A 57671-nucleotide genomic window follows, 5' to 3' on the forward strand; every position below is an offset into this window, starting at 1 on the left:
ACTACCTCGCCGATACCCTCCGGGCCATCCTCGACGGACACCCCAGATCCCGCATCGAGGACCTCATGCCCTGGTGCTACGACCAAGCGTCAAGCCTCGCTGCATAGGGCCTCGTCGTCGCGCTTACCCAAAGGCATAGAGCAAACCGATCATCGGGCGGGCTAGATCGCCATGCGATGAGCACGAAAATCCACCTCACCGCCTTCGAGCCGCGTGGTGGATCGGGTTTCAAGGAGGGGGGGAAGTCCGTATCCGTTTCTGGATCACATTTGCCGGGCCCCCTTGTCAGCCAGAGAGAAATATATCTGCTGTAGGAACCATAGAGGTTGCGGCCCGCCCCCATGGGCGGGCCGCAATCGTTTGTTAGATAAAGTCGAAGACGTAGGACAGCAGAATGGTGTCGCCCGAATTGAACGTCAGCAGCGTGCCATTGCCGACTTCGCGCGCGCTATAGCTCATGCCGGGATCGAATTTCAGGATGTCGATATTGGTATCAAAGGCCAGCACCGTGTCATGGCCAAAGCCGCGCTGGAAGACCAGAGTATCGACATCACCGTCGCCCGGCGCACGCATATTGTAGAAATCGCCGCTGGCCGAGATCAGGTCGTCGCCCCTGCCGCCGGTGATGGTGTCGCGGCCGGTGCCGCCCTCCAGCGTGTCGTTGCCCGAGGTTCCGGTCAGCCGGTCATCACCCCAGCGAGTGTTCCAGTGAATGCCGGCGCCGCCCTGCACGACAGCCGAGGCGCCGCTGACCGTATCGCGGCCCTCATGCGTCCAGCCCTGCTCAAAGCCTTGAGCGATCAGCTTGGAATGCGCGCCGCCGATGTCGGTTTCAGCCGTCAGCCGCATCGACCCGTCCGAGTTGACGCGCTGGATGTTTACCGCGACGCCGCCCGAATTTTCCCAGCCGTCCTTGACCCAGACGTTGATCAGGTCATGCCCGTCGCCGCCATAGATCGTGTCGTTGCCGATCACCTCGTCGAAATTGCCCTGCCCCCAGCGGATGTTGTCATCACCGGCGCCGCCATAGATCAGGTCATTGCCGGTCGAGGATTGGATGAAATCGCTGCCGGCACCGGCCCGGATCGTATCATTGCCGGCACCGCCGTCGATAAAATCGCCCTGATTGCTGCCGATGATCGAGTCATTGCCACCGCCGGCCCAGATCGACAGGCCATGCGCGGGGGTGCCGCCATGCGCCGCATTCACCCGAGCATTGCTGGCATCGACCACGTCATTGCCATCGCCCAGATGCAGACGCTCGATCCCGGTAAAGTTCAGAACGCCGGGATTGCCCACGACCTTGCCAGATTCAGTGGTCAGGAAGGTCACCTTGACTGCGGATTTGCCTTCGATGATCAGCCGGTCGCCACCGGTCTTTTCCATGTAGAAGTTGGTGTCGTAATGCTCATTCGAGTCGCCACCATTATAAGTATAGGTGCCGCTGGTCGGGGTCCAATAGATCACATCGTCGCCGCCGCCCGCGTCCAGGTTCATTACCCCGGCATTCATGCGGATAACGTCGTTTGATTGTGTCGGCATTCATTGTCTCCAGTTTATGGACATAACATGTCATTGCGCGACATCAGCTGATGCGCGGCTGTTGAGTGCGAGAGCCAGCCTTGGTGCTTTGAATCTAACGAACCGAGCATGCTCAGCTAATCGTAAAGATTCAGTTAAACCAAGACGGGAAACATGTTCATTGCTACAATTATAAGTTGCATTTTACAGATTAACCAATCTGAGCGCAAACTTGTTATGTCTAAATGCCGGTTTTTAGGCGACAATCTGCTGGCGCTATCGGCAAGATCCTGCTATTCCGCTCCGGCATCAGAGGATTCTGGGGCTTGCGGGTGTGGCGAAATTGGCAGACGCACCAGATTTAGGTTCTGGCGCCGAAAGGCGTGGGGGTTCAAGTCCCTCCACCCGCACCAGATTGATCTTATTAGATAATATAAGACAAATCCGGCGAATTTCTTCGGCGAATACCTGACGTTTTCAGACAATTCGATAGATTCGTTCGCCTCTGCGGCGAACTCGCGGGTTTCGCGCTGCAATGCGGCACCGAAGGCATCGCCAGCCATCGTTTCCACGCATCCCTGCTTGTCCGCGAATCATTCAGGCATCCAGCTTCCCACCGCGCGCGGCCCGGAACTGCTACCCCAAAAACACATGATCGGGAAAATCGGCGCGCGCCGGCAGCGAGGCAGCCCCGTGCATCGCCTCGGCTCAGACGCCCGTCAGCAGGGCGCCGATTTCGGCCGCGCGGGCGGCGACCAGGGCTGCATCGCCCTGCGCCTCGACATTCAGCCGCACCACCGGCTCGGTGTTCGAGCGCCGCAGGTTGAAGCGCCATTCGGCGAACTCAAGGCTGATGCCGTCCATGTCGTCGCGGCTGGCCGCCTGCGCCTCGAAATGGCCCAGCACCCGCGCGATCGCCGCATCCGGGTCGTCCAGACGAAAGTTGATCTCTCCGGACGAGGGATAGGCCGCGATCCGCTGCGACAGCAGTTCGCCCAGCGTCCTGCCCTCGCGCGAGACCAGTTCGACCACCAGCAGCCAGGGCAACATGCCGCTGTCGGCAAAGGCGAAGTCGCGGAAATAGTGATGCGCCGACATTTCGCCGCCATAGATCGCGCCCGACTCGCGCATGGCCTTTTTCACGAAGGCATGGCCGGTGCGGGCCAGCACCGCCTGTCCGCCCGCCTCGGCGATCATTGCGCGGGTGTTCATCACCACGCGCGGGTCATGCACGATCCGCTCGCCCGGATGGCGGTCAAGGAACACCTTGGCCAACAGGCCGACGATATATTCGCCGGGGATGAAACGCCCGGTCTCGTCAAAAAAGAAGCAGCGGTCGAAATCGCCATCCCATGCCACGCCCAGATCGGCGCCATGCGCGCGCACCGCCTCGGCCGTCATCGGCTGGTTCTCGGGCAAGAGCGGGTTGGGAATGCCGTTCGGAAAGGCCGGGTCGGGTTGGTGATTGATGCGGATGAAGCGCAGGGGGGCGCCGCGCCGCTCAAGCTCGGTGGCGATGGCGTCAAAGGTCGGGCCGGCGGTGCCATTGCCGGCATTGACCAGCACGGTCAGCGGCTTCAGCGCCGCGACATCGACGAAATCGACCAAGGCGCGGGCATAGACCGCGCGGGCCTCGGGAAAGGCAGTCGCCTGACCGGGCAGCGCCGGCGCGAAATCACCCGACTGCGCCAAGGCGGCGACGGCGGCGAATTCGGTATCGGGATCCAGTGGCGCGGCGCCCGGCCCCACCAGCTTCATACCGTTATAGTCGATCGGATTGTGCGAGGCCGTCACCTCGATCCCGCCCGATGCTTCGAACCGGGCCGTGGCGAAATACATCTCTTCGGTGCCGGCAAGGCCAAGGTCACGCACATCGGCGCCGCCTTCGGTCAGCCCCCGGATCAGCGCCTCGGCCAATGCGGGTGAGGTCGCGCGGCTGTCGCGCCCGACGATGACCGTTTCGGCATTGCGCTCCTGCGCAAAGGCCCGGCCGATGCGATAGGCCACATCCTCGTCCAGTTCGGACCCCAGCCGTCCGCGCACGTCATAGGCCTTGAAACAGCTGATGGCGCGCGGCGGCATCTGGGCAATCTGGTCTGACGTCATGGGCATGATGTTCCTATCTGCAGGACTTCTTGGCTACACCAGCCTGCTGGGGATGGGAATAATCCAGCAGTCATGAAAATCTGATTGACGCTTCAGCCAAAGGACGCAGGTGACGCGCGCCGGCTGTCCCGCTAGATCGGGTCGAAAAAGGAGAATACGATGGACACCAAGGCTCTGATCGCCGCTTATTATGATGCGTTCAACGCTGGCCGCACCGAGGAAATGCTCACCTATCTGCATGATGAGGTCGAGCATCACGTCAACGAAGGCGGCATCCGGCGCGGCAAGGAAAAATTTTGCGAATTCAACGCCCATATGACTGAAAGCTACAAGGAGCGCCTGACCGATATCGTGATCTTCGCCAATGAGGCGGGCGACAGGGCGGCGGCAGAGTTCGTGGTGAACGGCACCTATCTGCAAACCGACGAGGGTCTGCCCGAAGCCAAGGGCCAGACCTATGTGTTGCCCGCCGGCACCTTCTTTACGATCCGCGACGGAAAGATCGCCCGCGTCACCACCTATTACAACCTCGCCGACTGGATGCGGCAGGTTTCGGCGTGATCTCCACCCGGGTTCTGACCGGCGATTCGGTCGCGGCCGTGCTGGACGATCTGGCGCGGCTGCGCATTGCCGTGTTCCGGGACTGGCCCTATCTTTACGATGGCGATCCGGATTACGAGCGCGACTATCTTCGGGCCTATCAGACGCCCGGCGCGGTCGTGGTCGCGGCCTTTGACGGCGCGCGCATGATCGGCGCCGCCACCGGCGCGCCGATGGAACATCACGCCGGGGATTTCGCCGCAGCCTTCGCCAACCGGCCGGAAGCGCTGGAGGACATCTTTTACTGCGCGGAATCCGTCCTGCTGCCCGAATATCGCGGTAAGGGACTGGGCCACGCGTTTTTCGACGGGCGCGAGGCGCAGGGCCGCGCGCTGGGACGGCGCTACAGCGCGTTTTGCAGCGTGCAGCGCCCCCCGGATCATCCGCTGCGCCCGACGAATTACCGCCCCTTGGATGACTTCTGGCGCAAAAGAGGCTATGAGCCGCTTTCCGGCGCCGTCGCGGAATTCGACTGGAAGGACATCGACGCGCCGGTTTCGACACGCAAACCGCTGCAATTCTGGATGAAGAGACTGTGACACGCGAAATCAAGATCGCCGCCGCCGCCTATAATTTCGACTGGTTCGACGATTTCGATGCCTACCGCGCCAAGCTCTCCCGCTGGGTCGAAGCTGCCGCCGATTGCGATCTGCTGGTCTTCCCCGAATATGGCGCGCTTGAACTGGCGTCGCTGGGCGGCAAGGAGGTCGCCGGCGACCTCGAGGCATCGCTGCATGAGACCGCCCGCCATGCCGAGGCGCGTGACGCGCTGCATGCCGAGCTTGCCGCGGCGCATGGGCTGCATATCCTTGCGGCCTCGAGCCCCTGTTTCGACGGCGCGCGGCCGGTGAACCGCGCGGTGCTCTTTGGCCCCGACGGCCGCATCGGGCATCAGGACAAGCAGGTGATGACCCGGTTCGAGCGCGAGGAATGGCATGTCGAGGCAGCGCCGGGGCTGCGGGTGTTTAACACGCCGGTCGGCCGGCTGGGCGTGCTGATCTGCTATGACAGCGAATTCCCCCTGCTGGCACGCCCGCTGGCCGAGGCCGGGGTCGAGGTGATCCTTGTGCCCAGTTGCACCGACACCGTGGCGGGCTTCAATCGCGTCCGCATTGGCGCAATGGCCCGCGCGCTGGAAAGCCAATGCGTGGTCGTGCATTCGCCGACCGTCGGCAGTTGCGACTGGAACCCGGCCATCGACGAGAACCGCGGCAAGGCGGCGATCTATGCCCCCTCGGACGGGATCTGGCCCGAGACCGGCATTCTGGTCGAGGGCGAGATGGACCGCCCCGGCTGGGTCAAGGCCCGCATCGACCTGAACCGCGTGCGCGAAAGCCGCGAGGACGGCCGCGTGCTGCCCTTTGCGCATTGGCCCGAAAGCGCCGGGGTGGGGCTGGTCTGAGGTATTCAGCCGCCCCCCCTCTCTGCTTGCGACCGGCTGCACCGAGCAGCCCGGTGCATCGTTGACCATTTTCCGCAGGAAAGCAGGACATGCAGAGCATCGAGACCGAACGCCTGATCCTACGGCCCTTTCAGCAGGGCGATGCGGCGGATCTGTTCCGTTACCTGCAGGCACCGACCGCCAGTTGCTTCCTGTCGATGAAACTGGCCGATCTCGCGGCGGCAGAGGTCGAGGTGGAAAGACGCGCCACCGACGCGGGCAGCCTCGCGATCTGCCTGAAACAGACCGGGCAGGTCATCGGCGATCTTTTCGGCGAGGCCGGCGCCGATGAAGAGGACGAGACGGCCTCGGTCGGCTGGAACCTCAATCCGCAATTCGGCGGCCAAGGCTATGCGCTGGAAGCCGCCCGCGCCTTTTTCGAGCATCTTTTCCACGCCCGGGGCTTTCGCAGGCTTTACGCCTATGTCGAGGATCACAACATCCCCTCGCAGCGCCTTTGCGAAAAGCTTGGCATGCGGCGCGAGGGGGTCTTTGTCGAATTCGTGACCTTCACCAAGGACGATGCCGGCAAGCCGATCTACGAGAACACCATGCAATATGCCATCCTGCGCCGGGAATGGATGGCGAAAGGTGCGGGCCTCGGCGCATTGGCCTAAGGCGTCGCGCGCGGGAACCGGCCCGGACAGGAAGCCGCCCCGCCTATCCCCGCGGGTCGACCAGCGCCTCATTGCCGGCGGGTTCGGCGGGAAGTTCGGTGTCTGGCGTGGCCGCGCCCTGGGCGCCGGCCTCGGGTTTGGTCAGGTCATTGTTCAGCCATTCCCCCGAGGCGACCTGCCCCGAGGCATAGCGCATCACCCCGGCGCCCTGGCGTTTGCCCTTGACGAAATGGCCTGTGTAGACATCGCCATTGGCATAGGTCGCAACGCCGTCGCCGTCGATCTCGCCCTGTTTCCACAACCCTTCGTAGCGAAAGCCGTTCGGCGCGATCAGCCGGCCCTTGCCCTCGCGCAGGCCATCCACGAACGAGCCGTCATAGGTCGTGCCATCAGCATAGATCGCCTGACCCTGACCGTGACGTTCGCCGTCGCGCCAGGCGCCGTTGTAGACATAGCCGTCGGGATAGGTCATACGGCCCTGCCCTTCGTTGCGGCCGCGCTTGAAGCCGCCCTCATAGACCATGCCATTGGCGTATTTCGCCACACCCTGCCCCTCGATCACGCCGGCCAGCCAGTCTCCGTCATAGCTCGACTTGTCGGGATAGGTGATGCGGCCCTTGCCCTCGGGCATGTCGGCGCGCAGCGCGCCCTCATAGACCGAGCCATCGGGATAGGTGATGCGGCCCAGCCCCTCCATGCGGCCGTCGGCCCAGTCGCCGGTATAGACATAGCCATCGGTGCCGGTGAAGGTGCCCTGCCCGGCGCGGCGGTCGGCGCGGAAATCGCCCTCGTAGCGATCGCCATTGGCATAGGTGGCGATGCCACGCCCCTCGCGCCGGCCATTGGCAAAGCGGCCCTCGTAGCTGTCGCCCGAGGGCTGCACCAGCTTGCCCTGCCCGGCCATCTGGCCTGCGGCCCAGCCGCCGTCATAGGTCAGCCCGTCGGCCATCACCAGCCTGCCCTGCCCCGAGCGCTGGTCGGCCTTCATCTCGCCCTCATAGCTTGCGCCATCGGGATAGGTGATCTTGCCGCGGCCTTCCTTGACGCCGGCCTTCCAGCCGCCCTCGTAGCGATAGCCGTTGGGTTGGGTCAGCACGCCCCGGCCATCATGCAGCGCGTTCAGGAAACCACCCAGATAGACCGAGCCATTGGCATAATGCGCCTCGCCCTGACCGGTGATCTGGCCATCGGCCCAATCGCCCTCATAGGTGCTGCCATCGGCATAGGTGATCTTGCCCTTGCCATTGGGCTTGCCCTTGGCAAATGCGCCCTCATAGACCGAGCCATTGGGGAACTTGGCCGTGCCCTGCCCCAAAATCTCGCCCTCGACCCAATCGCCGGTATATTCATAGCCGGTGGGCAGGCGATAGGTGCCGCGCCCGTGCTGCTTGCCGTTGCGGAACGTGCCCTCGTAGACGCCGCCATCGTCATATTGCTTGGTCACGACGCCCTGAGCCCCGGCCGCGCCGGTCATCGCCACCGCCATCGCGCAAGCCACTAGGACTGCCTTCATCGGCCCTGCTCCGCCTTCCTGTCTCTTTGCCGATCCGTCTATCGCAACCGGGCCGATAGCGCAAAGCCCGACTTTTCCTTTGCCGCGCCCTCGCCTATCAACGGGGCATCCGATGAAGAGGAGCCCGCCATGGCCGACACGTTCCGCATCACCCTGGGGCAACTAAATCCCACCGTGGGCGATCTGCCCGGCAATGCCGCCAAGGCCCGCAGCGCCTGGGAACAGGCGCGCGCCGCCGGCGCCGATTTTCTGGCCCTGCCCGAGATGTTCATCACCGGCTACCAGACGCAGGATCTGGTGCTGAAGGCCGCCTTTACCCGCGACGCCATGACCGTGATCGAGGAACTGGCCCGCGATTGCGCCGATGGCCCCGCGATCGGCATCGGCGGCCCCTATGCCGAGGGGCGCAAGCTCTACAACGCCTTCTGGATCCTGCAGGGCGGCAAGGTGGTGACGCGCGTGCTGAAACACGACCTGCCGCACAAGCAGCTGTTCGACGAATTGCGGCTGTTCGATCAGGGGCCGCTGTCGGGGCCCTATGACATCGGCGGCATCCGCATCGGCAGCCCGATCTGCGAGGACGCCTGGTGGCCCGAGGTCGCCGAGACCATGGCCGAATCCGGGGCCGAGATCCTCTTGGTGCCGAACGGCAGCCCCTATCACCGCAACAAGCTGGATCTGCGCATGGGCCATATGGTCGCCCGCGTGGTCGAAACCGGCCTGCCGCTGATCTATCTGAACTCGGTCGGCGGTCAGGATGACCAGCTTTACGACGGGGCAAGCTTTGCGCTGAACCCCGGCGCGGCGGGCGGCGCCGACAAGGTGCTGCAACTGGCGCCCTTTGACGAACAGGTCGTGCATGTCGATCTGCAACGCGGCCCCGAAGGCTGGCGCGTGGTGCCGGGCCAGATGGACCACCAGCCCGACGAATGGGAACAGGATTACCGCGCCATGACCGAGGGCCTGCGCGACTACATGCGCAAGTCCGGGTTCAAAAAGGTGGTGCTGGGCATGTCGGGCGGCATCGACTCGGCGCTGGTGGCGACCATCGCCAGCGACGCCATCGGCCCCGAAAACGTGCGCTGCGTCATGCTGCCCAGCGAATATACCTCGCAGGCCAGCCTTGACGATGCCGCCGATGCCGCAACCCGACTGGGCGCGCGGCTGGACACCGTGCAGATCGAAGGCGCGCGCGATGCCGTGGGCGACGCGCTGGCGCATCTGATGGAAGGCACCAAGCCCGACACGACCGAGGAAAACATCCAGTCCCGCCTGCGCGGCGTCATGCTGATGGCGATTTCCAACAAGTTCGGCGAGCTGCTGCTGACCACCGGCAACAAATCCGAGGTCGCGGTCGGCTATGCCACGATCTATGGCGACATGGCGGGCGGCTACAATCCGATCAAGGATCTTTACAAGACCCGGGTGTTCCAGACCTGCCGCTGGCGCAATGAAAACCACCGCGACTGGATGATGGGCCCGGCGGGCGAGGTGGTGCCGCCGCAGATCATCTCGAAGCCGCCCTCGGCCGAACTGCGCCCCGACCAGAAGGACGAGGACAGCCTGCCGCCCTATCCGGTGCTGGATGCGATTCTTGAGGGGCTGGTCGAAAAGGATCTGGCGCTCAAGGATCTGGTCGCGCAGGGCTATGAGGCCGAGACCGTCAAGCGGGTCGAGACCCTGCTTTATGGCAGCGAGTGGAAGCGCTATCAGGCCGCGCCGGGGCCGCGCATCTCGACCAAGGCCTTCTGGCTGGACCGGCGCTATCCGCTGGTCAACCGCTGGCGCGACACTCTGTGACCCGGGGGCGGGCCCGGATCGGCCCGCCTGCCGTGACCGGCTCGCGATTCGCGCGGGCTGCCGTCTGAGCGCCCGCCGGCACCACCCTGCCGGGAGTTATCGGCAATTTGAGCGATCTTGCCGCCCGCGGCGCCGGCCCCGCATTTGCAGGGCCAATCCCGCGCTGCTGCGGCCCCCGCCCCGGCCTTGCCGCGCATTTTAGACGTTATGCGCTGCATGAGAGCGCCCCGGCGCGGGCATGATGGCCCTGGTCCCATTCCAGCCAGCGGAGCCCTAATGCCCACCGTCAATATCAGCGCCATTGCCTTGGGCACGCATCCCGACCTTGATCCCGATGAACAGCGCTTGGGCGCGGAAAACGCCCGCTCACTTCTGGGCCATAGCTTCGGCAATGCCGATAGCCCCTTGGCCCGGAACATGTTGGATCTGACCCTGAACGACCGCAACAATGACGGTGCGATCTCGTTCAATACCGCATGGGGCAACCCGGCAGGCGAATATGTCCGGCATGACAACGCGATCCATTACCTCGATACAGGCGTTCTTTATTCCGGCACCGTGACCTATATGGACGGCAGCACCGCCAGCAACGTGCCGCTGCGCGTGCTGCAGGACGTGAATGGCAATCTCGTGCTGGTGCCTCCACCCCACACCGCCTCACGAGCGGAAATTGACGCCCTGACCACGCGGCCGCTGCAATCGCTGCAAATCACGGGTCTGCTGCAGAACGATTTCAGCCGGCTCGACATCTCGCGTTATGACCTGCAGGACGCGCCGGCCTTTGTCTGTTTCCGCCACGGCACCCTGATCCGCACCGAGCGCGGCGATATCGCGGTCGAACATCTGCGCGTCGGCGACCGGGTGATGACGCGTGACAACGGCCCGCAAGTGCTGCGCTGGATCGGCCGCAAGGCGCTGGACGGCGACCAGCTGCGCCTGTTCGCGCAGTTGCGCCCGGTGCGCATCCGCGCCGGCGCCTTGGGCCGCGACATGCCACGTCGCGATCTGCACCTGTCGCAGCAGCACCGGGTTCTGGTCGGATCCCGCATCGCCGAGCGGATCTTTGGCCGCAACGAGGTGCTGGTCGCAGCCAAGCATCTGCTGGCCCTACCCGGGATCGAGCGCGACGACAGCCTGCAACCGCTGGAATATTACCATCTGCTGTTCGACCGCCACGAAATCCTGTTTTCCGAAGGCGCGCAGACGGAATCCTTGTTCACCGGCCCCGAGGCTTTGCGCGCCATCGACGCCGCCGCCCGGGCCGAGATCGTGGCGCTGTTCCCCGAACTTGCCGCCGAAGATCCAGACCGCCTGCCCGCCCGCCAGATCGGCAAGGGCCACCGCGCCCGCAATCTGGCGCGCCGGCACGCAGACAACAGGCAGCCGTTGCAGGCGGGCGACTAGCCCGCCCGCCGGTGACGCCTCAGACCAGGACCGCTTGCCGGTCCTGGTCGCCGACCTCGAACACCTTGCGGTAGTGCTCGATCGCCTCGCGCGGGCCGGTGGCCTTTTCGGGATTGTCCGACAGCTTGACCGTGGGCTTGCCATCGGCGGCGACGGCCTTGCAGACCAGCGAGAACGGTGCCAGCCCGTCATCGGGCACCAGCCCCCGGAAATCATTGGTCAAGAGCGTGCCCCAGCCAAAGCTGACCTTGACCCGGCCATTGAAGCGCAGGAACAACTCGCGGATCTTGTCGACATCCAGAGCGTCGGAAAAGATCACCAGCTTCTGGCGCGGATCCTCGCCCCGGCTTTTCCACCATGCAATGGCGGTCTCGGCACCTTCGACCGGATCGCCGCTGTCGATGCGGATGCCGGTCCAGCCCGCCAGCCAGTCCGGCGCATGTTGCAGGAATCCCTTGGTGCCATAGGTATCAGGCAGGATGATGCGCAGATTGCCGTCGTGTTCCTCGTGCCAGTCCGCCAGCACCTTGTAGGGCGCTTCGCGCAACTCGTCGTCATTGCCAGCCAGCGCGGCATAGACCATCGGCAGCTCATGGGCATTGGTGCCGATGGCCTCGATGTCGCCGCGCATGGCGATCAGGCAGTTCGAGGTGCCGGTAAAGCGCGGATCGCCCAGCCCCTCGATCATCGCCTGCACGCACCAGTCCTGCCACAGAAAGCTGTGGCGGCGTCGGGTGCCGAAATCGGCGATGCGCAGCTCGGGGCCCAGTTCGCGCAGCTTTTCGATTTTTTCCCAGATCCGGGTCATGGCGCGGGCGTAAAGCACCTGCAGCTCGAACCGGCCCATGTCCTTCAGCACGGCGCGCGACCGCAACTCCATGATGATGGCCAGCGCCGGAATTTCCCACAGCATCACCTCGGGCCAGCGGCCTTCAAAGGTCAGCTCATACTGGCCGTCGCGCTTTTCCAGCTGATAGGGCGGCAGGCGCAGGTTTTCCAGAAACTCCATGAAGTCGGGCCGGAACATCTGGCGCTTGCCGTAAAACGTATTGCCGCGCAGCCATGTGCTTTCGCCGCGCGATAGGCGCAGGCCACGGACATGGTCCAGCTGCTCGCGCAGCTCGCCCTCGTCGATCAGCTCGGCCAGCCGGATGCGATGCGTGCGGTTGATCAGACTGAAGGTGACGCTGGTGTCGGGCCGGTTGCGAAACACCGACTGGCACATCAGAAGCTTGTAGAAATCGGTGTCGATCAACGACCGGACGATCGGGTCGATCTTCCATTTATGGTTATAGACCCGGGTCGCGATATCCACCGTGCTCATAGAAGCTCCACACCCATGCCCCGCATGTGGCGCCGCGCGGCATCGCGCGATTCGTTCAGGTCGATGGCGCGGGTGGCGCTTTCGATCACATGCACGCGGAACCCCTGCCGCACCGCATCGACCGAGGACCACGAGACGCAGAAATCAAAGGCAAGGCCGACGAAATACAGGTCGTTCAGCTCGCGTTCGCGCAGATACCCGGCCAGCCCGGTCGGCGTCTTGTAATCGTTTTCAAAAAAGGCCGAATAGCTGTCGATCGCCGGACGGAACCCCTTGCGGATCACGCATTCGGCGCGGTCCAGCCGCAGATCGGAATGGAACTCGGCGCCGGGCGAGCCGATGACGCAATGCTCAGGCCACAGCACTTGTGGGCCGTAATCCATGTTCACCAGCGTGAAGGGCTCGCCGCCGGGATGGTTGACGGCAAAGCTGGAGTGGTTTTGCGGATGCCAGTCCTGTGTCAGGATGACATGGTCATAGTCGTCCATCATCGCGTTGATCGGCGCGACGATTTCGTCGCCGCCGGCCACGGCCAGCCGGCCGCCTGGGCAGAAATCCACCTGGACGTCGACGACGATCAGGGTCTTGGACATTCACTTCTCCTTGTTCCTGCAAAATTCGTAGGCGGCAGGCGGCGGGGCGTCAATGCCCGGTTGCATGCCCGCGCCCGATCCCCCGCTTGATCCGCAGCGGCGCGGGCGCTAAGGCGCAGCCATGCAGATCATCGTCGCCGCCCTTTACCATTTCACCCGCTTTTCTGACCCCGAGGCGCTGCGTGCGCCCTTGGCCCGGCTCTGTTGCGGTCAGAGCGTGCGCGGCACGCTTTTGCTGGCGCCCGAGGGCATCAACGGCACCATCGCAGGCCCACGCGCGGGCATCGACGCGGTGCTGACGCATATCCGCGCCCTGCCCGGCTGCGCCGATCTGGACTGGAAGGAAAGCGCGGCCGAAACCATGCCCTTTGGTCGCATGAAGGTGCGCCTGAAACGCGAGATCGTCACCATGGGCCAGCCCGATGTCGATCCGACCGCCGCGACCGGACGTTACGTCGCGCCGCAGGACTGGAACGTGCTGATCTCGGCCGATGATGTCGCGGTGATCGACACCCGCAACGATTACGAGGTCGAAATCGGCAGCTTTGCCGGCGCGGTCGATCCCGGCACCCGCAGCTTTCGCGATTTTCCAGAATGGTGGCGCGCCAATGCCGACCGTTTTGCCGGCAAACGCATCGCCATGTTCTGCACCGGCGGCATCCGCTGCGAGAAATCCACCAACTTCCTCATTGGCGAAGGCGTGCCCGAGGTGTTTCACCTGAAAGGCGGCATCCTGAAATATCTGGAGGAAGTGCCTGAACAGGACAGTCTGTGGCAGGGCGAATGCTTTGTCTTTGACCGCCGCGTCAGTCTGGGCCACGGGCTGCGTCAGGGCAATCATACGCTGTGCCACGCCTGCCGCCGGCCGCTGGCGCCCGAGGATCGCGACCGCCCCGAATATGAAGAGGGCGTCAGCTGCCACCGCTGCACCGGCGAATACACCGAAGCCGACCGCACGCGCTTTCGCGACCGCCAGCGTCAGGCCGAGCGCGGCGAGTGCTACGGGGACTGACCCCGCAGCCCCGCCCGCCGAGGATCATTTCCCCATCACATCCTCTTCGACGCGCATGCCGCCGACCACGCCCAGCGATTTCAGCTTGCGGTGCAGCGCCGAGCGCTCCATGCCGACGAATTGCGCCGTGCGGCTGATATTGCCGCCAAAGCGGTTGATCTGCGCCAGCAGGTATTCGCGCTCGAACAGCTCGCGCGCCTCGCGCAGCGCAAGGCTGGTGATCTGCGGGCCCAGCGCCAGGGCCTCGCCACCGCCACCACCCGCGCCCTGCGCCTCAAGCTCCGAGGGCTGGATCGGCCCGATGCCGTCGCCAAGGATCAGCACGCGTTCGATCACGTTGCGCAGCTGGCGGATATTGCCGGGCCAGGACATGGCCTGCAGCGCAGCCACGGTTTCCTCGGGCAGCGCGCGCTGCGGCAGCCCTTGGGTCGCGTGGAACTGCTCGATGAAATAATCGGCCAGCTGCGAGATGTCGTCGCGCCGCTCGGCCAGCGAGGGCACCGCCACCGGCACCACGTTCAGCCGGTCATACAGCTCTTGCCGGAAGCGCCCCGAAGCGATCTCGACCGCCAGATCGCGGTTGGTCGAGGAAATCACCCGCAGGTCCACTCGCACCTTGTCGGTGCCGCCGGCGCGCTGAAACTGCTGTTCGGTCAGGACACGCAGGATCTTGGGCTGGGTGCCAAAGGGCATGTCGGCGACCTCGTCGAAATAGATCACCCCGCCATGCGCCTGCTCCAGAAGGCCCGGCTCGACCCCGCGCTCGGCGGTCTCGCGGCCAAACAGCACCTCTTCCATGTGATCGGGCTCGATGCTGGCGCAAGAGACGGTGATAAAGGGCGCGCGCCCGCGCGGGCTATGGGCATGGACATAGCGCGCCGCCATTTCCTTGCCCGCCCCCGGCTCGCCGGTCAGCATCACGCGGCCGTTCGATTTCGACACCTTGTCGAGCTGTTCTCGCAGGCGCCGGAACGGGGCGGAATTGCCCAGCATCTCGGCCGCGCGAGCCTCGCCGCGTTTCAGGGTCGAGTTCTCGCGCCGCAGCCGCGAGGTCTCCATGGCGCGGCGGATCACCACCAGCAACTGGTCGATATTGAAGGGCTTTTCGATAAAGTCATAGGCGCCCTGCTTGATCGCCGCGACCGCGATCTCGATATTGCCATGACCCGAGATGATGACCACCGGCACATCGGGATTGTTGCGCTTGACCTGCTTGAGGATGTCGATCCCGTCCATCTTGCTGTCCTTCAGCCAGATATCGAGGATCATCAGCGCCGGTTCGGCGATGTTCAATTCGGCCACCGCCTGATCGGAATTGGCGGCCAGCCGGGTCGAATACCCCTCATCGCGCAGGATGTCGGCGATCAGTTCGCGAATGTCCTTTTCGTCATCGACAATCAGAATATCTGTCATTTTACTGGATCCTGCTCATGTTTCTGGCGCCGGGCCGACAGGCGCACGGGCTGGCGTTCGCGGGGCAGCCGGATTTCGGCCATTGCGCCCCGCTGGTTCGGGGCGTCGGTCAGCGTGAAGCTGCCACCGTGTTCTTCGACGATCTTCTTGACGATGGGCAGGCCCAGACCGGTGCCGTGCTGTTTCATCGTCACATAGGGCTCGAACAGACGTGAGCGGTCCTCGGGCAGGCCGGGGCCGTTGTCGATGATGCGGATCGTCACCGCATCGGGGGCCGAGCGCATTTCGACGCGCACCTCGGGCTGCCAGCCCTCGGGCGGGGCGGGGCGCAGCTCGTCCAGCGCCTCGCCGGCATTCTTCAGCAGGTTGGTAAAGACCTGCATCATCATCCCAGCATCGGCATCGACGATCACCGGCTCGGCGGGAATATCGGCGACCAAGGCGCCTTGCAGGGCGTCGCGCTGCATCAGCTCGCTGTCGCGCAGGAGTTTGGCGATATCGGTTTCCTTGCGATCCGGCTCGGGCATGCGGGCAAAGCGAGAAAACTCATCAACAATGCGCCGCAAATCGTTGGTCTGACGGATGATTACCCCGGTCATCTGCTCCAGCGCCTCGGCGTCGTTTCCGGCGACGGGGCCGAATTTGCGCTTGATGCGCTCGGCCGACAGCTGGATCGGGGTCAGCGGGTTCTTGATCTCATGCGCGACGCGGCGGGCGACATCGCCCCATGCCGCCATGCGCTGCGCCGAGACCAGATCGGTCACATCATCCAGCGCCACCACATAGCCTTCCAGCCCGCCAGCGGTGCCGCGCCGGATCGCCATGCGCACCAGCAGGCTTTCCACCCGGCCCTCGCGGTTCAGGCGGATCTCGTCCTGCACCGATTCCGCAACCGACTGGTCCAGCCGGTCAAAGAGCGGCGCGAATTCCGGCACCGCCTCGGACAGCAGGCGGTCATGCGCCGTGGCCGGGTCCAGCCCCAGCAGCCGCGTCGCCGAGCGGTTCAGAAAGTCGATCTCGCCCGCCGCATCCAGCCCGATCACCCCCGCCGTCACCGAAGACAGCACGGAATCGAACAGCCGGCGCTGCTCATCCACAGCGCGATAGCTTTCGACCAGCTCGACGCGCTGCTGTTTCAACTGGCGCGTCATGCGGTTGAAGCTTTCGCCCAAAGTCTGGATCTCGTCGCCGGTATCGGGTTCGGGGATCTGCAGGTCCAGATTGCCCTTGCCCACCTGTTCCGAGGCTTCGGCCAGCCGCCCGATCGGCCGCGACAGACGGTCGGCGAACCACAGGCCCAGCCACATCGCCCCCGCCACCAACAGCAGCGCAAAACCCAGATACAGCGCCGAAAATTCCAGAAGCACCCGGCCTCGTTCGCTTTCAAGCCGCTGGTATTCGCCGACCGATTGCCGGGTGTCGTCCAAAAGGCCCAGCAGCTTGCCGTCCACGTCGCGGGTCACATACAGATAGCGGTCCGCCAGCGGGCTCAGCGGCACCAGGGCGCGGAATTCGTTGTTCTGCCAGTCCTGGATCAGCACCAACCCCTCGGCGCGGGATTGGTCGAATTCGTCGGCACTGGGTTTTTCATACCAGAACTGATAGCTGCGCTCACCCCGCGCGCGGATATTGCCGCGCCCGTCGATGACATAGGCCTCGCGCAGACCGCGCTGGATCTGCGACTGATATTGCCCCAGAAGCAGGCGGAATTCGCCATCATCCAACATCGGCTTTTGCCGCGCCGCCTGAATCAGCACACCCGCCAGCAGCTTGGCGTCATTGGTCAGGTCGCGGCGGTGTTCCTCCTGATAGGCCTCGGCGGCGGCCAGAGAACTGGTCACCACCTGCTGCACCCGGTTCGAGAACCAGCCCTCCAACCCGATGTTCAGCGTCAGCCCCGCGAACAGCGCCACCAGCACCGTCGGAACCAGGGCGATGGTGGCAAAGACGCCGACCAGCCGCAGGTGCAGCCGCGATCCGGCGGCCGAATTGCGCCGCGCCGCGACGATGCGCACCATACGCGCCACCACCAGCCCGGTCAGCGTGATCAGGTAAAGCAGGTCCGCCAGCAGCACCAGCCGCAACAGGCTGCGACCATAGGTGGCGCCGGCAAAGGGGCCCATCACGGCGAATGTCAGCGCCGCCAGCACCGGGCCCAGCACGGCCAGCCCCAGCGTCCCCACATTGCGCCAAAAGCGCAGCCGCCGCATTCTTGCGACGCGTTGCCACGTGCCCCTGGACAGCGTTCCCGCCACTTTGCCCGACCTCACGGTTTCGCCGCTGTGCCGCGGCCTTTCTGTGGCCGTTGCGCGACTCTCGTGCGGCCATCTGTGGCCGTTTTACATCAGCTTGCGGCGCCTTGTCACTTCGATATTCAGATCGGTCAGCTTCTTGCGCAGGGTATTGCGGTTAATTCCCAGCAGATCGGCGCATCTCAGCTGATTGCCGCCGGTCGCGTCCAGCGCGATCTCCAGCAGCGGCTTCTCGATCTCGCGCAGGATGCGGTCGTAAAGGCCGGGCGGCGGCAGCTGGTCGCCATGCAGATCGAAATAGCGTTGCAGATGCATCTCGACCGATTGCGCCAGCCGGGCATTGGCCGGTTCGCTGATCGGCATGGCCGGCGCCATCGGCTCGGCCGAGGCCATGCCGGCGGGTGCGGCGGCAGGAGCCGCGGGACGGGCAGCGGGGGCTGCGGCGCTGGTCACGGGGGCTGCGACCGGCACCGATTCCGACAGGGCGGCACGGGCCTCGGCCTCGGTGATCTCGGTTCCGGCGGCGGTCAGGGCCAGCCGGCGCATCAGGTTTTCCAGCTCGCGCACATTGCCGGGAAAGGGATAGGCGCGGATCAGCGCGGTCGCGCCATCCGACAGGCTGCGCGCTGGCAACCCCTGCGAGGCCGCGCGCGCCAGAAGATGCCGGGCCAGCGGCGGGATGTCATCCACGCGCGAACGCAGCGGCGGCACGGTGATCGTCACCCCCGCCAGCCGGTAATACAGATCCGCCCGCAGCCGGCCGGCCGCGACATCGGCCTGCGGCTCGGGGCCGGTGGTCGAAACCAGCCGCGGCATCTGGTTGCGGCCGGGACCGACCTCCCATGCCTCGATCAGCCCGATCAGCCGGGCCTGCGCCGCCGCGCCAAAGCCCGCCGGATCCTCGATCAGCAGCGTGCCGCCCGCCGCGCGCTCGCCGGCGCGGGCAATCGCCTCTTCGGACAGATCGGCCGAGGTCAGGACGGCAAAGCCCGCATCGCGCCGGTCCGACAGGTCGTGGAACGAACGCGCAACCACGGTCTTGCCCACCCCCGCCTCGCCCGCGATCATCACCGGCAGGTCGGCGTTCAGGACGCGGGCCACCATGCGGAACAGGTTCTGCATCGCCGGCGCATGGCCGATCAGCGGCAGCGCCGGATCGGCGACATTCTCGGGCGAAGGGATGGCCAGCGGCGCCGGTTCGGATTTGCGCACGCGCCGCGACAGCGCCTGCCCCGCGCGCACCATCAGGTCGGGCAGGTCAAAGGGTTTGGGCAGGTAGTCGAAGGCCGCGGCCTCGGTCGCGCGGATGGCGGTGACGATGGTATTTTGCGCCGAAATCACGATCACCGGCAGGTCGGGCCGGGCCTTGCGGATCGCCGGGATCATGTCGATGCCATTGCCGTCGGGCATCATCACATCGGTGATGACCAGATCGCCCCGGCCCTCCTCGACCCAGCGCAGAAGCTGCGCCAGCGAGCCGGTGGCATGGACCCGGCAGCCGGCGCGGGTCAGGGCCTGGGTCAAGACCGTGCGGATGGTGCGGTCGTCGTCAGCAATCAGAACGGTGCCGTCCATGGGGAAACCTCAGGCTTTGGGAAGGGAGATGCGGAAAACGGTGCGGCCGGGGCGGGACTCCAGCCCGATCCAGGCGCCGTGGTCGGTGATGATCTTGGAAACCAGCGCCAACCCAAGGCCGGTGCCGTTCTCGCGCCCCGAAACGAAGGGCTCAAAGACCTGATCGGCGATGGCCTCGGGGATGCCGGGGCCGTCGTCCTCGATTTCGATCTGCAAGGGCAGGCTGCGGCCCTGCGGCTCGGCCTCGGTCGGCGCCAGTCGCAGGGTGCCGTCGTAAAAGCTGCGGATGCGGATCGAGCCGGTCTCGCGGCCCGCGCGGCGGATCGCCTCGGCGGCGTTCTTGACCAGATTCAGGCAGACCTGCACCATCTGGTCGCTGTCAGCCAGCGCCGGCGGCAGCGAGGGGTCGTAATCGGGCACGATCTTCAGCCCCTTGCCAAACCCCACAAGGGCCGAGCGGCGCACGCGTTCCAGCACGTCATGCACATTCACCTCGGTCAGCTTGGGGGCCGAGGTGTCGCCAAAGCGCTCCACCTGATCCAGCAATTCGACGATGCGGCGCGATTCCGCCACGATCAGATCGGCCAGATCGCGGTCCTCGGGGGCCAGATTCATACCGATCAGCTGCGCCGCGCCGCGAATGCCGGCCAGCGGGTTCTTGATCTCATGCGCCAGCATCTCGGCCATGCCGATGGCCGAGCGCGCGGCCGAACGCACCGCCCGCCCCTGCCCCAGCCGGCCACCGCTTTCCGAGGGTGCGATCAGCAGGACGACGCCGCCTTCGGGGCTGGGCACGGCGCCGGCATGGACGCTGGCGAGCCGCGCCGAATAGCCGCCCAGCCCGTCGCCGATCTCGAAGCGGACCCCGGCATGGTTCAGCGCATCATGCCCCTCGCGCACGCGGTCGAGGATATCGGCCAAGGGCGGCACCACGCGCAGCCGCTTGTGCATTTCGGGGCTCTCGATGCTTTGGCCGATGGCCGAGCGGCGCGAGACATTCAGAAATGCCTCGGCCAGATCGTTCAGCCCGGCGATGCGGCCCTCGCTGTCCACGATCACCGCCGGCAGCGGCAGCGCCGACCAGTTCGGACCGACCTCGGCGGGCACGAATTGCGCGGCGGCGCCAGAGAGCGCCTTGGGCCGGATCGCGGGCCGGGACGGGGTGCGAAATCTCATGCCCCGGCCCCCGTGGGCGCGGCATCGGCAAAGCCCGCGCGGATCGCGGCATGGGTGGCGGTGGCATCGGGCGCGCGCAACAACTCGGCCCGGTTCGGCGCGCCATTCGCCTCGGCATACCAGCCCAGATGCTTGCGCGCGACGCGCAGGCCCAGCTCGCGCCCGTAAAGCGACAGGATGTCGTCGTAATGTTCGGCCACGGCATCGGCCAGCCGCGCGCCCTGCGGCACATCCGGGCGCGGCGTCCCCCAAAGCTCATGTGCGATCAGCGCCAGCTTCCACGGCGCCCCCTGTGCGCCGCGTCCGACCATCACCGCATCGGCGCCCGATTGCGCCAGCGCCAGCCGCGCCGAGGCCGCATCGACCACATCGCCGTTGGCAACCAGCGGCGGCCGGCCCGACAGGTTCGCCACCGCGCCAATCCGGTGCCAATCGGCCTGCCCGGTATAGAATTGCGCCCGGGTGCGACCATGCACGGTCAGCATGCGCACGCCGGCAGCAGCGGCCCGCACAGCGAGTTCCGGCGCATTGATGCAATCGCCGTCCCAGCCCAGCCGCATCTTCAACGTCACCGGCAGATCGGGCACGGCGGCGATCACCGCCTCGATCAGCCCCAGCGCATGATCCAGATCGCGCATCAGCGCGGCGCCCGACAGCCCGCCCGTCACCTTCTTGGCCGGGCAGCCCATGTTGATGTCGATGATCCGCGCGCCCATGCCGGCGACGATGCGCGCGGTTTCGGCCATGGCCCCGGCCTCGCGCCCAGCGATCTGCACACTGACCGGCAGGCTGCCCTCGGTCAGGGCCTTGGCGCGCACGGCGGCGCGAGTCGACGGGCGCGGCGTCACCATCTCGGTCGAGGCGACCATCTCGCTGACCATCAGCCCGGCGCCGCCATGGCGGGCCACGGCGCGGCGGAACGGCAGATCGGTGATTCCGGCCATCGGCGCCAGAAAAACCGGGGGGCCAAGTCGCGTTTCGCCAAGAAGGATCGGTTCGGGCAGGGTCATGATGGAACTCGTAGGACGCGGCGCGGGAATGCGAAAGAATGCAGCGGCTGCCCACTGTGCGGGCTTTCGCCTCATCGTTGCATATGCCTATTTTTGATGCTTGCTGCCTAAATAGAGCGCAGGACTTGGCTCGTCAAATGTCGCAGCAATGCCTTGCTCCCGTCGCAGCTTCACTAGCGTTGCCCGGCGAGTGCGATTAACTGGCCAGACAAGCAGAGCAAAGAGGCGCGCCATGTTTTTGTCGGTCTTCGACATATTCAAGATCGGGGTGGGTCCGTCCTCCTCGCATACGATGGGGCCGATGGTCGCGGGTGGCCGGTTCCTCGACGCGCTGCGCGCGCAGCCTTTCCGCGCGCATGGCCTGCGCGCCAGCCTGCACGGCAGTCTGGCCTTTACCGGCAAGGGCCATGCCACCGACCGCGCCACGATCCTTGGTTTGGCCGGGTTTTTGCCCGAAACCATGGAGGCCGAGGCGGCTGAGGCGGTGCTGGCCGCCAATCGCGAAAGCCATGTGCTGACCCCGGCCGGGCTGGGCGAGATGGCCTTTGACCCCGAGCGCGACCTGATCTTTGATTTCGACCGCGCGCTGCCCGGCCATGCCAATGGTATGGTGCTGATGGCGACCGACGCGCAGGGCGACGTGATCTTTCACGAGACCTATTACTCGATCGGCGGCGGCTTCGTGATGACCGAGGCCGAGCTGGCCGCCAAGGGCGACGATACCCGCTCGGACGACGCGCCCAAGGTGCCCTACCCCTTTGCCAATGCCGCCGAAATGCTGGCCATGGCCGAAAAATCGGGCAAATCCATCGCCGCGATGAAGCGCGAGAACGAGCGCGCCTACCGCAGCGATGCGCAGATTTCCAGCGGGATCAAGCGGATCTGGCAGGTCATGCGCGACTGCATGGACCGTGGCCTTGCCACCGGCGGCACCCTGCCTGGCGGTCTGTCGATCCGCCGCCGCGCCTCGGGCATCCATGAGGCCTTGAAGGCCGAGGCCGGCATGAACCAGACCGCGCCGCATGTGATCAACGACTGGATGTCGATCTACGCCATGGCGGTGAACGAGGAAAACGCCGCCGGCGGTCAGGTCGTCACCGCACCGACCAATGGCGCGGCGGGCGTGGTGCCGGCGGTGATCCGCTATTGGCTGGACCATGTGCCCGGCGCCTCCGAGCGCCAGCTGGACGACTTTCTGCTGACGGCTTCGGCCATCGGCGGGCTGATCAAGCACAATGCCAGCATCTCGGGTGCGGAATGCGGCTGTCAGGCCGAGGTGGGTTCGGCCAGCGCCATGGCTGCGGCCGGTCTGTGCGCCGTGATGGGCGGCACGCCCGAACAGGTGGAAAACGCCGCCGAAATCGCACTGGAACATCACCTTGGCATGACCTGCGACCCGGTGCGCGGTCTGGTGCAGGTGCCCTGCATCGAGCGCAACGGTCTGGGCGCGATCAAGGCGGTCTCGGCCGCCAGCCTTGCCTTGCGCGGCGACGGCCAGCATTTCGTGCCTCTGGATGCCGCCATCGAGACCATGCGCCAGACTGGCCGCGACATGTCCGAGAAATACAAGGAAACCTCGCTGGGCGGCCTTGCCGTCAACGTGCCGAACTGCTGAACCCCTGCGGCGCAGGCCCCGCGCCTGCGCCGATGTTTGCTCAGCGGTCACAGACCGGCCCTGTCCTGCCGGCGGACGCTTGCCGAAGGCGGGGGGTTCCTGTAGCCAATATGCATAAGGAAAACCCCAAGGAACCGGGACAGAGCAGATGAAAATCCGTTCGGCGCTAGCCGTGCTGTCAATGACGGTGGCCCTTACCGCATGCGGTGAGCTGCCCTTTCTAAAATCCACCGAGGCGCCTGCCGCGCCCGAGGCACCGGCGACCCATGCCGGCCCGCCGGCCGTCTCGCCGCTGGAGCAGCCGATCGAGACCGGCAGCGAAAACGTTCCCGTCGCCATGGCCGAGGCCAGCACGCTGGGCACCGCCATGTTCCGCGCCGTCGGTGCCGGCTGGACGGTGACCGCCGCCGACAAGACCGCCGTCTATGAACGCAGCGGCCAGAAATCGGTCGGCGTCACCGTGCGCCGCATGACCTATGCCAAGGGCGTCGAATTCATTGGCACCATGAACGGCAGCGTGTTCTCGCTGAACGTGCGCGCGCAAAGCTGCGAGGCCGGTGGCAGCACCGCGCCCTTCACCGCGCGGCTCAAGGTCGGCGGCCAGACCCTGACCGGCTGCGCCACGCCGACCGACAGCATGCCCAAGGCGCAGGTCAAGGCCTCGTCGGCGACGCCGAAGCCGAAGGCCACCGCCAAGCCGGCCGCGACCAAGCCTGTGGCGCCGGCCAGCAAACCGGCAGCGGCGAGCACGACTACGACCGCCCCGGCGACCAGCACGGCTCCGGCCACGACCATCCCGGCAAGCCCGACCACGTCTCCGACCCCGGCGACCGAGACCCCGGCCACCACGACCCCGGTGATCACCGCGCCCGCCAACCCGGCACCCGAGACGCCCGCAGCGATCCCGGCGCCGCTGAACGAGCCCGCCGCCCCGGCCGCCGTGCTGCCGCCCGCTGCGGCCGCAGCCACCCAGCCGGCCGCGTCCTCGACCGCGCCGGCGGAAACGGCCCCGGCCAGCACCGGCGCAAGCCAGTAACCCTCGCCCGGCCCGCGCCCCCTCGGCGCGGGCCTCACGACGCAGCCCGACCTGCGGGCCCAAGACCTGAGAGAGACCGCCGATGCGCGCCCATCCCTCCCTGACCCGCCGCCTGCTGGCCTCGACCGTGCCGGCCGCGCTGCTGCTGAGCCTTGGTGCGACACCCGCGCGCACCGATCCGCTGATCGGCGATGTGATGAACAGCTATGGCCTTGCCGGCGCGGTGGAGACACCAACCGCCGAGATGCTGCCCGATGGCACACTGGGGGGCACGGTCTCTTATACCGAACTGGGGCGGCGGCACGATCTGGTGTTCCAGCTGCATCCGCGCATCACCACCGCGCTGCGCTATTCGCGCGTGCCCGGCATCAACGATCACAACGATCTGGGCCATATCTGGGACCGCAGCTTCGATATCCGCGTGCAGGCGCTGGAGGAACGCGGCTGGCAACCGGCGGTTTCGATCGGGCTGCAGGACTTCATGGGCACCGGGGTCTATTCCGGCGAATATATCGTCGCCACCAAGACGCTGACCCCGCGCCTGCGTGCCACCATCGGCCTTGGCTGGGGCCGTCTGGCCGGCGAACAGCGCGATCTGGACGCCGATGACGAAGGCGGCAAGCCCAATGTCGGCGACTGGTTCACCGGCTCGGCCAAGCCCTTCGGCTCGGTCACCTGGCAGGCCACCGACAAGCTGCGGTTGGTCGCCGAATATTCGAATGACAAATATACCCGCGAGACTGCCTCGGGGGAAAAGGACGCGCCGGGCAAGCATATCAACCTTGGCGCCTATTACGTCTTCAACCCGCAATATCAGGTCGGCGTCTATGCGCTGGGCGGCGATATCATCGGCGCGCAATTCAGCTTTGCGCTGAACCCGCGCAACGCGCCCTTCCCTTCGGGGCTGGAAAAGGCCCCGGCGCCGGTGCGCCCGCGCCCGGCCCCGGCAGCCGATCCGGACGGCTGGTCCGGCGCGTGGTCGGCCGATCCGTCGGCACAGCCCGCAATCCAGACCGTGCTGGCCAAGGCGCTGGCCGACGAGGGCCAGAAGCTCAGCGCGATGTCGCTCTCGACCAATCGCGCCGAGGTCCGCATCCAGAACGACCGCTATATCCAGCAACCCGAGGCGATCGGCCGCACTGCCCGGCTGATGACCCGCGCTTTGCCGCCCTCGGTCGATACTTTCGTCATCACCTCGATGCGCGACGGCATGGCCACCTCGTCGGTGACGCTGCGCCGCGCCGATGTCGAGCGGCTGGAAAATACCGAGGCCGGCAAGATTGCCGCCGTGGCCCAGATCTCGGACGCCGATCCGCGCCCGGGCAACCTGCTGGCCAGTGCCGATCCCTCGCCGCGCTTCAAATGGCGGCTCGGCCCCTATCTGGAACTCGGCGTCTTCGACCCGCAGGATCCGCTGCGCTACGAAGTCGGCGCCGAGCTGAAGGCCAGCTATGAATTCGGTCCCGGGCTGGTGCTGTCAGGCCGGGTGCGCCAGCGCGCCTTCGGCAGCCTCGAACAGCGCGGGCCGGGCATCCCCGGCGAACGCGGCGAGCATTACACGCCCGAGGAATATCTCGCCAATCCAGCGAACGAATACATGGACGGCGTGCCGCGCGTGCGCTCGGATACGCGCATGTATACCGGCAATCACAGCCCGACCGTGCCCGAACTGACGCTGGCCTGGTATGCGCAGCCGGCAAGCTCGGTCTACAGCCGGGTCACGGTCGGCCTACTGGAACGCGCCTATGGCGGTGTCTCGGGCGAACTGCTGTGGAAACCGGCGGATTCGGCTCTGGGCCTCGGGGTCGAGATCGACCGGGTGCGCAAGCGCGACTTCGAAGATGCCTTCAAATTCCGCGACTATGAGGTCACGACCGGTTTCGTCTCGGTCTATTACGAACTCGCCCAAGGCTATACCGCGCAGCTCGACGTCGGCAAATATCTCGCCGGCGACAAGGGCGCGACCATCTCGCTGACGCGCGAATTCGCCAATGGCTGGCGCGTGGGCGCCTATGCCACCAAGACCGATCTCAGCGCCGAGAAATTCGGTGAGGGCTCGTTCGACAAGGGCATCACCGTGTCGATCCCGATCGGCTGGGCGACCGGCACGCCGACGCGCGACCGCGCCACCGCCGATCTGGGCTCGCTGTCGCGTGACGGCGGCGCCAAGGTCGATGTGCAGGGCCGGCTCTACGACAAGGTGCGCGACGCCCAATCCGTCAAACTTAACCAAGGCTGGGGGAGGTTCTGGCGATGATCGGAACGACAAGCCGCGCCGCCCTCGCGGTGGCGCTGATCGCCGGGCTGAGCGCCTGCGGCAACGACGACAGCGGGCGCGAGGCCAATCCTTTGCTGATCGCCGCCAAAAGCGCCGCCCAGACCGCGACCCGCATCCGCGGTGCCGGCAAGCCGCAGCAGACCGCCGCCCCGCGCACGCCCGAGCAGATGGCGACCGAGGCGCTGCGCGTCAATCCCGGCCCGCTGATCCTCGTCGGCTTCGAATCGCTTGGCCGCAATCAGGTCATGGCCATGACCGGCCAGAACGGCAGCACGCGCACCTATATGACCCCCTCGGAAGAGGCGCTGATCCTGCGCAATGGCATGGTGATCGGCACGCGCGGCCTCGGCAATGACCTCTCGGTCGCCGAATCCGGCACCGAGGCGCTGATCCATGCCGGCCGCAGCGGCCAGGCGCGGCGTGTCATGCGCTATTTCTCTGGCGATGGGCTGGAACGGCCGCTGGAGTTCGATTGCAGCACCGCCCCGGGCCCCAAACCCGGCGTGGTGGTCGAAAGCTGCTCGGGCCATGGCGCCAAATTCCAGAACAACTACCTGCCGCAAGGCGGCCAGATCCCGGTATCGCGGCAATGGCTGGGGCCCAAGCTGGGCTATGTCACCTTGCAAGTCTTGCGCCCCTGACCCGCGGGCAAGCCGCCAAGGACAAGGGCCGATCCCGGCGGGGGTCGGCCCTTTTTCTATGACCAGATGGATCCGCAGCCCCTGCCGCCTTCTTTCGTGCTGAAATATCCCGGGGTCCGGGGCAGCGCCCCGGTCCTGCCCGTGCCAGCCAGACCGGCAAAAGGAAAGGGGCTGACCCATTGGGCCAGCCCCCTGATCGATACGGAACTTGCGCCCCGTAAAGATATCAGCTGTCGTCGTTGTCCGAAGCCACGGCGGCGATGACGCCCAGCAGCAGCAGAGCCGGAACGACGAGGCCAGCGTTCGACGAAGCGGGCTTCTCGTCGACAACAACCGGCTCCACGTCCACGACGGGGGCGACATAGCCGCCGGCCAGAGCCGACGAAGCCGTCAGGCCGAGGGCCAGGGCGAAGGTAGCGAATTTGGTCATGATCATGCTCCGTTCAGTACTTTGAAGGCTGCCGTTCCCAGCAGCATCCAAGGGACAGTCGCATAAAGCCAATGGCTTGGAAAGCGGTCTTGACGGAGCGCCTTTCCGCGTTGCCCGCGACTGTTGCATATTAGCCAACACCCGCTCCGATGCGCGGCAAGCCGCCGGCCCATGCGCCAATCCCTGCCACATGCCTATCCCGCCAACGTGCAGGTCATTTCCGGTAAAGGGTCAAAAAAACAACATAAAATACCGCAGAAATCGCGACAATCGATGGCCCGGCCGGCGTATCCAGCCGCAAGCTGGCCCAAAGTCCGCCCATGACCGACAGCGCTCCGATCAGCGTGGCGGAACCTGCCATCTGCTCGGGCGTTTTGGCTATCGCACGCGCCGCCGCAGCCGGCACGATCAGCATGGCCGAGATCAGCAAGGCCCCCACGATACGAATCGCGATGGCCACGGTGATCGCCACGGTCAGCGACAGGATCAGCCGCTCGACGCCCGGATCGATTCCCGAGGCCAGCGCCAGCTCTTCGTTGACCGAGGCCGTCACCAGCCGCTGCCAGCGCCAGATCAGCACCCCCAGCACCACCACCGCCCCGCCCCAGATCCAGCCCAGATCGCCCTTGCTGACCGCAAGGATGTCGCCAAACAGGAACGCATCCAGATTGACCCGCAGCGCGGGGATGAAGCTGGCCGCCAGCAAGCCCACCGCCAGCGCCGAATGCGCGATCACGCCCAGCACCGTGTCCATGCCCTGCCCCCGCCCGGTCAGCCATGCCACGGCCAGCGCCATGGCGACCGCGACCAGTCCGGTGCCAAGGTAAAAGGGCATGGCAAAGGCAAAGCTCAGCGCCACGCCCAGAATCGCCGCATGCGAGGTGGAATCACCGAAATAGGCCATGCGCCGCCACACCACGAAAGAGCCCAGCGGCCCCGTCGCCAGCACAAGGCCCAGCCCGGCCAGCAGGGCGCGGGTCATGAAATCGTCCAGCATCGGGAATCCTCAGGCGTGATGGTGATGGGCGCAATCGGGCCCGTGCACATGGTCGGCCACGTGATCGTGGTCGTGATCGTGGTGATGGCGATACAGCGCCAGCGTGCCCTGCGACTCGGCGCCGAACAGCGCCCGATAGGCCGGGGCGGCGCTGACCACCTGTGGCGTGCCCTCGCAGCAGATATGCCCGTTCAGGCAGATCACCCGGTCCGAGGCCCGCATCACTACCAGCAGATCATGGCTGACCATCAGGACGGCGGCGCCGGTCTCGGCGCGGACCTCCTCGATCAGCTTGTAAAAGGCGATGATGCCGGGTTGGTCCAGGCCCTGCGTCGGCTCGTCCAGCACTAGAAGCTGCGGATGGTTCAGCAGCGCCCGCGCCAGCAGGACGCGCTGGAACTGCCCGCCCGACAGGGCCGCGATCTGCCGCCCCTCCAGCCCCGGCACGCCGGTGCGCTCCAGCACGGCCGCCGCCTGGGCGTCGCTGACCCGCAGCGGCAGCGACAGGAAACGGCGCACGGTCATCGGCATCGCCCGCTCGATATGCACGCGCTGCGGCACATAGCCGATGCGCAGCCCGGCCAGCCGCTCGACCCGCCCCGAGGCCAGCTTGACCTGCCCCAGGAGCGCCCGCACCAGCGTCGACTTACCCGAGCCGTTCGGGCCGACCACGGTCACGATTTCGGCCGGGTCGATGCGCAGGTCGATATGCGACAGCACCGGCTGATCGGCACCGGCATGGCGCACGCTCAGATCGCTGGCCCGGATCAGCGCGCCGCTCATGCCCCGGCCTCCGCACAGCGGGCACACAGGCCCAAAAGCTCGATGGTGCTGCGTTCCACGGCAAAGCCCGACTCGGCACCCAGATCATGGATGGCGGCGCGCAGCGCGCTGCTTTCGGCCTCGGCCACCTGTTCACAGGACCGGCAGATCAGGAAGGCCGGCGAATGGTCGCGCTGTTCCGACAGGCAGGCGGCATAGGCGTTCAGGCGCCGCACGCGATGGGCAAAGCCGTGTTCGACCAGAAAATCCAGCGCGCGATAGGCCACCGGCGGCTGCTTGCCAAAGCCCTCGGCCGCGAGCCGGTCCAGAACGTCATAGGCGCCCATGGCGCGATGCGATTCCAGCAGGATCTCCAGCACGCGCCGGCGCACCGGGGTCAGCCGCACACCTTCGGCCCGCGCCTGCGCCTCGGCCCGGCTCAGCACGGTGGCAGCGCAATGCGCGTGATCATGGGCATGGAACGGATCCGGGGCGGGCGGGCTGTTCATGTTATACTATCACATTTTTCTTGACGCGTTACGGTATAACATAAATAAGCGGGGCGTTTCCGCAAGAGAGGCGCCATGATGCACACCCCCTTCCTTCGTCTGATCCTGACCGGCACTACCGCGCTGGCCCCAGCCCTTGCGCTGGCCAAGCCGCCCGCCGTGGTCACCGACATTCCTGCGGTGCAGGCCTTGGCCCAGCAGGTCATGGGCGATCTGGGCCAGCCGGGCGTGCTGATGGATCAGGGCGGCGACCCGCATCACTATCAGCTGCGCCCCAGTCAGGCGGCCAGCCTGCAGGATGCCGATCTGCTGGTCTGGATCGGCCCCGAGCTGACGCCCTGGCTGACCCGCAGCGCCGATTCGCTTGGCCCGGATCGCAGCCTGCCGCTGCTGGCGCAATCCGGCACCCATCTGCGCAGCTATGCTGGCAATGGCGACGAGGATCACGACCATGCCGAGGGCGACGGCCACGATCACGACCATGACGGCACCGATCCGCACGCTTGGCTGGACCCGCAGAACGGCGTGACATGGCTGAATGCGCTGGCCGGGGCGCTGGCGCAGCGCGACCCCGAGAATGCCGCCACCTATCAGGCCAATGCCGCCAAGGGCGTCGCCCAGATCGAGGCGCTGGACGCCACGCTGAAGGCGGAGCTGGCGCCGGTGCAGGGCAAGCCCTTCGTCGTCTTTCACGATGCCTATGGCTACTTCACCGCGCATTTCGGCCTGCCGCCGGCGGTCGCGGTCAGTCTGGGCGATGCCTCGACGCCCTCGGCGGCACGGCTGTCGCAGATCCGCGCGCAGATTCACGACAGCGGCGCCGTCTGTGCCTTTCCCGAGCGCAACCACGACGCCCGGCTGCTGGAGGCCGTGACCGAGGGCAGCAACCTGCGTCCGGGCGCGGCACTGGACCCCGAGGGCACCGCCGCCGAGCGCGGGGCCGGGCTTTACGCCGCCATTCTGCAGGGTCTTGCCACGACGCTGGTGGATTGCCTGTCGCAGGGCTGAGTTTCCGGCACCCTCCCACGGCCGGAACGGGCAGGCGCCAGCCAAGGCGCCTGCCCTGTTGCATTGCACGCAAGGGTCGAGAAACGCTTGGCGAATAATTCCTGACTATTTCCCTTTGACATCCCCGACGAAGTTTGTCAGGTTATGCTTACCGCGACAGACACCGCAACGAGGACATGGACATGACCGCGATCCGCCCCGCCGAATTCACGCGCCCCGGCGTCACTGCCCTGCAGCGCCTCCCCGAACATGATGCCGAGGTGTTGACCGCCGGCGGCAATCAGGCGCTGATCGTGCTGGGCGATCAGGTCTACAACCTGCGCATCACCCGCGCGGGCAAGCTGATCCTGACCAAGTAATCCCGATCGCGCCGCAGTCGCGGCCCCTTCTCTCTCATTCTCTCTCACGGACAAGACAAAGGGCGCGGTCGGTAACCGCGCCCTTTGTCATTTTCAGCCCGGCGATGTGGCGGGCGTATCAGCCCCGCCGCGGTCCACGGTCGCCACCCGGCTTGCCGCCCGGACGCGGACCCGGCTTGCCACCGACGCGCGGGCCGCCGGGTTTCGCCCCGAACTTGCCAGCGGGCTTGCCGCCCGGCTTGCCACCGGGGCCGGGCTTGAAGCCGTCGCGCGGCTGGAACTTGCGCTCGCCATCCTCGCGCTTGCCAAACGGCCGGTCGCCCGAATCGCGGCGGGCAAAGGGCTTGCGATCCCCGTCCTCGCGCTTGTGGAAGGGCTTGTCGCCACGCGGACCGGCGGGCCGGTCACCGTCCTCGCGCCGTTGGAAGGGTTTGCGCTCACCATCCTCACGACGGGCAAAGGGCTTGCGGTCGCCATCCTCGCGACGCTGGAAAGGCTTGCGCTCACCATCCTCACGACGGGCAAAGGGCTTGTCGCCGCCCTTGCCAAAGCCGCGCTTGTCGCCATCCTCACGCCGTTGGAACGGTTTACGGTCGCCATCTTCGCGGCGGGCGAAGGGCTTGCGATCACCATCTTCCCGACGCTGGAAGGGCTTGCGCTCACCATCCTCACGACGGGCAAAGGGTTTGTCGCCGCCCTTGCCAAAGCCGCGCTTGTCGCCATCCTCACGCCGTTGGAACGGTTTACGGTCGCCATCTTCACGACGTGCAAAGGGTTTGCGATCCCCGTCCTCGCGACGGGCGAAAGGCTTGTCCTCGCGCTTGCCAAAGGGACGGTCGCCATCTTCGCGGCGGGCAAAGGGCTTGCGTTCGCCATCCTCGCGCCGCTTGAAGGGTTTGCGCTCGCCATCCTCGCGCAGCGGACGGGGCGGACGCGGGCGCTGGTCGCGGCCCTCATCCTCACGGCGCCCGGCACCGCGTTCGCGGAAATCGCGCGGCTTTTCGTCGGGATCGCCGGTCAGAAGTCCGCCCAGCTGGTCGCGCAGCACCTTGCGCTTGATCTCGCGCACCTCGTTCGGCTCCAGCCCGGTCAGCTTGAACGGACCGTAGCCGATGCGGATCAGACGGTTCACGATGAGCCCGACATGCGACATGGCGCGGCGGATCTCGCGATTCTTGCCCTCGCGGATGCCGACGGTCAGCCAGGCATTGGCGCCCTGCTGGCTGTCGAGATTGATCTCCATCGGCGCGAATTCCTCGCCGTCGATAACGACGCCGCGCCGCAGGGGGCCAAAGGTCAAATCGTTCGGGGTGCCGTTGACGCGCACGCGATAGCGGCGCAGCCAGCCTGTGGTCGGCAGCTCCAGCCGACGCTTCAGCTCGCCATCATTGGTCAAAAGCAGCAGACCTTCGGAGTTGAGATCCAGCCGGCCCACGGTCATCACCCGCGGCAGATCGCGCGGCAGCGCGTCAAAGACCGTCTGGCGGCCCTTTTCGTCGCTTTCGGTCGTGACCAGACCCAAGGGCTTGTAATAGAGCCAAAGCTTGGTTTCCTGCGGATCTTCCAGACGCTTGCCGTCGACGGTGATGCGGTCCTCGGGCAGCACGTCCAGCGCCGGGCTGTCGACCCTCTTGCCGTTCACCAGGACCCGGCCTTCCAGAATCATGCGCTCGGCCTCGCGGCGGCTGGCAACGCCGGCGCGCGCCATCACCTTGGCGATGCGGTCGCCGGAACCGGTCTCGGCATTGGTTTCCGGGGTGGTAGGGGGCATGTCGTCGGTCATCGCAATCTCCTGCGCATCTCTGCGGTGGCAAAGCCGCCTTCCTACGCCGAATGGCGCGGCTTTGAAAGCAGTTCTTGCACCAGGGCGCGCGGCGCGCCAGAAACCCGCAATGGAATTTTCGACGCATATGCCCGAGGCGCTGGATCAGGCGCGCAGCGCTGCCGCACGGGGCGAAGTGCCTGTCGGCGCCGTGCTGGTCGGTGCAGATGGCCGCGTGCTGGCCCGCGCCGGCAACCGCACGCGCGAGGATAGCGACCCCACCGCCCATGCCGAGATCCTTGCGATCCGCGCCGCCTGCGCCGCGCTGGGATCGGAACGGCTGCCCGGCGCGCAGCTGTGGGTGACGCTGGAGCCCTGCCCGATGTGTGCCGCCGCCATCTCGGCTGCGCGCATCGCGGTGCTGTATTACGGCGCGGATGATCCGCGCATGGGCGGGGTCCGCCATGGCGCCCGCGTTTTTGACCATCCGCAATGCCACCATCGTCCCGAGATCATCGACGGCATTTCTGCGGAAGAATCGCGCAACCTGCTGCAAGACTTCTTTCGCGCCCGTCGCGGGGCTGGCACTCTGGCGCGAGACGGGTGATGTTCGCGGTTGCGCTGCAGTGCGGCATGAATAACATCCCCAGCCGGGATGGATTTCGGGGGAACAGATGTTCAATAAGATTCTGGTAGCGAACCGGGGCGAGATCGCGATCCGCGTGATGCGGGCGGCGAACGAGCTGGGCAAGAAGACGGTCGCCGTCTATGCCGAAGAAGACAAGCTGGGCTTGCACCGCTTCAAGGCCGACGAGGCCTATCGCATCGGCGAAGGGCTGGGCCCGGTGGCCGCCTATCTGTCGATTTCGGAGATCATCCGCGTCGCCAAGGAATCGGGCGCCGATGCCATCCATCCGGGCTACGGCCTTTTGTCGGAAAACCCCGATTTCGTCGACGCCTGCACGGCCGCCGGCATCACCTTCATCGGCCCTTCGGCCGATACGATGCGCAAGCTGGGCGACAAGGCCAGCGCGCGCAAGGTCGCCATCGCGGCCGGCGTGCCGGTGATTCCGGCAACCGAAGTGCTGGGCGACGACATGGACGCGATCAAGGCCGAGGCGGCCACGATCGGCTATCCGCTGATGCTGAAGGCCAGCTGGGGCGGCGGCGGACGCGGCATGCGCCCGATCAACAACCCCGACGAACTGCCCGAAAAAGTCCGCGAGGGCCGGCGTGAGGCCGAGGCCGCCTTTGGCAATGGCGAGGGCTATCTGGAAAAGATGATCCAGCGCGCCCGCCACGTCGAGGTGCAACTGCTGGGCGACAGCCATGGCGGGCTTTATCACCTCTATGAGCGCGACTGCACCGTGCAGCGCCGCAACCAGAAGGTCGTCGAACGCGCCCCCGCCCCCTATCTCAGCGAGGAAGAGCGTGCCGAGGTCTGCGCCCTGGGCCTGAAGATCGGCCGCGCCGTGGGTTACCAGAACGCCGGCACCGTCGAATTCCTGATGGATATGGACGAGGGCAAGTTCTATTTCATCGAGGTGAACCCGCGCGTTCAGGTCGAGCATACCGTGACCGAAGAGGTCACCGGCATCGACATCGTGCAATCGCAGATCCTGATCGCCGAAGGCGCGACGCTTGCCGAGGCGACCGGCGTTGCCAGCCAGTCGGACGTGCATCTGAACGGCCATGCCCTGCAGATCCGCGTCACCACCGAAGACCCGCTGAACAACTTCATCCCCGACTATGGCCGGATCTCGGCCTATCGCTCGGCCACGGGCAACGGCATCCGGCTGGACGGCGGCACGGCCTATTCCGGCGGCGTGATCACCCGCTTTTACGATTCGCTGCTGGTCAAGGTCACGGCCCATGCCCAGACCCCGGAAAAGGCCATTATACGGATGGACCGGGCGCTGCGCGAATTCCGCGTGCGCGGCGTGGCCACCAATATCGAATTCGTCATCAACCTGCTGAAGCATCCGACCTTTCTGGACTACAGCTACACGACGAAATTCATCGACACGACGCCGGACCTGTTTGCGTTCCGCAAGCGGCGCGACCGGGCGACGAAACTGCTGGTCTATCTGGCCGACATCAGCGTCAACGGTCACCCCGAGACGGCCGGCCGGCCGCTGCCGCCCGCCGATCTGAAACTGCCGCGCCCGCCCGCGACGCGCGCGGAACCCGTGCCCGGCACCCGCCAGCTGCTTGAGGAAAAGGGCGCCAAGGCCGTCGCCGACTGGATGCTGGATCAAAAGCAGCTGCTGATCACCGACACCTCGATGCGGGACGGCCACCAGTCGTTGCTGGCGACCCGCATGCGCTCGATCGACATGATCCGCGTGGCACCGACCTATGCCGCCAACCTGCCGCAGCTTTTCAGCGTCGAATGCTGGGGCGGAGCGACCTTTGACGTGGCCTACCGCTTCTTGCAGGAATGCCCGTGGCAGCGGCTGCGCGACATCCGCGCCCGGATGCCGAACCTGATGACGCAGATGCTGCTGCGTGCCAGCAATGGCGTGGGCTACACCAACTATCCCGACAATGTGGTGCAGGAGTTCGTGCGTCAGGCGGCGGAAACCGGTGTCGATGTGTTCCGCGTCTTTGACAGCCTGAACTGGGTCGAGAACATGCGCGTCGCCATGGACGCGGTGATCGAATCGGGCAAGATCTGCGAAGGCACCATCTGCTATACCGGCGATCTGCTGGATCCGGCGCGGTCGAAATACGACCTGCAATACTATCTGGACATGGCGCGCCAGCTGCGCGACGCGGGCGCACATGTGCTGGGGCTGAAGGACATGGCCGGGCTTTTGAAACCCGCCTCGGCCGGCATCCTCATCAAGGCGCTGAAAGAGGAAATCGGCCTGCCGGTGCATTTCCACACCCATGACACCAGCGGCATCGCCGGGGCCACGATCCTTGCTGCCGCCGAGGCGGGCGTGGACGCCGTCGATTGCGCCATGGATGCGTTCTCGGGCAATACCTCGCAGCCCTGTCTGGGCTCCGTGGTCGAGGCGCTGCGCCACACGCCGCGCGACACCGGGCTGGACATCGACGCGATTCGCGAGATCTCGAACTACTGGGAAGCGGTGCGCGCGCAATATGCCGCCTTTGAAAGCGGTCTGGCCGCGCCCGCGTCCGAGGTCTGGTTGCACGAGATGCCTGGGGGCCAGTTCACCAACCTCAAGGCGCAGGCCCGCAGCCTTGGTCTGGAGGAACGCTGGCACGAGGTCGCCAAGACCTATGCCGAGGTGAACCGCATGTTCGGCGATATCGTCAAGGTCACGCCCAGCTCGAAAGTCGTGGGCGACATGGCGCTGATGATGGTGGCGCAGGGCCTGAGCCGCGCTCAGGTCGAGGATCCGGCGGTCGAGGTCGCCTTCCCCGATTCGGTCGTCGACATGATGAAGGGCAATCTGGGCCAACCGCCTGGAGGCTGGCCCAAGGTGCTGCAAAAGAAGGTGCTCAAGGGCGACGAGCCGCTGACCACCCGTCCCGGCGCCTCGATGGCTCCGGTGGATCTGGAAGCTGTGCGCCAGAAGCTGGAAAAGGATCTGGGCGTCGCCATCGACGACGAGGACCTGAACGGCTATCTGATGTATCCCAAGGTCTTTACCGACTACATGGCGCGTCACGACATGTATGGCCCGGTCCGCACCCTGCCGACGCGCAGCTTCTTCTACGGCATGCAGCCGGGCGAAGAGATCTCGGCCGAGATCGACCCCGGCAAGACGCTGGAGATCCGGCTGCAGACCATCGGCGACACCGACGAGACCGGCGATGTGAAGGTCTTCTTTGAACTGAACGGCCAGCCGCGGGTGATCCGGGTGCCGAACCGTCTGGTGAAATCGCAGACCGCCGCGCGTCCCAAGGCCGATCCGGCCAATGACAGCCATATCGGCGCGCCGATGCCGGGCGTCGTCGCCTCGGTCGCGGTGACGCAGGGCCAGAAGGTGCGTCCGGGCGATCTGCTGCTGACCATCGAGGCGATGAAGATGGAAACCGGCATCCACGCCGACCGCGAGGGCACCGTCACCGCCCTGCATGTCAGCGCCGGACAGGGCATCGACGCCAAGGACCTGCTGCTGGAAGTGAACTGAGCCACGATGTGACGCATGACGGCCGGCCACCGACCCCGGTGGCCGGCCGCAGCTTTTCCCGCTGCCGCGCCCGTGACGCTGGGTGCCAAGCGCGGCGCCCGTCCCGCCAAGGCTTTTCCGGGACCGGCAACCGCCTGTAGGATCGCGCCGACGCCCGGACGCTCCCCCGAACAGGCAGGAAGGTCAGATAATGACGCAGATCCCCGAAGTTACCGGCTTTTACGAGGCGCGCAGCGGCTCGATCCAATATGTCGTCGCCGATCCCGGCAGCGGCGACTGCGCCATCATCGACCCGGTGCTGGATTTCGACGAGAATTCCGGCGCCACCGCCACGCATGAGGCGGACCGCATCCTTGGCTTCATCGCCGAGCGCGGCTATCGCCTGCAATGGATCCTCGACACGCATCCACATGCCGATCACCTGTCCGCCGCCGATTACCTGCGTACCCGCACCGGCGCGCCCATCGGCATCGGCGACCGCATCGGCCAGATTCAGGCGCTGTGGAATGATTTCTACAACCGCCCCGATTTTCCGACCGACGGGCGGCAATGGGACCGGCTCTTTGCCGATGGCGAGACCTTTGCGCTGGGCACCATCCCGGTGCGGGTGCTGCTGTCGCCGGGCCATACGCTGGCCTCGGTCACCTATGTGATCGGCGACGCGGCCTTCGTACATGACACGCTGTTCATGCCCGACAGCGGCACGGCACGGGCCGATTTCCCCGGCGGCAGCGCCAGCGCGCTGTGGCGCTCGATCCAGCGCATCCTTGCACTGCCCGATGACACGCGGCTGTTTACCGGCCATGACTACCAGCCCGGCGGCCGCGCCCCGGCCTGGCAATCGACCGTGGCCCGGCAAAAGGCCGAAAACATTCATATCGCCTCGGTGCCCGACGAGGCCGCCTTCGTCGCCCTGCGCGAGGCGCGCGACCGCAGCCTGCCGATGCCGCGGCTGATCCTGCATGCGCTGCAGGTCAATATGGACGCCGGCCGCCTGCCCGCCCCCGAAGCCAACGGCCGCCGCTATCTCAGAATCCCGCTGGACCTGCTGCGATCACCCTGGGCCTGACCGTCGACCGGGGCCCGTTCGGGCCTGCCGAACACCGCGTCAACCGCCAGCCCGGCTCAGCCGGGTTGCGAGCGGCGCCCAACATGGCCATGCTGCCGGCAACAGCAATTTCGGCGAAAGGATCTCGCAATGGGCCAGTTGATCGACGGCGCCTGGCACGACGAATGGTATGATACCGCAAGCACCGGCGGCCGTTTCAAGCGCACGACGACGGCCTGGCGCAACTGGATCACACCGGATGGCGCGCCCGGCCCCTCGGGCGAGGGCGGCTTTCCCGCCGAAAGCGGGCGCTATCACCTTTACGTCTCGCTGGCCTGCCCCTGGGCGCATCGCACGCTGATCTTTCGCGCGCTGAAGGGTCTGGCGCCGCATATCGACATCTCGGTCGTGCATCCCGACATGCTGTCCGAAGGCTGGACCTTTGCCACCGATTTCCCGGCCACCACCGGCGACAATCTTTTTGGCCTGCCCTATCTGCGCGACATCTACCTGCGGGCCAATCCGCAAACCTCCGGCCGGGTGACGGTGCCGATCCTGTGGGACAAGCAGCGCGGCACCATCGTCAGCAACGAAAGCGCCGAGATCATCCGCATGTTCAACTCGGCCTTCAACGGGCTGACCGGAGACACTGACGATTACTGCCCCGAGGGGCTGCTGACGCAGGTCGACGAGTTGAACGCCCGCATCTATGACAGCGTGAACAACGGCGTCTACAAGGCCGGCTTCGCCACCAGCCAGCAGGCCTATGACGAGGCGATCTACCCGCTGTTCGACGCGCTGGACTGGCTGGAGGACCACCTTGCCGGCAACCGCTACCTGACCGGCGCCCGCATCACCGAGGCCGACTGGCGGCTGTTCACCACGATGGTGCGCTTTGACCCGGTCTATCACACGCATTTCAAATGCAATCGCAAATGGCTGCGGGAATATCCCAACCTCTGGGGCTGGACGCGCGAGCTGTATCAATGGCCGGGCGTGGCCGAGACGGTCAATTTCGACCATATCGTGCGCCATTACCATTACAGCCACGCCAGGATTAACCCCTATCGCATCCTGCCGATCAACCCGGTGATCGACTGGCTGGAACCGCACGGCCGCGGCTGACCGCTACGGCTGAGCGTTTCCGTCTGGATTGACAAATCCCCGCACAAACAGCAATGAAAGCTCTGCCGGCAAGCCGCCGGCAGACTTGCCGCTGATGCCCTCCGACGCTTGCCGGACCCGCACCACGACAATTGCTGGGGAAAGGCGATGCTCGCACCGTTTCTCATCATGCTGCGAGAGGGGCTGGAAGCAGCCCTGATCGTCGGCATCATCGCCGGTTACCTGCGCCAGACCGGCCGCGCGCAATGGCTGCCCGCGATCTGGGTCGGGGTGTTTCTGGCGGTGGCGCTGGCGCTGTTTGCCGGGGCCGGGCTGCAACTGGCCAGCGCGCAATTCCCGCAAAAGACCCAGGAGCTGATCGAAGCGCTGATCGGCTTTGTTGCCGTCGGCGTGCTGATCGCCATGGTGTTCTGGATGAAGCGCGCCGCCCGCTCGATCAAACGCGAATTGCATGCCTCGGTCGATCAGGCGCTGTCGCATTCCGGCGCCACCTGGGGGCTGATCGGCATGGTGTTTCTGGCCGTCGCGCGCGAGGGGCTGGAATCGGTATTCTTCCTGTTGGCGGTGTTCCAGCAAAGCAAGGATGCCAGCGCCCCCATCGGCGCGGCCCTGGGTGTCCTCGCCGCTGTCGGCATGGGCTGGGGCATCTATGCCGGGGCGCTGCGGCTGGATCTGGGGCGGTTCTTTCGCATCACTGGCATCTTCATCATCTTTGTCGCCGCCGGGCTTTTCGCCGGTTCGGTCAAGGCCCTGCACGAGGCGGGGCTGTGGAACAGCCTGCTGACCCCGGTCTGGGATCTCAGCCGGGTGCTACCCGAATCAAGCCCGCTTGGCACCGTGCTTTCGGGGATCCTCGGCTATCGCGAGGCGCCCAGTCTGGGCGAGTTGATCGCATGGGCGGGCTTTCTGGTCGTGACGCTGTATCTGTTCCTGCGCCCGGCCGTGCCGGCGCCGCAAACCCAATCCATGGTGCGTAAATGAGCAACCCGCCCTCTCGCGGCATCTATCTGGCGATCCTTGGCGCGGCCGTGCTGGCCGTGGCCGGTGGCGCGGCATTCTGGACCGCCTCGCGGCAGAAACCGCAGACCAGCGCCGACCAGATCGTGACGGTGGACGCGCGATCCTGCCAGCCCAATGCGATCACCGTGCCCGGCGGACGGCGCAGCTTCGAGATCGTCAATGCCTCGGATCGGCCCATCGAATGGGAGATCGTCGATGGCGTCATGGTCGTGGCCGAGCGCGAAAACATCGCCCCCGGTTTCCACGCCACGCTGGCGGTGCAACTGGCTCCCGGTAGCTATGAGATGACCTGCGGCCTGCTGACCAACCCGCGCGGCACGCTGACGGTGACCGCCTCGGACGAGGCGACGGCGGCGGCCTCCGAGGTGACGTTGAAGAAATTCCTCGGGCCGCTGTCGGAATACCGGGTCTATCTGGTCATGCAGGGCAATCAGGCGGTCAAGGCCGCCGAAAAGCTGCGCGATGCCATCGATGCGGGCGATCTGCCGGCGGCGCGCGCCGCCTGGGCCGAGGCGCGCCTGCCCTATCGCCGGGTCGAGCCGCTGGCCTATCGCTTTTCGGATCTGGAAAACGTGATCGACCCCAGCGCCGCCTATCTGGCCGGGCGCGAGCAGGATCCGGGCTTTACCGGCTATCACCGCATCGAATACGGGCTTTTCGCCCAGAACAGCACCGAGGGTCTGGCTCCGGTCGCCGACCGGCTGGTCGCCGATCTGGGTACGCTGGCCGAACGGCTCAAGGCCGCGCCGCTGGACCCGGCGCTGCTGCTGGCCCTGCCCGGCGCCATGGCCCGGCAATTGGCCGAGGCGCAGATCCCCGAGGGCGAAAACAGCTATGCCGGCAATGACGCCCGCGACCTGACCGCCGCAACCGAGGGCATCGCCAAGCTGACCGGCCTGTTGCGGCAGGTGGTGGCCAGCGTCGATCCCAAGCTCGACGCCGAGCTGGGCACCGAAATGCAGGCCGCGACCGATGCCGTGGCCGCGCTGCAAGGACAGGACTGGTCGCAGGTCCCGGCCGAGCAGCGCCAGAAGCTGGCGGCGGATTTCACCCGCCTCGCCGAGACGCTGGACCGACTGCAACCCATTATCGGAATGAACTGACATGACCGGCTGCCCTTTCATCACCGACCGCCGCCGCCTGCTGATGGGGCTGGGGCTGGGCGCGATCGGAACGCTGGCCCCCGCCGCCCAGGCGCGCGAGGCCGCACAGCCCAATGTCGATGACGCCCCGCATGGCCATGCCGAGACCGCCGCGCAAAGCGTGCCCTTTCACGGCCCGCATCAGGCCGGGATCGTGACGCCCCGCCCCGCCAATGGCATCGTCGCGGCCTTCGACGTGGTCGCGGCCTCGCTTGACGATGTCGAGACCATGCTGCGCCTGCTGACCGAACGCGCCGCCTTTCTGACCCAGGGCGGCGCGGTGCCCGAACGCGACCCGCGCCTGCCCCCGGCCGATTCCGGCCTGCTGGGTCCGGTGGTCGCGCCCGACAACCAGACCATCACGCTGGCCCTTGGCGACAGCTTCTTCGAGGCGCAGCCGGCGCTGAAACCGCTGAAGCCCGCGCGCCTGCAACGCATGGTGCAGTTCCCCAATGACGCGCTGGAAGCCGACATCTGCCATGGCGACATCGTGCTGCAATTCTGCGCCAACCTGCAGGACAGCAATATCCACGCGCTACGCGACATCGTAAAGAACCTGTCGGAATATCTGGTGCTGCGCTGGGTCTATGAGGGCTCGGTGCCGCCGGTGCCGCCCGCCCCCGATGGCTCGACCCCCAGCGCGCGCAATTTTCTGGGCTTCCGCGACGGCTCGGCCAACCCCGATGCCAATGACGCCGAGATGATGGGCCGCGTGGTCTGGACCGCCGCCCCGGACGAGCCCGCCTGGGCGCATGGCGGCAGCTATCAGGCGGTGCGCATCATCCGCAATTTCGTCGAACGCTGGGACCGCACGCCGCTGCGCGAGCAAGAGCGCATCTTTGGCCGCGCCAAGAATTCTGGCGCGCCGCTGGATGGCGGGCCCAAGGCCACCGAACGCGACGTGCCCGATTATGCCGCCGATCCCGATGGCGCGAAAACCGCGATGAACAGCCATATCCGGCTGGCCAATCCGCGCACGCCAGACGCCGACAAGCACCTGATCCTGCGCCGCCCCTTCAACTATGCGCGCGGCGCGATGAAAAACGGGCATCTGGATCAGGGGCTGTTGTTCATCGCGTGGCAGGCCGACCTGCAACAGGGCTTCATCGCCGTGCAGAACCTGCTGAATGGCGAGCCGCTGGAGGAATATATCAAGCCGGTGGGCGGCGGCTATTTCTTTGCGCCCCCGGGCGTGGCCGGACCAGAGGATTATCTGGGATCGGGCCTGATCGACGCAGCCAGACGGGCCTGACCCGCCAAGCCGACCCCCTGAACCGATTGAACGGAGCATCACCATGATCGGGACTTATCTGAAAACCACGGGGCTGGCCCTGGCGCTTGGCGGCTGGGCCGGCATGGCGGCGGCCGATCCCTCGCTCGACCTCGTTGGGCCGCTGGCGGATTACAAGATCTATGTGGCCGAAAACACCGCCCAGCTGGTCGCCGATGCCGAAGCATTCACCACCGCGATCAAGGCGGGCGATCTGGACAAGGCCAAGGCGCTTTTTGCCCCGACCCGCACCAGCTATGAAAAGATCGAGCCGATCGCCGAGCTGTTCTCGGATCTGGACGTGTCGATCGACGCCCGCGCAGACGACTTCGAAAAGGCCGAAGCCGACGAGGCCTTTACCGGCTTTCACCGGCTGGAATACGGGCTGTGGGAAAAGGGCTCGACCGAGGGGCTGGCACCCTTTGCCGACCGGCTGATGGCCGATATCCATACGCTGAACGAGCGCATCAACGGCCTGACCTTCCCACCGGAAGTCGTGGTCGGCGGTGCCGCCGCCCTGATGGAAGAGGTCGCGGCCACCAAGATCTCGGGCGAGGAAGACCGCTATTCCCGCACCGACCTGTGGGATTTCGACGCCAATTTCGCCGGCTCGCAAAAGATCTATGATCTGCTGAAGCCGCTGATCGCCAAGCAGGATCCCGAATTCGTCGCCAAGGTGGACGGCAATTTCGCCGCCGTGGACGCGGTTCTGGCGAAATACAAGGAAGGCGACGGCTATGTCTCGTATGAAAAGCTGACCGATGCCGACCGCAACCTGCTGTCAAGCAAGGTGAACACGCTGGCCGAGGATCTTTCGACCCTGCGCGGCAAGCTGGGCCTCGGCTAAGGCGCCCGGACGGGCCGCTGCGGCCCGTCCCCATCCCGTATCCGGCGCAATTCACACCGAAATCACGTCGCGCTGCGTATCACCGGCAGGCAACACCGGTGCAGGAGCGCGGCGCGCGGGATGATACAGGACTTTCACCGCCCACAAGACCTTGCCGCCTGCTGGCGCAGTTTCGACTGGCGCGAGAATTTCCTCGCCCCCGGCCTTGTGATCCTGCAGGCGCTGACCCCGGACGGGCAGACCGCCTCGGGTGCCGGGCTGAACCGCGACGAGGCATGGCACCGCTGTCTGGGCGAAACCGCTGAAATCCTTGCCCTGCGCGCGCATCGCGATGCCGGCCGCGCTTTTGACCCCACCCGCGATGGCATCGCCGCCCATGTCGATACCCGGGCCGCCTGCGACGCCGCCCTGTTCGAAGCGCACGAGCGGCGCGCCATCGCCGGCTGGTGGCTGGGCTGGCTGCAGGCCGATCCGGTCGCGCCCGACTGGCTGCATGAGGCGGGAATCTTGGGCAGCCTCGATCTGGCGCGGCGCGGCGCGGCGCTGAAACGGCGCACCGACTGGTGGCTGGTCCGCCTTGCCGACGGGCCCTGCACGATGATCTGCCGCTCGGCCAGCATCGAGGGGCAGGAGCCGGTGCTGGGCTACGGCGCCCATCCCGACCCGGCCGAGGCCGCCCGCAAGGCCATGCGTGAGCTTTTGCTGATGGAACTGAACCTGATCGAGCTGCTGGCCGCGCGCTCGCACGGGCTGGGACCGGCACTCGAACCCGTGGGGCGCAGGATCCGCGACTATGCCCTGCGCGGCAGCAGCCTTTTTGCCGAGGGGCCGGCGGTCACGCCCCGGCCGGCGGCGCGGCTGGGCGCCGATTGGCTCGCGCCGGCGCCCCGCATGCAAGAGCTGGCCACGGCGCCCATCAGCGTCTGGCTGTGCCAGCCCGACCTGCCCGCGCCACGCTTTACCGCCGAGACCGGATCGCCCTATCTTTGACCCGCAGGAGTCCCGCGCATGACCGACGATCTGCCCTGTCCTGAAGACCCCGCTGAAGGCGATCCCCCGGCACCGCCGCGCCGCGCCGGTGGCTCTTGCCCCGCCTGCGCACAGGGGCACAGCGATCTGGCCGAACTGCTGCGCCGCAAGCAGACCAGTGGCCACACCGCCAAGGGCAAGGCCGCCAATATGGGCGCCGCCCCGTCGCCGCTGCCGCCGCAGGACCAACACCCCGAAATCACCCAACGCCCGCCCGAGATCCTGCTGCGCACCACCCCGGCCTGGCGTCTGGCCTGCATGGCGCAGGCGGCGCAGATTCCCTCGGGCTATACCTATCTTGCGCAGCTGATGGGCCATGACATGGGCCGCAGCACCCCCGCCGACGAGGTCCCTTATTCAGGCACCCGCGTGCCGCGCTACAACCTGATCGACAATCCGCTGACGCTGGAAACGGTCTATGGCCCCGGCCCGGCGCTGGCCGCGCATGTTTATGACCCCGAGACGCTGCTATTTCGGATCACGCCGCGCGCCCGGCTGGCCCGCATCTATGCGCGCGGCCGCGACGCGCTGTCCGACGCCGATCCCCGGCCGATCCGCGCCCTTTACGACGAACGCAACCGCGATTCCCTGATGCTGCACGAGCTGACGGCGGCATGGATGCAGTTTCACAACCGCAACGCCCGGCAGTTGACGGCACAGGGCCTGTCGCCGCTGGCCGCCTATTGTCAGGCCCGCGCCCATGCCGTGCGCTGCTGGCACGCGATCTTGCAGGCCGACCTGCTGCCGCGCTTTCTGCACCCCGAAATTGCAGCACTACCCGCCCCCCTACCCGCGGCATGGGAGCTGGACGAAACGACGCTGCTGCATGGCCTGTGCCGGGCCTTTCACGCCCTGCCGCTGGCCGCCTATCAGCTGGGCCGCTCGGGGCTGCACAACCTGAACCGGCTGCTGAAGCGCGGCTATGACATCAGCGAGGCCGAGACGGATTGGCAGGTCGATTGGCCGCTGTTCTTTGGCAGCCGCCCCGGCGGGCCAAAGACCGGCCTTTCGGCCAGCGTCGCGCCCGAGCTGCGCGCCCCGATCACGGCCGAGGCGGTGATCGCGCTGGACAATGCCAGCGCCGATATCGCCGATCCGCTGCGGGCGGGCAATGCCGGCATCCACGCGGCGATCGCCGCCCTGCCGGGGGGCTGGCCAGCGCGGCTGCCCCCCGCAACCCTCGCCGCCGATTTCACTGCCGCCCATCCCGATGCGCCCATCCGTATCACTGCCGATGTCCTGCGCTGGGGACCGCTTTACCAGTTCCTGATGGTCGAGGCACAGTTGTATGGCCAGGCCGGCGGTTTCGGCCCCTTGGGCAGCGCGCTGCTGCGTGGCTCGGTTCTCGGCTCGGTGCAGCGGGTGGTGCTGGCCGAGGAGACGCCGGCCAGCCGCACCCTGCCCCGGCCCGACAGCATGCTTGCACTCATCACCCTTGTCCGAACGGAGGGACTATCATGACGGAAACCATGAAATACATCGTCGTGGGCACCGAGGTCGACCAGCCACAGGCCTGGCTGCACCCCGACGGCAGCATCACCGCCGAACAGGGCGATGACGGCCAGCCGCTGAATGTCGAATTCATCGGTCGGCTGATGGTCGACCTGTCCCAGCGCGGCCCCGCCGGCGTCAGCGCCAAAGAGCTGAAGGCGCTGGAGGAACAGGTGCGACAGGCGCTGATGGTGCAGGATTTCTCGACCCAGGGCGGCGGCGCCAGCCTGTCCGAACCCGAGCGCGCCCAGATCCTTGCCGGGACCAAGGTCCGCATCCTGTTCGAAAGCCGCCGGCGCAGCCGCAAGAAACCCGACCGCAACACCCGCATCCTGGTCGTGCCCTCGGACGAGACGCTGGGCATCACCGATGCCATGCTGCGCGCGCAGGGCCATGCCGATGGCTTTCGCCCGCCCCTGTCCTATGAGCTGGACCGGGCACTGATGCTGGCCAATATGAAACCCGAGATCCTTGAAATCATCCGCGAATTCGCTGCCAACCCGCCCCCCGGCTGGAGCACCGCCCTGCAGGCCGCGCTGGAACAGCATGTCGAGGCCAGCATCCGCGACCGCAGCATTTTCAAGGACGGCAACGGCCAGCCCGCCGATGACATCAAGAACCAGATCATGGCCAGCCCGCTGCGCGCCTTCCACCGCTCGGTCGGCATCTATGCCACGAACATGTGCCGCTGACGGATCGGCTAATGCGGCATCGCGATCCTGTGCCGCAGGATCGCGTCAAGCACGTTGCGCATATCGTCGCGCCAATGGTCGTGGCGCAGCGGAAACACTGCCAGAAACCAGTCGAGCATCTGCGCCTCGGACGGGTCGGGCGGGCCGCGCCATTGGCCGCGCAATTCGTCAAGATAGCTGTCCAGCCGCCGGGCCGCCTCGTCCTGCTGGCCGTTTTTCCACAGCGCGGCGGCATGCCAGCCGCCGACCGTCGGCATCAGCCCGGCGCCGGCCTCGCATTGCCGCGCCGCCGCCGGGTAATCACCCAGCAGATAGTCGGCGGCGGCCAGATAGATCTGGTGGAATGGCTCTTGCACGGCAGCGTGGCTTTTGGCCTCGGCCGCCAGCGCCGCCGCCTTGACCAGATCGCCGATGAAGGCGAATCCCAGACAGCAGGACACCAGCGTCAGCATATTGCTGCGGTTAAGGCTCAGCGCCTGATCGAAATGGAAATCCGCAAGGTCGAAATAGCCCAGATGACAAAAACACCACGCCAGCACACGATGCGCGCGCGTGTCCATCGGGTCGACCGAGACCGCGACGATGGCGTGATGCATGGCGTCGCGCTTGATCTCTTCGGTCTGCAGGGTGCCGGGCAGCAGCACGTGCCGCACATTCAGGGCCCCGGCCAGCTCGGCATGGGCCGGGCCAAAGCGCGGCGCCTGCGCGGTGATGTCGCGCAGCATCTGCAGCGCCGCGCCCTCGCTTTCGGGCGACCAGCGGTCCAGCAGCGCCTGCGCCTTGAGCCAGCTGTCATAGACCCCCGAGCCGCTTTCGGCCAAGGCCCGGTCCGAGATCACCACCGACAGCGCGCTGGCGATATTGGCCAGCAATTGCCGGACCTTGTGTTCCCATTCGGTCTGCGGCTCCTCGACCCATTCCGACCAGATCAACTCGCCCGAGCCGCGCTGCACCTCGACCGACAGGCGCAGGCGGCCCAACATCAGATAGGGCCGGACCAGCACCAGCGCCTGCACCAGATCCGGCGGGTCGGTCCCGACCAGCCGCCATTCGCGAAACCGTCCCATGCGCATGCGCAGATCGGCAAAGACCACGGTGGTCAGGGGCGCAAGCTCACCCCCGGGCATCTGCGTATCGACCAGTTGCAGCGACAGGTTCAGCTGCGCATCGCGCGTGGCCTGCGGGCCAATGCGGCCACCGCCCGCCGGGTCCAGTTTGATCGCCGCCAAAAGCTCGACCGTCTCGGCCTCGGGTTCCTGATCGAAGGCCTCATCCAGATGGGCGTAAAGCGCGTTGTAGCGTTCGATGGCGCGGGTCGGTCGGCCGCCCTGCCAGTCCATCCGCATCAGGATCCGGGTCGCATTCTCATTCGCGGGCTCCAGCTCGATGGCGAATTCGGCCAGCGCGCGCCGGGTTTCAAGCTGGCTTTCGACATCGGCCAACCGCTGGTCCAGCACCTGCCGGATCGCGGCCAGCAGGGTGGTGCGGCTGATCGCCAGCCAGCTGTCGAACGAGGCGCTGATGCCTTCCAGCTGCAACCCGCGTTCGATCACCGCCCGCACCGGCCGCGCCGCCGCCGGATCCCAGCCCGGTTGCGACAGCGCGGCCAGCAGCTCTTGTTGCAGATCAAATGGCTGGGCCAGACGCAGCGCGACCTCGCCCATGGTGGTCTCAAGGCTGACCGAGGCGTCGGTGGCCGGGATCTCGGCCATGGCCCGGCGGATATGTTTGACCGCCTGCCGATACGAGGCCGAGGCCCTGCGCTCATCGGAATCCTGCCAGAACAGGTCAATGACCTTTTCGGTGCGATGCACCCGCGCCCGGTCGGCCATCAGGAAATACAGAAGCGCCCGCCCCTTGCGCAATCGCACGGCATCCAGAATCCCGAGAAGCATTTGGATCTGCGGCATGCGCGTCTGACCGGGCCAAGTCCTTGGTTTCGAGCAAATCAGCCATAACCCAGAGCCGGTCAAAGGTCCATGCAACTGCGGCCTGCCACGCCCCGCGCGACCCGGCAATCTGCCCATGTGGCGTCAAGGTTGTGGTTCCGCGCATAGAGGTAGATCAGGCGTGGAATCTACACGCCCAATGATTGCAGCCCTGCCCGCAAGCTGGGCAAAGCGTCGGCCCCCGGGCGCCGGAACCGGGGAATGGCGGCCATCGCCCCACTCCCTAGCGTGGGTAGGCCGAGCGGAAACCCGCCCGCCGCAGCCCGTCCAAGGCCCGGACGATGGCCTCGCGGCTGTCAAAGGGGCCGGCCATCAGAAAATGGCGCTTGTTCTTGTCGATGCCGCGCAGCACCGGATAGCCCAAGGCCATCGCCCTGCCGGCCGCACGGCTGGCGGCAGCGCTGTCGGCAAAGCTGCCGAACTGCACGAAGCGCGCCCCGGCCGGGATCATCCCCGGCGCATTGCCTTTCGGCACCTCTTTCGATGTCGGAGCGCTGATGGGCGCGGGTTTGCCCATGTCACGCGGGAGCGGCGTAGCGGGCGCCGAGGTCCGGGCCGTCGGCAGAGGCACCGTGCCCGCCTTGGCCGGCGTGGCCACCGCGCGCAGCAGGGTCGCGGGCTTTGGCTCCGGTCCCTTGACCGCAGCCTCCTCTGCCGGCGCAGCAGCCGCAGCCTCGGCGCCCGGCTGCAATGGCGAGCCGATGGGCCGGGAAAAGGCCAGCCGCGACAGGTCCGAGGCCGGCAGGTTGCCGCAATAGCCCTTGCTGGGATCGCTACCAAGCCGCGCAGGCTCTGCCTTGTCGGGATCGGCCTTTGTCGGCGTTTCGTCATAGCCCAGCAAATCACAAAGCCGGCGGTTCGGTTGCAGATCGCGCGCCATGCCAGCGCGAACGGCCGGAGCGGCGCGCAGGGCGCCGCGCAGCGTCTGCATCGGTGCGCTGTCATGAGGCTCGGGGCCCATGTCAGGCAGCTGCTCCAGCGGGCGCGGATCGCTGACCAGTTCGCCCGCGCGCAGGTTCGGGACCACGGCGCGGGTCAACGCCTCTTCTATCAGCTGGGCGCGGGTCTTGCCGGCATCGGGGTCCAGCGCCCGCAACCGGGGCCGGCCATCGATGCCGCGTTGCGACAGGCTGGGCGGATAGCCGCAGACCGGCTGGCCATCGCGGGTCAGACGCGGGTTCCAACCGCTATCGCCGCGCAGGAACACGCAGCCACGGCTGTCGATATATTGCTGGCCGGGGAAATCCGCAGGCGGGGTTTCCGCCGGGGCCAGATCAAGCGCCAGCGCGGCGGCCGGCGCCAGAACCCAGAACATGACCCATTGCAGCAGCCCCATCGGCCCATCCCCGAATCGTTACCTCGGACGGTGATAGGCCAATGGCGCTGAACAGCCGGTTAACGCCGGCTCATTTCGTGCCGAACATGCGGTCGCCCGCATCGCCAAGACCCGGAACGATATAGCCATGATCGTCCAGCCGTTCGTCCAGCGAGGCGGTCACGATCGGCACATCGGGATGGGCCTCGCGCATCCGCGCCACGCCTTCGGGCGCGGCCAGCAGGCACAGGAAACGCAGGTTCTTGGCGCCTTCCTTTTTCAGCAGATCGATCGCCGCGACCGAGGAATTGCCCGTCGCCAGCATCGGATCGACCACGATGGTCATGCGCGCGTCCAGCTCTTTGGGAACCTTGCAATAATATTGCACCGGCTGCAGCGTCTCGGGGTCGCGGTAAAGCCCGACGAAACCCACCCGCGCCGCCGGGATCAGTTCAAGGATGCCGTCCATCAGCCCGTTGCCCGCGCGCAGGATCGAGATCAGCGCCAGCTTCTTGCCCTCAAGCATCGGCGCCTGCATCGTGGTCAGCGGCGTTTCCACGGTGACGGTGGTCATTTCCAGTTCGCGCGTGACCTCATAGGCCAAAAGCAGGCTGATTTCGCGCAGAAGCCTACGAAAGCTGGCGGTCGAGGTGGTCTTGTCGCGCATCAGGGTCAGCTTGTGCTGCACCAGCGGGTGGTCGACCACGGTAAGATGCTGCGTGGTGGTCTGGCCTTGGGTCATGTGAACTCCTGTTTCAGGCGGTTGCGCGTGTCTTCGTCGCAAAAGGCGGCCTCGGCGGCCCAGAGGTTCATCTGTCGAAACTCGGGATCGCTCCAGCCGAAACTATCGGCGAGCTGCTGGTATTCCCGGTTCAGGCTGGTGTCAAAGAAGGGCGGATCGTCGGTCGAGACGGCAACGCGCACCCCGGCATCGGCCAGCCGCGCAATCGGATGGGCGGCAAGGTTCGGCACCACCCCCAGCGCCACATTCGCCCCCGGACACACCTCCAGCAGGATGCCCTTGTCGGCCAGATAGCGCACCAGCGCCGGGTCCTCGATGGCGCGGATTCCATGGCCGATGCGGGTCACGCCCAGTTCCAGCGCGCCGCGGATACTGTCGGGGCCGCACCATTCGCCGGCATGGGCGGTCAGGCCCAGCTGCGCCTCGCGCGCGCAGTCAAAGGACCATGCGTAATCGCGCGCCTCGCCCACATCCTCGGCCCCGGCAAGGCCCATGCCCGCGACCCAGCCGCCTCCGGTCTCGGCCGCGCAAAGCGCCGTGCGCTTGGCCCGGTCGGGGCCAAGATGGCGGATGCACGTCAGCACGGCGCGGCTGTCGACGCCAGACAGCGCATAGGCGCGGGCGATTTCCTCCATCGCGCCCAGATAGTCACGCCAGGCGAACAGATCACCGCCGCCGCAGAACTCGGGCGAGACGAACAGCTCGACATAGATCGCGCCCTGCTCGCCGCATTCCGACAGCACCGCCGACAGCAGGCGCGCATAATCGGCCGGGGTCTGCAAGGTACTGCAAACAGCTTCATATATGCGAAGGAAGTCCTTGAAACCGTTGTATCTGTAGCGGCCCCGGTCATCGAAGACGCCGCCAAGGTCCAGCTGCTTTTCCGCCGCCAGCCCGCGCACGAAGGCGGGCGGCGCCGCCCCTTCCAGATGCAGATGCAGTTCAACCTTTTTCGACGATTTCACAGGAAGGACACTCCGGGACCAACGGGGAAAAGACCAAGATGCGCCGCGACGCTGGCGCCGATATCGCTGAAACCGACCAGCCCGACAGGCCGCAACCCATAGCCCCAGCCCAGAACCGGCACGCGTTCGCGCGTGTGGTCGGTGCCGCGCCAGCTGGGATCATTGCCGTGATCGGCGGTAAAGATTGCAAGGTCGCCGGGGCGCAGCCGCGCGATCAGCTGCCCGGCGACGGTATCAAACCATTCCAGCGCGGTGGCATAGCCGGCGATGTCGCGGCGATGGCCATAAACGCTGTCGAATTCGACGAAATTGGCGAATGTCAGGCTGCCCGGTTCGGCCTCATCACCCAGACGCAGCAGGTGCCGGGCCAGGTCGGCGTCGGATTTGCCCTTGTGCAGATGTGCGATGCCACGATGCGAGAAGATGTCGCCGATCTTGCCGATGGCATGGGTCGGACGCCCCGCGGCAGTTGCCGCGTCCAGAATGGTCTGGCCGGGCGGCGCGATGGCGTAATCGCGGCGGTTGGCGGTGCGCCGGAACGCGCCGGGCTGGCCGGTAAAGGGCCGGGTGATGACCCGGCCAACGCGCAGCGGATGCACCAGCGCCGCCACCTCGCGACAGAGCCGCTCGAGCCGCTCAAGGCCAAAGCTGTCCTCATGCGCGGCGATCTGCAGCACGCTGTCGACCGAGGTATAGCAGATCGGCCAGCCGCTTTGCAGATGCGCGGGGCCCAGCTGCTCGATGATCTCGGTGCCGGACGCGTGTTCATCACCCAGAATGCCCTCGGTGCCGGCCAGCCGCGCAATGGCCGCCGAAAGCTCGGGCGGAAAGCTGGGCCGGGTATTCGGGAAATAGTGCCAGTCCCAGGGGACGGGCACGCCCGCGATCTCCCAATGGCCAGAAGGTGTATCCTTGCCGCGCGAGATCTCGGTCGCGGCCCCCCACAGGCCCTGCGGCGCAGCGCCAAGGCCCGACGCCTCATCGCCGCTGGCCAGCCGGACCGCCGCCCCCAGCCCCAGCCGGTCGAGGTTCGGCATATGCAGCGGCTGCGCCTGCGCGATATGGGCCAGCGTATTGGCGCCGGTATCGGGCAGGCCGGCGTTGAAATAGCTTGCGGCATCCGGCGCACCGCCGATGCCGACCGAGTCCATCACGATGAGAAAGGCGCGGTTCCCGTTCATTTCGGCAGCACCTCATGGCGGATCAACGGGCCGGGCGCCGGGCCGTCGCCCAACAGATAGGCGGCTTGCAGCGTAGCAACGGCGGCCTCGGCGGCAGCGGGGCTGGCGGCGTGGACAAAACCCAGCGGCCGGCCGGCCTCGGCCGTCTCGCCGATGCGCAGCAGGTCCGAAAAGCCCACGCGCGGGTCGACGCGGTCCGCCGCCCGCAACCGACCGCCGCCAAGCGCGACCACGGCATGGCCGATGGCCTCGACATCTATCGCGGCCACGCGGCCCATGGCGGGCACCGGACGGATCACCGGCGCCGGGGCCAGATGGCGGTCGGGATGTTCCAGCAAATCGGCCGGCCCGCCCTGCGCCGCGATCATGCGGGCAAACCGCTCGGCCGCAGCGCCGGAACCCAGCGCCTGCGCCGCCCCGGCATCATCAAGCCCGCCCAGATCCAGACAGGCCTCGGACAGGTCCAGCGACAGATCACGCAGCGCGCCGGGCGCCCCGGTCAGCACGGCAATCGCCTCGCGCAGTTCCAGTGCATTGCCGGCAGCACGGCCCAGCGGCTGGTCCATGTCGGTGACAAAGGCATGCGAGCGGCAGCCGGCGCCGCTGGCCGTATCGACCAGCGCACGCGCCAGCCGATGCGCCGCGTCAAAGCTGCGCAGAAAGGCGCCCGAGCCCTGTTTGACATCCAGCACCAGCCCGTCCAGCCCCGCCGCCAGCTTCTTGGACAGGATCGAGGCGCAGATCAGCTCGACCGAGCCCACCGTCGCGCTTTCGTCGCGGATGCCGTAAAGGCGGGCATCGGCCGGGGCCAGATCGGGCCCCGCCGCGACGATGGCGCAGCCGACCTCGGCCACGACGCGGCGCAGTTCGGCCTCGGGCAGGTCGCAGCGCAGGCCCGGCACTGCCTCGAGCTTGTCGAGCGTGCCGCCGGTATGGCCCAGACCCCGCCCCGAAATCATCGGGCAGAATGCCCCGCAAGCCGCCAGCACCGGCGCCAGCACCAGACTGACCGTGTCGCCGATGCCACCGGTGGAGTGTTTGTCCAGCATCGGGCCGGGCAGATCCCATTGCATGACGCGGCCGGAATCGCGCATCGCCTGCGTCAGCGCCAGCCGCCCCGGATCGTCCAGACCGCGCAACAGCACCGCCATGGCGAATGCGGCGGCCTGCGCATCGGTGATCCAGCCGCGCGTCAGCCCTGTGGCGATCAGCCGCGCGCTGGCCTCGTCCAGCCCGCGACCGTCGCGGATCGCGGCGATGACCGGGCGCGGATCGGCTGGGCTCATTCGCTGCCCGACATATGCGAGGCATCGAAACGCCCCGGCAGCAGCGCGGAGATGGTCGTCCGAAGCTCCTGCCCCGAGGTGGTGGCCAGCAGCACCGGCGTGTCGGGCCTGCCGAATTCGGCCAGCTTTTGCCGGCAACCGCCGCAGGGCGGCACCGGGCTTGGGCTGTCGGCGATCACCGCCACCTCGACCAGCTCCGTTTCGCCCGAGGCGACCATCAGCGCGATGGCCCCGGCCTCGGCGCAAGTGCCCTCGGGATAGGCGACATTTTCCACATTGCAGCCGTGATAGATGGCGCCCGAGGCACCGCGCACCGCCGCGCCGACCTTGAACCGAGAATAGGGCACATAGGCCCTGTCCCGCACTGCCCGCGCCGCCTCCAGAAGCGTCATGCCCAGCCCTTCACATCATCGTTGCCCCTTGTCTGGCATCATTGCGCGCGCCACCGCAGGGTTGCAAGTCCGCCAACAGCGCCCACACCCCCTGTTCCCCGGCGAAGAATTAGTTTAACGCTGAACCATCTTGAGAGGAGGTCGCCCGATGGAAGAACGCAGGCAGGATAGCGCAAGGCAGGCCGCGCTGGATTATCATGAATTTCCGCGCCCCGGCAAACTCGAGGTGCGCGCCACCAAGCCGCTTGCCAACGGTCGCGACCTCAGCCGCGCCTATTCGCCCGGCGTGGCCGAGGCCTGTCTGGAGATCAAGGCCGATCCCGCGACGGCCGCCCGCTACACCGCGCGCGGCAACCTCGTTGCCGTCGTCTCGAACGGCACGGCCGTGCTGGGTCTGGGCAATATCGGCGCGCTGGCCTCGAAGCCGGTGATGGAGGGCAAGGCGGTGCTCTTCAAGAAATTCGCCAATATCGACTGTTTCGACATCGAGGTCGATCAGCCCGACCCCGAAAAGCTGGCCGAGATCGTCTGCGCGCTGGAGCCGAGCTTTGGCGCCATCAACCTTGAAGACATCAAGGCCCCCGACTGTTTCATCGTCGAAAAGATCTGCCGCGAGCGGATGAACATTCCGGTGTTCCACGACGACCAGCACGGCACCGCTATCGTGGTGGGTGCGGCCGCGACCAACGCGCTGCATATCGCCGGCAAGCGGTTCGAAGATATCAAGGTCGTCTCGACCGGCGGCGGCGCGGCCGGCATCGCCTGCCTGAACATGCTGCTGAAACTGGGCGTCAAGCGCGAGAACGTCTGGCTCTGCGACATCGCCGGTCTGGTCTATCAGGGCCGGCAGGAACAGATGACGCCGCAAAAGGCGGAATATGCTCAGGATACCGATCTGCGCAGCCTGGCCGAGGTCATCGACGGCGCCGACCTGTTCCTTGGCCTGTCCGGGCCGGGCGTTCTGACGCCCGAAATGGTGGCCAAGATGGCGCCGCGCCCGATCATCTTTGCGCTGGCGAACCCGAACCCGGAAATCTCGCCCGAGGACGCGCGTGCCGTTGCCCCCGATGCGATCATCGCCACCGGCCGTTCGGACTACCCGAACCAGGTCAACAACGTGCTGTGTTTCCCCTTCATCTTTCGCGGCGCGCTGGATGTGGGCGCGACCACGATCAATGACGAAATGCAGCTGGCCTGTATCGAGGGCATTGCGGCGCTTGCCCGCGCCACCACCTCGGCCGAGGCGGCCATGGCCTATCGCGGCGAGACGCTGACCTTCGGCGCCGAATACCTGATCCCGAAGCCCTTTGACCCGCGCCTGATCGGCGTCGTCTCGACCGCAGTGGCCCGCGCCGCCATGGAAACCGGCGTCGCCACCCGGCCCCTGGACGACATCGAGGCCTACAAGCGCAAGCTCGACGGTTCGGTCTTCCGCTCGGCCATGATCATGCGCCCGGTTTTCGAGGCGGCGGCGACGGCCAAACGCCGCATCGTCTTTGCCGAGGGCGAGGATGAGCGCGTGCTGCGCGCCGCCAACGCCATGCTTGAAGAAACCACCGACACGCCGATCCTGATCGGCCGTCCCGACGTGATCGAGACCCGCGCCGAACGCGCCGGCCTGCCGATCCGCCCCGGCCGCGACTTCGAGATCGTGAACCCCGAAAACGACCCGCGCTACCGCGATTACTGGGGCACCTATCACGATCTGATGGCCCGGCGCGGCGTCACCCCCGAGGTCGCCCGCGCCATCATGCGCACCAATACCACCGCCATCGGCGCGGTCATGGTCCATCGCGGCGAGGCCGACAGCCTGATCTGCGGCACCTTCGGCCAATACAGCTGGCACCTGAACTACATCAATCAGGTGCTGGCGCGCGACGGGCGCAAGGCGCAAGGCGCGCTGTCGCTTCTGATCCTCGAAGACGGGCCGCTGTTCATCGCCGATACGCAGGTGAACCACGTCCCCTCGCCCGAGCAGATCGCCGAAATCACCATCGGCGCCGCCCGTCACGTCCGCCGCTTTGGCGTCACGCCCAAGATTGCGCTGTGCTGCCATTCGCAATTCGGCAACCTCGACACCGACTCGGGACGGCGGATGCGCGAGGCGCTGGACATTCTGCGCGCGCGCAATGTCGATTTCATGTTCGACGGCGAAATGCATGTCGATGCGGCGCTGGACCCGCATGTGCGCGACCGGCTGCTGCCGCAATCGAATCTCGACGGTGCGGCGAATGTGCTGATCTTTGGCGGCACCGATGCGGCCTCGGGTGTGCGCAACGCGCTCAAGCTCAAGGCGAACGGGCTGGAGGTCGGGCCGATCCTGATGGGCATGGGCAACCGCGCCCACATCGTCACCCCCTCGATCACCACGCGCGGCCTCTTGAACATGAGCGTGCTGGCCGGCACCCCGGTCGGCCATTACGGCTGATTCGATCCCGAACCCACGAACGCGCGGCGATTTTTTGCAAAACGCCGCGCGTTTTTCTGTTCCCCGCAAAGCGCACGCCATTTTGCAAAATACGCGTGCCGACTGAGACAATTTCTGCAAAATTCTGCATGCGCCGCGCCCGCTTTGGGCGATAACAGCCTTGCCGGCCTTGCCGCCCCGCGCCTAGATCGCGGCAGTTTTGGGGAGGAGGAACGTCATGGGCTATCGCGAGATCTATTCTGCCTGGCAGGCCGATCCGGAGGCATTCTGGATGCAGGCCGCCGAGGCGATCGACTGGGTCCGCAAACCGTCGAAGGCGCTTTTCGACGAAAACGCCCCGATCTACGAATGGTTCTCGGATGGCATGGTCAATGCCTGCTGGAACGCCGTCGACCGCCATGTCGAGGCCGGGCGCGGCGACCAGATCGCCATCATGCACGAAAGCCCGATCACGCTCTCGACCAAGGGGCTGACCTATGCCCAGCTGCAAAAGCGTGTGGCCTCGCTGGCCGGCGCGCTGCGGATGCGCGGCGTCGAAAAGGGCGACCGCGTCATCATCTACATGCCGATGATCCCCGAGGCGCTCGAAGCGATGCTGGCCTGCGCCCGTCTCGGCGCCATCCATTCGGTAGTTTTCGGCGGTTTTGCCGCCAGCGAACTGGCCGTGCGCATCGACGATTGCCAACCCAAGGCGATCATTGCCGCCTCTTGCGGGTTGGAGCCGAACCGGGTCGTGCATTACAAGCCGCTTCTGGACGCCGCCATCGATCAGGCCAGCCACAAGCCGGAATTTTGCGTCATCTTCCAGCGCGAACAAGAGGTCGCCAAGCTGATCGAGGGTCGCGATTTCAGCTGGCACGGTTTCCAATATGGCGTGAAGCCCGCCGAA

Annotated in this window: 49 protein-coding genes and 1 tRNA gene (1 of these 50 running past the window's edge); 28 read left to right on the top strand and 22 right to left on the bottom strand. The window is 66.5% G+C overall.

Translation table 11 applies throughout. The features are described from left to right. On the top strand, window positions 1-107 hold a 107-nt coding region (locus tag GL279_RS08110), incomplete at its 5' end, for a transposase domain-containing protein (protein ID WP_155064130.1). Window positions 108-363: 256 nt separating this feature from the next. On the opposite strand, the gene GL279_RS08115 is transcribed toward GL279_RS08110, so the two are convergent. Then, window positions 364-1542, bottom strand: coding sequence for a calcium-binding protein (locus GL279_RS08115; RefSeq protein ID WP_155064131.1), 1179 nt, complete (start codon window positions 1540-1542; stop codon window positions 364-366). Between the two features lie 307 nt (window positions 1543-1849). Here GL279_RS08115 and GL279_RS08120 point away from each other — a divergent pair. Continuing rightward, window positions 1850-1934 (top strand) — tRNA-Leu (locus tag GL279_RS08120). 295 nt (window positions 1935-2229) lie between these two features. Here GL279_RS08120 and GL279_RS08125 read toward each other — a convergent pair. Continuing rightward, window positions 2230-3633, bottom strand: a complete 1404-nt coding sequence (locus GL279_RS08125) for a phosphohexomutase domain-containing protein (protein WP_281348972.1) — start codon at window positions 3631-3633, stop codon at window positions 2230-2232. A 153-nt stretch (window positions 3634-3786) separates the two neighbouring features. On the opposite strand from GL279_RS08125, the gene GL279_RS08130 reads away from it, so the two are divergent. From GL279_RS08130 to GL279_RS08145, 4 genes are all read left to right on the top strand, one after another. Further along, window positions 3787-4188 (top strand): ketosteroid isomerase-related protein, encoded by a 402-nt coding sequence (locus GL279_RS08130; protein WP_155064132.1) that lies wholly within the window; start codon window positions 3787-3789, stop codon window positions 4186-4188. Next, window positions 4185-4766: a GNAT family N-acetyltransferase gene (locus GL279_RS08135; protein WP_343039746.1), complete on the top strand. Its 582-nt coding sequence runs from the start codon at window positions 4185-4187 to the stop codon at window positions 4764-4766. Before GL279_RS08130 ends, GL279_RS08135 begins: the two co-directional genes overlap by 4 nt. An 8-nt stretch (window positions 4767-4774) precedes the next feature. Continuing rightward, complete coding sequence (locus tag GL279_RS08140) at window positions 4775-5629, top strand: carbon-nitrogen hydrolase family protein (RefSeq protein WP_343039753.1); 855 nt, start codon at window positions 4775-4777, stop codon at window positions 5627-5629. Window positions 5630-5718: 89 nt separating this feature from the next. Next, window positions 5719-6285, top strand: coding sequence for a GNAT family N-acetyltransferase (locus GL279_RS08145; RefSeq protein WP_155064135.1), 567 nt, complete (start codon window positions 5719-5721; stop codon window positions 6283-6285). Window positions 6286-6328: 43 nt separating this feature from the next. On the opposite strand, the gene GL279_RS08150 is transcribed toward GL279_RS08145, so the two are convergent. Further along, entirely contained in the window at window positions 6329-7798 is a 1470-nt protein-coding gene (locus GL279_RS08150; RefSeq protein WP_155064136.1) for an MORN repeat-containing protein, read from the bottom strand. Window positions 7799-7927: 129 nt separating this feature from the next. Here GL279_RS08150 and GL279_RS08155 point away from each other — a divergent pair, with 129 nt between their 5' ends. Then, window positions 7928-9598, top strand: a complete 1671-nt coding sequence (locus GL279_RS08155; protein WP_155064137.1) for an NAD+ synthase — start codon at window positions 7928-7930, stop codon at window positions 9596-9598. Window positions 9599-9874: 276 nt separating this feature from the next. After that, window positions 9875-11002 (top strand): Hint domain-containing protein, encoded by a 1128-nt coding sequence (locus GL279_RS08160; RefSeq protein WP_246175240.1) that lies wholly within the window; start codon window positions 9875-9877, stop codon window positions 11000-11002. 19 nt (window positions 11003-11021) lie between these two features. Here GL279_RS08160 and pncB read toward each other — a convergent pair whose 3' ends face one another. Then, a complete protein-coding gene (gene pncB / locus GL279_RS08165; protein WP_155064139.1) occupies window positions 11022-12326 on the bottom strand; it encodes a nicotinate phosphoribosyltransferase in 1305 nt (434 codons plus the stop codon). Further along, window positions 12323-12919, bottom strand: a complete 597-nt coding sequence (gene pncA, locus GL279_RS08170; RefSeq protein ID WP_155064140.1) for a bifunctional nicotinamidase/pyrazinamidase — start codon at window positions 12917-12919, stop codon at window positions 12323-12325. The genes pncB and pncA overlap by 4 nt, the downstream gene beginning before the upstream one ends. A 121-nt stretch (window positions 12920-13040) precedes the next feature. Between pncA and trhO the strand changes: the two genes are divergently transcribed. Then, window positions 13041-13931: an oxygen-dependent tRNA uridine(34) hydroxylase TrhO gene (gene trhO / locus GL279_RS08175; protein WP_155064141.1), complete on the top strand. Its 891-nt coding sequence runs from the start codon at window positions 13041-13043 to the stop codon at window positions 13929-13931. A 24-nt stretch (window positions 13932-13955) separates the two neighbouring features. Here the strand turns inward: trhO and ntrX are convergent, their stop codons facing one another. From ntrX to GL279_RS08200, 5 genes are all read right to left on the bottom strand, one after another. Beyond that, entirely contained in the window at window positions 13956-15344 is a 1389-nt protein-coding gene (gene ntrX, locus GL279_RS08180) for a nitrogen assimilation response regulator NtrX (RefSeq protein WP_155064142.1), read from the bottom strand. Beyond that, window positions 15341-17554, bottom strand: a complete 2214-nt coding sequence (locus GL279_RS08185; RefSeq protein WP_155064143.1) for a sensor histidine kinase NtrY-like — start codon at window positions 17552-17554, stop codon at window positions 15341-15343. Before GL279_RS08185 ends, ntrX begins: the two co-directional genes overlap by 4 nt. Window positions 17555-17683: 129 nt before the next feature. Further along, complete coding sequence (locus tag GL279_RS08190; protein WP_155064144.1) at window positions 17684-19171, bottom strand: response regulator; 1488 nt, start codon at window positions 19169-19171, stop codon at window positions 17684-17686. A gap of 9 nt (window positions 19172-19180) precedes the next feature. Continuing rightward, window positions 19181-20347: a two-component system sensor histidine kinase NtrB gene (locus GL279_RS08195; protein ID WP_155064145.1), complete on the bottom strand. Its 1167-nt coding sequence runs from the start codon at window positions 20345-20347 to the stop codon at window positions 19181-19183. Continuing rightward, window positions 20344-21357 carry a tRNA dihydrouridine synthase gene (locus GL279_RS08200; protein WP_155064146.1) on the bottom strand — a complete coding sequence of 338 codons (1014 nt, stop codon included), beginning with the start codon at window positions 21355-21357 and terminating at the stop codon, window positions 20344-20346. Before GL279_RS08200 ends, GL279_RS08195 begins: the two co-directional genes overlap by 4 nt. 232 nt (window positions 21358-21589) lie before the next feature. Here GL279_RS08200 and GL279_RS08205 point away from each other — a divergent pair, with 232 nt between their 5' ends. The 4 genes from GL279_RS08205 (at window position 21590) to GL279_RS08220 (ending at window position 26927) form a co-directional block, all read left to right on the top strand. Then, window positions 21590-22972: an L-serine ammonia-lyase gene (locus tag GL279_RS08205; RefSeq protein ID WP_155064147.1), complete on the top strand. Its 1383-nt coding sequence runs from the start codon at window positions 21590-21592 to the stop codon at window positions 22970-22972. Window positions 22973-23120: 148 nt separating this feature from the next. Further along, a complete protein-coding gene (locus tag GL279_RS08210; protein ID WP_155064148.1) occupies window positions 23121-24008 on the top strand; it encodes a hypothetical protein in 888 nt (295 codons plus the stop codon). A gap of 82 nt (window positions 24009-24090) precedes the next feature. Then, a complete protein-coding gene (locus GL279_RS08215; RefSeq protein ID WP_155064149.1) occupies window positions 24091-26265 on the top strand; it encodes a YjbH domain-containing protein in 2175 nt (724 codons plus the stop codon). Further along, window positions 26262-26927 (top strand): YjbF family lipoprotein, encoded by a 666-nt coding sequence (locus tag GL279_RS08220; protein WP_155064150.1) that lies wholly within the window; start codon window positions 26262-26264, stop codon window positions 26925-26927. Before GL279_RS08215 ends, GL279_RS08220 begins: the two co-directional genes overlap by 4 nt. A 226-nt stretch (window positions 26928-27153) precedes the next feature. On the opposite strand, the gene GL279_RS08225 is transcribed toward GL279_RS08220, so the two are convergent. The 4 genes from GL279_RS08225 to GL279_RS08240 all read right to left on the bottom strand — a co-directional run bounded on the left by GL279_RS08225 (window position 27154) and on the right by GL279_RS08240 (window position 29625). Continuing rightward, window positions 27154-27357, bottom strand: a complete 204-nt coding sequence (locus GL279_RS08225) for a hypothetical protein (protein WP_425495601.1) — start codon at window positions 27355-27357, stop codon at window positions 27154-27156. A gap of 214 nt (window positions 27358-27571) precedes the next feature. After that, entirely contained in the window at window positions 27572-28354 is a 783-nt protein-coding gene (locus GL279_RS08230; RefSeq protein WP_155064152.1) for a metal ABC transporter permease, read from the bottom strand. Window positions 28355-28363: 9 nt separating this feature from the next. Beyond that, on the bottom strand, window positions 28364-29137 hold the full coding sequence (locus tag GL279_RS08235; protein WP_155064153.1) for a metal ABC transporter ATP-binding protein: 774 nt from the start codon (window positions 29135-29137) through the stop codon (window positions 28364-28366). Then, window positions 29134-29625, bottom strand: a complete 492-nt coding sequence (locus GL279_RS08240) for a Fur family transcriptional regulator (protein ID WP_155064154.1) — start codon at window positions 29623-29625, stop codon at window positions 29134-29136. Before GL279_RS08240 ends, GL279_RS08235 begins: the two co-directional genes overlap by 4 nt. A gap of 75 nt (window positions 29626-29700) precedes the next feature. Here GL279_RS08240 and GL279_RS08245 point away from each other — a divergent pair, with 75 nt between their 5' ends. Together GL279_RS08245 and hemP are read left to right on the top strand one after the other, a co-directional pair. After that, window positions 29701-30633 carry a zinc ABC transporter substrate-binding protein gene (locus GL279_RS08245; protein WP_343039747.1) on the top strand — a complete coding sequence of 311 codons (933 nt, stop codon included), beginning with the start codon at window positions 29701-29703 and terminating at the stop codon, window positions 30631-30633. A 182-nt stretch (window positions 30634-30815) separates the two neighbouring features. Next, the gene (gene hemP, locus GL279_RS08250) at window positions 30816-30992 is read left to right on the top strand and encodes a hemin uptake protein HemP (protein ID WP_155064155.1); all 177 of its coding nucleotides are present in this window, start codon (window positions 30816-30818) and stop codon (window positions 30990-30992) included. Between the two features lie 118 nt (window positions 30993-31110). On the opposite strand, the gene GL279_RS08255 is transcribed toward hemP, so the two are convergent. Continuing rightward, the gene (locus GL279_RS08255; RefSeq protein ID WP_155064156.1) at window positions 31111-32775 is read right to left on the bottom strand and encodes a pseudouridine synthase; all 1665 of its coding nucleotides are present in this window, start codon (window positions 32773-32775) and stop codon (window positions 31111-31113) included. A gap of 109 nt (window positions 32776-32884) precedes the next feature. On the opposite strand from GL279_RS08255, the gene GL279_RS08260 reads away from it, so the two are divergent. The 11 genes from GL279_RS08260 to GL279_RS08310 all read left to right on the top strand — a co-directional run bounded on the left by GL279_RS08260 (window position 32885) and on the right by GL279_RS08310 (window position 46524). Then, window positions 32885-33361: a nucleoside deaminase gene (locus GL279_RS08260; RefSeq protein ID WP_155064157.1), complete on the top strand. Its 477-nt coding sequence runs from the start codon at window positions 32885-32887 to the stop codon at window positions 33359-33361. 67 nt (window positions 33362-33428) lie between these two features. Then, window positions 33429-36860 (top strand): pyruvate carboxylase, encoded by a 3432-nt coding sequence (locus GL279_RS08265; RefSeq protein WP_155064158.1) that lies wholly within the window; start codon window positions 33429-33431, stop codon window positions 36858-36860. Window positions 36861-37050: 190 nt separating this feature from the next. After that, on the top strand, window positions 37051-37929 hold the full coding sequence (locus GL279_RS08270; protein WP_155064159.1) for an MBL fold metallo-hydrolase: 879 nt from the start codon (window positions 37051-37053) through the stop codon (window positions 37927-37929). 129 nt (window positions 37930-38058) lie between these two features. Next, a complete protein-coding gene (locus GL279_RS08275) occupies window positions 38059-39033 on the top strand; it encodes a glutathione S-transferase family protein (protein WP_155064160.1) in 975 nt (324 codons plus the stop codon). A gap of 147 nt (window positions 39034-39180) precedes the next feature. Further along, window positions 39181-40014 carry an iron uptake transporter permease EfeU gene (gene efeU / locus GL279_RS08280; protein WP_155064161.1) on the top strand — a complete coding sequence of 278 codons (834 nt, stop codon included), beginning with the start codon at window positions 39181-39183 and terminating at the stop codon, window positions 40012-40014. Beyond that, entirely contained in the window at window positions 40011-41156 is a 1146-nt protein-coding gene (efeO, locus tag GL279_RS08285; RefSeq protein WP_155064162.1) for an iron uptake system protein EfeO, read from the top strand. Before efeU ends, efeO (GL279_RS08285) begins: the two co-directional genes overlap by 4 nt. Before the next feature lies 1 nt (window position 41157). Further along, window positions 41158-42447 (top strand): iron uptake transporter deferrochelatase/peroxidase subunit, encoded by a 1290-nt coding sequence (gene efeB / locus GL279_RS08290; RefSeq protein ID WP_155064163.1) that lies wholly within the window; start codon window positions 41158-41160, stop codon window positions 42445-42447. A gap of 43 nt (window positions 42448-42490) precedes the next feature. Further along, window positions 42491-43312 (top strand): iron uptake system protein EfeO, encoded by an 822-nt coding sequence (efeO, locus tag GL279_RS08295; RefSeq protein ID WP_155064164.1) that lies wholly within the window; start codon window positions 42491-42493, stop codon window positions 43310-43312. 120 nt (window positions 43313-43432) lie between these two features. Beyond that, on the top strand, window positions 43433-44302 hold the full coding sequence (locus GL279_RS08300) for a YcaO-like family protein (RefSeq protein ID WP_155064165.1): 870 nt from the start codon (window positions 43433-43435) through the stop codon (window positions 44300-44302). Window positions 44303-44320: 18 nt separating this feature from the next. Next, entirely contained in the window at window positions 44321-45802 is a 1482-nt protein-coding gene (locus tag GL279_RS08305) for a peroxidase family protein (RefSeq protein WP_246175243.1), read from the top strand. Further along, window positions 45799-46524: a hypothetical protein gene (locus GL279_RS08310; protein ID WP_155064166.1), complete on the top strand. Its 726-nt coding sequence runs from the start codon at window positions 45799-45801 to the stop codon at window positions 46522-46524. Before GL279_RS08305 ends, GL279_RS08310 begins: the two co-directional genes overlap by 4 nt. Window positions 46525-46532: 8 nt before the next feature. Here GL279_RS08310 and GL279_RS08315 read toward each other — a convergent pair whose 3' ends face one another. From GL279_RS08315 to GL279_RS08345, 7 genes are all read right to left on the bottom strand, one after another. Continuing rightward, window positions 46533-48434: an AfsR/SARP family transcriptional regulator gene (locus GL279_RS08315; RefSeq protein WP_155064167.1), complete on the bottom strand. Its 1902-nt coding sequence runs from the start codon at window positions 48432-48434 to the stop codon at window positions 46533-46535. Between the two features lie 262 nt (window positions 48435-48696). After that, on the bottom strand, window positions 48697-49809 hold the full coding sequence (locus GL279_RS08320) for an SPOR domain-containing protein (RefSeq protein WP_155064168.1): 1113 nt from the start codon (window positions 49807-49809) through the stop codon (window positions 48697-48699). 70 nt (window positions 49810-49879) lie between these two features. Then, window positions 49880-50530, bottom strand: a complete 651-nt coding sequence (gene upp / locus GL279_RS08325) for a uracil phosphoribosyltransferase (RefSeq protein ID WP_155064169.1) — start codon at window positions 50528-50530, stop codon at window positions 49880-49882. Beyond that, complete coding sequence (locus GL279_RS08330; protein ID WP_343039748.1) at window positions 50527-51495, bottom strand: adenosine deaminase; 969 nt, start codon at window positions 51493-51495, stop codon at window positions 50527-50529. The genes upp and GL279_RS08330 overlap by 4 nt, the downstream gene beginning before the upstream one ends. Then, entirely contained in the window at window positions 51492-52676 is a 1185-nt protein-coding gene (locus GL279_RS08335) for a phosphopentomutase (protein WP_155064171.1), read from the bottom strand. Before GL279_RS08335 ends, GL279_RS08330 begins: the two co-directional genes overlap by 4 nt. After that, entirely contained in the window at window positions 52673-53962 is a 1290-nt protein-coding gene (locus GL279_RS08340; RefSeq protein WP_155064172.1) for a thymidine phosphorylase, read from the bottom strand. Before GL279_RS08340 ends, GL279_RS08335 begins: the two co-directional genes overlap by 4 nt. Beyond that, on the bottom strand, window positions 53959-54354 hold the full coding sequence (locus GL279_RS08345; RefSeq protein ID WP_155064173.1) for a cytidine deaminase: 396 nt from the start codon (window positions 54352-54354) through the stop codon (window positions 53959-53961). The genes GL279_RS08340 and GL279_RS08345 overlap by 4 nt, the downstream gene beginning before the upstream one ends. Before the next feature lie 148 nt (window positions 54355-54502). Between GL279_RS08345 and GL279_RS08350 the strand changes: the two genes are divergently transcribed. After that, complete coding sequence (locus GL279_RS08350; RefSeq protein ID WP_155064174.1) at window positions 54503-56782, top strand: NADP-dependent malic enzyme; 2280 nt, start codon at window positions 54503-54505, stop codon at window positions 56780-56782. A gap of 217 nt (window positions 56783-56999) precedes the next feature. After that, a protein-coding gene (locus GL279_RS08355; RefSeq protein WP_155064175.1) for a propionyl-CoA synthetase crosses the window boundary here: on the top strand, window positions 57000-57671 show its 5' portion. Its footprint extends 1233 nt past the window's final position; 672 of the gene's 1905 nt are visible here — the first part of the coding sequence; it begins with the start codon at window positions 57000-57002; its stop codon lies off the right edge, out of view.

Origin of the sequence: Paracoccus limosus, assembly GCF_009711185.1 — a bacterium.
GTDB classification, from domain to species: Bacteria; Pseudomonadota; Alphaproteobacteria; order Rhodobacterales; family Rhodobacteraceae; genus Paracoccus; species Paracoccus limosus.

Bases quoted from the DNA above. Each gene is read 5' to 3' on its own strand.
- GL279_RS08115 (WP_155064131.1), bottom strand. From the start codon at position 1,542: ATGCCGACACAATCAAACGACGTTATCCGCATGAATGCCGGGGTAATG.
- GL279_RS08125 (WP_281348972.1), bottom strand. From the start codon at position 3,633: ATGCCCATGACGTCAGACCAGATTGCCCAGATGCCGCCGCGCGCCATC.
- GL279_RS08130 (WP_155064132.1), top strand. From the start codon at position 3,787: ATGGACACCAAGGCTCTGATCGCCGCTTATTATGATGCGTTCAACGCT.
- GL279_RS08145 (WP_155064135.1), top strand. From the start codon at position 5,719: ATGCAGAGCATCGAGACCGAACGCCTGATCCTACGGCCCTTTCAGCAG.
- GL279_RS08150 (WP_155064136.1), bottom strand. From the start codon at position 7,798: ATGAAGGCAGTCCTAGTGGCTTGCGCGATGGCGGTGGCGATGACCGGC.
- GL279_RS08155 (WP_155064137.1), top strand. From the start codon at position 7,928: ATGGCCGACACGTTCCGCATCACCCTGGGGCAACTAAATCCCACCGTG.
- GL279_RS08160 (WP_246175240.1), top strand. From the start codon at position 9,875: ATGCCCACCGTCAATATCAGCGCCATTGCCTTGGGCACGCATCCCGAC.
- pncB (WP_155064139.1), bottom strand. From the start codon at position 12,326: ATGAGCACGGTGGATATCGCGACCCGGGTCTATAACCATAAATGGAAG.
- pncA (WP_155064140.1), bottom strand. From the start codon at position 12,919: ATGTCCAAGACCCTGATCGTCGTCGACGTCCAGGTGGATTTCTGCCCA.
- trhO (WP_155064141.1), top strand. From the start codon at position 13,041: ATGCAGATCATCGTCGCCGCCCTTTACCATTTCACCCGCTTTTCTGAC.
- ntrX (WP_155064142.1), bottom strand. From the start codon at position 15,344: ATGACAGATATTCTGATTGTCGATGACGAAAAGGACATTCGCGAACTG.
- GL279_RS08185 (WP_155064143.1), bottom strand. From the start codon at position 17,554: ATGCGGCGGCTGCGCTTTTGGCGCAATGTGGGGACGCTGGGGCTGGCC.
- GL279_RS08190 (WP_155064144.1), bottom strand. From the start codon at position 19,171: ATGGACGGCACCGTTCTGATTGCTGACGACGACCGCACCATCCGCACG.
- GL279_RS08195 (WP_155064145.1), bottom strand. From the start codon at position 20,347: ATGAGATTTCGCACCCCGTCCCGGCCCGCGATCCGGCCCAAGGCGCTC.
- GL279_RS08200 (WP_155064146.1), bottom strand. From the start codon at position 21,357: ATGACCCTGCCCGAACCGATCCTTCTTGGCGAAACGCGACTTGGCCCC.
- GL279_RS08205 (WP_155064147.1), top strand. From the start codon at position 21,590: ATGTTTTTGTCGGTCTTCGACATATTCAAGATCGGGGTGGGTCCGTCC.
- GL279_RS08210 (WP_155064148.1), top strand. From the start codon at position 23,121: ATGAAAATCCGTTCGGCGCTAGCCGTGCTGTCAATGACGGTGGCCCTT.
- GL279_RS08215 (WP_155064149.1), top strand. From the start codon at position 24,091: ATGCGCGCCCATCCCTCCCTGACCCGCCGCCTGCTGGCCTCGACCGTG.
- GL279_RS08220 (WP_155064150.1), top strand. From the start codon at position 26,262: ATGATCGGAACGACAAGCCGCGCCGCCCTCGCGGTGGCGCTGATCGCC.
- GL279_RS08225 (WP_425495601.1), bottom strand. From the start codon at position 27,357: ATGACCAAATTCGCTACCTTCGCCCTGGCCCTCGGCCTGACGGCTTCG.
- GL279_RS08230 (WP_155064152.1), bottom strand. From the start codon at position 28,354: ATGCTGGACGATTTCATGACCCGCGCCCTGCTGGCCGGGCTGGGCCTT.
- GL279_RS08235 (WP_155064153.1), bottom strand. From the start codon at position 29,137: ATGAGCGGCGCGCTGATCCGGGCCAGCGATCTGAGCGTGCGCCATGCC.
- GL279_RS08240 (WP_155064154.1), bottom strand. From the start codon at position 29,625: ATGAACAGCCCGCCCGCCCCGGATCCGTTCCATGCCCATGATCACGCG.
- GL279_RS08245 (WP_343039747.1), top strand. From the start codon at position 29,701: ATGATGCACACCCCCTTCCTTCGTCTGATCCTGACCGGCACTACCGCG.
- hemP (WP_155064155.1), top strand. From the start codon at position 30,816: ATGACCGCGATCCGCCCCGCCGAATTCACGCGCCCCGGCGTCACTGCC.
- GL279_RS08255 (WP_155064156.1), bottom strand. From the start codon at position 32,775: ATGACCGACGACATGCCCCCTACCACCCCGGAAACCAATGCCGAGACC.
- GL279_RS08260 (WP_155064157.1), top strand. From the start codon at position 32,885: ATGGAATTTTCGACGCATATGCCCGAGGCGCTGGATCAGGCGCGCAGC.
- GL279_RS08265 (WP_155064158.1), top strand. From the start codon at position 33,429: ATGTTCAATAAGATTCTGGTAGCGAACCGGGGCGAGATCGCGATCCGC.
- GL279_RS08270 (WP_155064159.1), top strand. From the start codon at position 37,051: ATGACGCAGATCCCCGAAGTTACCGGCTTTTACGAGGCGCGCAGCGGC.
- GL279_RS08275 (WP_155064160.1), top strand. From the start codon at position 38,059: ATGGGCCAGTTGATCGACGGCGCCTGGCACGACGAATGGTATGATACC.
- efeU (WP_155064161.1), top strand. From the start codon at position 39,181: ATGCTCGCACCGTTTCTCATCATGCTGCGAGAGGGGCTGGAAGCAGCC.
- efeO (WP_155064162.1), top strand. From the start codon at position 40,011: ATGAGCAACCCGCCCTCTCGCGGCATCTATCTGGCGATCCTTGGCGCG.
- efeB (WP_155064163.1), top strand. From the start codon at position 41,158: ATGACCGGCTGCCCTTTCATCACCGACCGCCGCCGCCTGCTGATGGGG.
- efeO (WP_155064164.1), top strand. From the start codon at position 42,491: ATGATCGGGACTTATCTGAAAACCACGGGGCTGGCCCTGGCGCTTGGC.
- GL279_RS08300 (WP_155064165.1), top strand. From the start codon at position 43,433: ATGATACAGGACTTTCACCGCCCACAAGACCTTGCCGCCTGCTGGCGC.
- GL279_RS08305 (WP_246175243.1), top strand. From the start codon at position 44,321: ATGACCGACGATCTGCCCTGTCCTGAAGACCCCGCTGAAGGCGATCCC.
- GL279_RS08310 (WP_155064166.1), top strand. From the start codon at position 45,799: ATGACGGAAACCATGAAATACATCGTCGTGGGCACCGAGGTCGACCAG.
- GL279_RS08315 (WP_155064167.1), bottom strand. From the start codon at position 48,434: ATGCCGCAGATCCAAATGCTTCTCGGGATTCTGGATGCCGTGCGATTG.
- GL279_RS08320 (WP_155064168.1), bottom strand. From the start codon at position 49,809: ATGGGGCTGCTGCAATGGGTCATGTTCTGGGTTCTGGCGCCGGCCGCC.
- upp (WP_155064169.1), bottom strand. From the start codon at position 50,530: ATGACCCAAGGCCAGACCACCACGCAGCATCTTACCGTGGTCGACCAC.
- GL279_RS08335 (WP_155064171.1), bottom strand. From the start codon at position 52,676: ATGAACGGGAACCGCGCCTTTCTCATCGTGATGGACTCGGTCGGCATC.
- GL279_RS08340 (WP_155064172.1), bottom strand. From the start codon at position 53,962: ATGAGCCCAGCCGATCCGCGCCCGGTCATCGCCGCGATCCGCGACGGT.
- GL279_RS08345 (WP_155064173.1), bottom strand. From the start codon at position 54,354: ATGACGCTTCTGGAGGCGGCGCGGGCAGTGCGGGACAGGGCCTATGTG.
- GL279_RS08350 (WP_155064174.1), top strand. From the start codon at position 54,503: ATGGAAGAACGCAGGCAGGATAGCGCAAGGCAGGCCGCGCTGGATTAT.